A 57,671-nucleotide genomic window follows, 5' to 3' on the forward strand; every position below is an offset into this window, starting at 1 on the left:
CAAACCATTTACGTAAGTGCAACGCCTGCTGAGTATGAACTCGAAAAATCAGAAGGGGTAGTAGTTGAACAGGTAATCAGGCCAACAGGTTTGTTGGATCCCGTAATTGAAATAAGGCCTGCCATTAACCAGGTTGATGACCTGCTTGACGAGATAGACCTGACTATAAAAGATGGGGGCCGTGTACTGGTTACAACCTTAACTAAACGGATGGCAGAGGAACTAACCAAATACCTGGACCGGTTAAACATTAAAACGCGCTATATCCACTCTGAAATCAAAACCTTGGAACGGGTTGAAATCCTTCGTGGTTTGCGTTTGGGTGAATTTGATGTGCTGGTGGGTATTAACCTTTTACGGGAAGGATTGGACTTACCTGAGGTAACACTTGTGGCCATTTTGGATGCCGATAAAGAAGGTTTCTTACGTTCAGAAAAATCGCTGATCCAGACTATAGGACGTGCGGCCCGTAATGATAGAGGGCGTGTAATTATGTATGCTGATGGCATGACTGAAAGCATGGAGAAAACGATAGATGAAACCAACCGCCGCCGGGAAAAACAGATTGCTTATAACCTTGAAAATGGTATCACACCAAAAACCGTGGGCAAATCGCGCGAAGCCATCTTAGAACAGACCTCAGTACTCGATTTCTCGCAAAAAGCAAGCGATAATAAAGCCAGGGCTTACATCGAAAATGCCGAAATCAGTATTGCTGCCGATCCGATTGTACAGTATATGGGCAAGGCAGAGCTGCAGCGCGCCATTGATAATACCCGTAAAGATATGCAGAAAGCTGCTAAAGAGATGGACTTTTTACAAGCTGCAAAACTGCGTGATGAAATGTTTGCACTGGAGAAAATGTTCAATGAAAAATTCGGCAAGTAATGGATTAACCTAATTCTTTAGGGGGATTGTTCGGTGATTTTTTCATAACCTTTACCACATAAGTATTTGCAATGCGGTCGTGCCATCCTCTTTCTCCAAATAAAAAAGAAAGTGCATCAAAAGGAATTATCCGGGCGAAAGTCCGGCCGATTCTTTGTATGATGGACGGCTTTTCTGCAACATTATTAACAACCATGTTACCCATAATGGTTTTTCCAATTGATGTGTTAAAAACACCTTCAAAGATCAAGTAATAAAGAAAACCAAATAATGTTAATGGGAAATAAGCTTTAGTTTCAAAAAAAACAAGATAATTTCTATTCTCATCAAAACGGATCCTATAATAAGACCCAATTTTAAGATAGAAATAATAAATCATTATAATTGATAAAAGATCGAATAGCCTATGAAGAAAACGATTAGGTTTGTTTACATCATCAAATGTAAAACTGCCATCTTCTTGTGACCGTAAAACAGGGATTAAGTTATTTTGAAGTGTGATTAAGACATAAATTTCAAAAATCAGATAGGCATAGCCAATAAAATCTAAGACTCCTAGTGGGCTATTTGCATGTTCCAACGGTTCAAGATTAGGAAATATCTTCCTATAGGCGTTAAAAATGTGAAAAATAAGCGCTAAAAGAATATTAAACTGTAAAAATGCCCTTAATATACCCGAACGTTCATATTTGCTTAGCACAAACTGCATAAGGCCTGCCAGATTCAAGATAAGCAGAATCGGAGTAACATACTCTGCCCAACTAAAATCTATTGTACCATCACTCCTTTTGATGACTGAATAAAGTTCAATCAGATATCTGATATACTGGAAACTATAAAAAGCGAACGTTAAACTGAGAACAACAGCGATAATTAGATTTTTTTTCATTTGAGCGATTTTGAGTAGGACCAAGATATGTTTTTAAACTTTATTAATCTTAATAAAATATTTATTTGGTAACGTTTTGGTTTTAATGGACAAATTTTAGATAATTTAAATTAGAATTGTGGCTCAATAAGTTATCTAAAAATTATTAAATGAAATCTTTAAAACTAGTAACGCTGATCGTACTCGGCGCTATCTGGCTGGAGGGTTATGCCCAAAGCCAGGAAAACATTACACTTCCACTTGGAGGCAATGCCTACAGTTCATTACACCAGGACTCAGAAAGAACTTTATCCAACAGGGGAATTGTAAACTGGTCAAATCCAAACGAATATTTTACAGCCTACTTCAGGGTTTCGAAACCAGGTACAATCAGTGTTTCCATGGGTGATAAACCCCTTGTAGAAGGTAAGGCGACGGTAGAATTTTCTATCCATAACCAACCTAAAAAAATAGACTTTGATCAAAGTCAGGCTTTTGAGGGCAAAATTGGTGAATGGACAGTTAAAGATACCGGTTATGTGGCCATAATCATTAAAGGTTTAAGCAAAAGCGGAGCAAAATTCCCTTCCATTACAAGTCTAATCATCGGAGGGTCGGCTATTGAAGGCAAAACAGCCTATGTTAAAAATAATGATGGCAACTTCTTTCACTGGGGGCGCCGTGGACCTTCCGTTCACTTAAACTACCTGCAGCCCGAAAACGTAAATGCCGAGTGGTACTACAACGAAGTTACGGTGCCAAAGGGTGAAGATATCCTGGGTTCTTATTTTATGGCCAATGGTTTTGGTGAGGGGTATTTCGGTATGCAGGTAAATAGTCCTACAGAACGCCACATCCTGTTTTCAGTTTGGAGCCCTTTCAATACTGACGATCCTAAAAGTATTCCCGATTCGCACAAAATTAAAATGTTAAAGAAAGGCGAAAATGTACATACAGGTGAGTTTGGTAATGAGGGTTCGGGCGGACAGAGTTATTTAAATTACATGTGGAAAGCGGGAAATACCTATAAATTTTTATTACATGGTATTCCCGGTACAGACAGTACTACCACATATACGGCCTACTTTTTTGCCCCTGAAACCAATAAATGGCAGTTAATTGCCAGCTTTACCCGGCCAAAAACTAAAACCTACCTAAAGCGTTTCCATTCCTTCTTAGAGAATTTCTCACCGGTACAGGGCGATTTATCCAGGAAAGTTTTATTTAACAACCAGTGGATTTGCGATGACAAAGGCGTTTGGACAGAATTAAAATCGGCCAGGTTTACTACAGACAATACCGGCATGAAAGGTTACCGGATGGATTACCAGGGAGGGATAGACAAAGGCACCTTTTACCTGAAAAATGGTGGTTTTTTTAACGATTATACCCCTCCAAGAAAAATACTGAACAGAACCACTGCAGGTAAGCAACCAGAAATAGATTTCAATAAATTGCCATAGATATTCAAAATTATTATGGAATTTTGGTGTTTCATTCATCATTACCAAACAGCACAATGGACGGGCAGAACAGAAAAGATATTTATCCGGGCTTAGAAGTCGGAATTATTTTGAAGAAAGATCAAAGATCAGGGAACATTACTTACGGTGTAGTAAAAGATCTGCTTACTTCATCCGCATTCCACTCCAGGGGGATAAAAGTTCGGCTTGAAGATGGCCAAGTAGGCCGCGTAGCTGAAATTGTAGGAGACTGATGAAACAACTTTATTTTTCCTTTTTAATTTTTGCATTTGCAGTTCCTGCTTTTGCACAGGAGGCTGATGTAGTAAACAAAGTTCCTGGTGTACCAAAGCAAATAACTGATCCAAAAACGATCCGCATTTGCGTACCATCAAGAGCAGGTATAATAGCCAATCCCCCATTATGGGTTGTAAATGATGTTTTAATGAATGGGGATGTGGTAACTAATTTTATCCGCCCAGCCAGCATCGAGTCGATTGATGTGCGGAAAGATGCATCTACCACAGCACGATATGGAACCAGCGGGCAAAACGGAGTGGTTATCATTAAATTAAAAAAGGACCTGCAGCTTTGGAACTTAAAAGAATTGTTTAAAAACTTCGGGATTAGAAATAAGAACCAGGACTTTCCTGTATTTATCGATAAAAAAGAATTGGTTAACCGTACAGATTTTTTTATTGTTAACGATATTGTAGCAAGTGTTAAAGTGGTTACCGTTAATGATATGCCTTCGCGTAAAAACAAGGTTATTCAGGTCACTTTAAAACCTTTATAGCCTTTTATACGTTTTATATTTGTAATCAAATTGCAATTATAGGCTTAAAAAGTAACAAAATAAATTTTGTGTCGTCTATATTTGTATTAACCGTAAATTAATAGCATGACATTAATAAAATTCATATTCATAACAATATTGGTGCTTTGGCTGATCAGAATGTTGATCAGGTTAATACTCCCAATGCTGTTTAATAACCTGGCAAGTAAAATGCAAAGTCAGGCTAGCGGGCAGCAGCAACAGAGAAAGCGTAGGCCGGAGGGTTCTATTTCAATAGATTATATGCCGCCTAGGCCAGATCAAAGTAAAACAGATAAACTAGGCGATTTTGTCGATTACGAAGAGATTAAATAAAGCTAACCCTGAACTTGTTCAGGGTTTTTTGTTTAAGGTAGTTCTGCTACTGATTTTATTGCCTGATTTCTGATGGTTAATAATCTGTTCAGGTAACGTTTCAAAAACAGTGAATCTATGATCCTGCCAATTAAACCCATGGGCGATCTAAATGTAAAGATATCGGTCATTTCTGTGCCTGCACCTGCAGCGGTGAAATGATGTTGGTGATGCAATACCTTAAACGGCCCGTTAAGCATTTCATCAACAAAATAAAATGGCTTTTTCATTGCCGTGATTTTATTTGTCATCTTAAAATTTATCCCAAAATGCCTGGCCTGCCAGGTAACCTGCTCTCCGCTACCGATTAAGCCTGTTAGTTTTCCCCCAATAGCCTTTTCCTTATGGCCCTTCATCGATTCTGTGTGTAAATCCAAACTTCTGGATAAATCGAAACACTTTTCTCTTGGTGCATTAATCCTTGTTTTTAAAATCAGGGTTGGCATGACATCTATTTTAAAATATCTTCAACAGCAGCCCCAATGGTTGGGTAGTTAAACTCAAAGCCACTATTGAGCAGTATTGTTGGTTTAACCCATCTGCTTTTTAAAATCAGTTCGGTTTCTGTACCGATCATTTTGGCACCAATTGTCAGCATCCAAACAGGCGTAGGTAAGCCAAAATTTATTCCATAAGTTTTCCGGATTACTGACATTAAAACATCATTTTTAACCGGATCTGGTGCTGTACAATTAATAATTCCGGCAATTTTATCCTGTTTCAGTAACCATTCTATACTTAAAGCCACATCCTGTTCGTGTACCCAACTTACATACTGCTGGCCATTACCCTGTTTACCACCCATGCCCGCTTTTACCAGGTTAAGCAAACGTGGAAAGGCACCATCTGTTTTACCCAGTACAATGCCCATCCTCAGGGCAATTCCGGGTTTTGGGCGTAATGCTTTCAAAAAAGCAGCTCTCCCAGGCTTTGCAAACCTCTGCTGAAAAGCCTGTATCAATTTCACCATTTAGTTCATCCTGATAATGGTCTTCTGCATGGCGGTATATCGTGGCGGAGGTAATATTGATCCAAAGTTTTGGCTGATCTTTTATCCCTTCGATCGCTTTGCCCAGTAAACGGGTGGGCTTCAGTCTTGAATTGAAAATTTCTTTCTTGTTTTTTTCAGTGTACCTGCAGTTTACATTTTTGCCACAGAGGTTTACAAGTAGGTCGGCATTTTGGAGTGCGCGGGTCCAGTTGCCTGTTGTTTTTCCATCCCAGACCATTGTTTTAATATTGCCTTGTGCAGATTGAGATTTCCGGGAAAGGATTACGATTTCGTCTGTTACCGGACTAAAATGTTTGGCCAGTACATGTCCTAAATAACCATTGCCACCTGCAAGAACAACTTTCTTGTATTTTATCATTTTAGTACAATAAGATTAAACCCAAAACAATTAAACGGTAAAGTACCCAGGTAAGGCTCATGGTCCAGCCCAGGTTTAAAATTTTGCTCCGGCGCAGGTGTTCTAAAAACATCAATCCAGCAACGGTTAAAAAGTAGAGCATAAATAATAAGGGGCTGACTTGAAGATAGTGGGAAACAACCAGTGCTGGCAAAAGCAAAAGTGAACCGGCAAAAGAAATGGTCATCATGTTGCCCAGGTAATCCCAAAGTTTGTCTTTCCCGTAAAACAGGATAACGATTCCCTGAAAAAGCATTTGCCCGCCACAGATCAAATATTCGCGATAACTGGCACCCAGGGGCACAAAATGGGTTAACAGGTGGGCATAAGCAGTTAATATATATGCCGTAACCATCCAGGTGAACAGTAAATAAACCAGCCGGTATTGAATTTTAAAAGCAGGCTGTATGGTATTTGCTTTAATTTTTGCCGGGATAATAATTTTTCTATTGTAAGAAATAAAGGCATAAAGCTTCTGCATGAAATAAACGAAAGGGCTGAATGAAAAGAGCTTTTTAAATGCTGGCAGGGCATGGCCAATGATCTTAAAAAGGCTTTGGATGCCATAAGTTACCTCGCCGGTTTCGGTATTGATAAGTGCAATTTCGTTGGCGGCTTTTTGTTCATCAATGAAGGGGCAAACGTTTGCAGGCATACGTTGGTAAGCTTCCCTGCCATTTTGATCCAGCATCCCGGTTTTAATAAATGTTTTGGTATAAACATAACACATGGGGCATTCATCATCGAACAGAATAATGTGATTTTGCAGTGTTTTCATTTTCTTTAAATTTTGTATTTTCAGTAAAATATGAAAGTTTGAGTTAAAAAATAAAGCCGAACATTAGGTAAGGCTTTTTAATTGTTAGGGTTTAGTGGATAGGGTTTAGCGATTGGCGTTTAATGGTTAGCGTTTAAGATGAATATGTCTTGCTACTCGCTACTTACTACTCGATACTTACTACTCATATCTCGCTACTCCTATTTCACATCACCCCTCATCTATTTAAACACTTTTAATATTGATCCCCAAAACCAGTTCTCTTCCGCTTTAAGCATGGTCTCCAGCGTTTTGTCAACATTAACGGCCAGTTTGTTTATATCGGTGATTGATTTTTTGAACGTTTTAAATTCAGGATCCTTTTCATCACCAGCAACGTTCGAGAGTTCATTTAAAACTTTTAAAACGGGTTCCAGCTCTCTTTTCTTTCTTTCTTTAGCCACCTGTCGCGCAATATTCCATACATCTTTATCCGCAAAAAAGTATTCTTTGCGTTCGCCGGCTTTGTGTTGCTTTTCAATTAATCCCCAGCCGATTAAATCGCGGAGGGTCATGTTGGCATTTCCTCTCGAAATGCTCAGGTTTTCCATAATTTCTTCGGTAGTAAGTGCTTCAGCTGAAATTAGCAACAAGGCATGCACCTGCGCCATGGTGCGGTTAATGCCCCATTCTGAACCCAGTTTACCCCAGGCTTCTATAAATTTTAATTTTGCTGCTGCCAATTCCATACACAAATATAAGATTTTTATTAAACTTTCAAAAATTATTGAAAATTTATTTAGTTTGAAAAGATTTTATTGTTTGTGCTTTAATTCCTCGATCACATTTTGCCAGCTACCGGAATTTCCGCTTACGCTTTTTAACAGTTCATTTTGTGCCGGATCAAAATAAACCGATAACCTCAATACAGGCAACGCAAGTGCAGGTTTAAACATCGTTCCGGGAGCAAAACCGGGTTCGTTGTTCTTCGCCCGGTCCCGATCGAATTTAACGGTGGTATTTACATATTCTTCATGCTGTTTTTCGCCTCTGATGTAAGGGAACAGCCATTCTACAGATTTTTTAATCGACGAACCCTTGGGCGATTCGTAGGTATAAAAATCAGGCCCCTTTGCGCGGTCGATGATTATGGCCAGCTTTAACATGGGTTCCAGATCGTAAATGTGGTAATGCATGGCATCACGCTCCTTAAAATCCAAACTGGTGCCATCAGGATATAGGTTAGTGTTAATGTGACTTTTCAGGTTTTCGATTGTCCAGTTGATCAATTCCTGGTTATGGAGTGCATAACCAATTTCGCCAACCACTTTTAAACGGTGTGCATTCCAGTTGTTAATGGCAGTGGCCCTTCCGGCTTTCATTCGCTTGCTGTTGATTTCGGTCCAGGCAGTTTCACTCAGCCATTGTTCAATCTGTTTTTTATGATCGCTTGGAATGTCTTGTTTGATCAGGTCGTAAGCCTCAACCGCCGGATCGAGGTTGGTATCATCGATTGGATCGCCATTGGGTTTGTTGGTTTTGGCCCATGCTAAAAGAAATTCTACACATTTGTTCAAATATCTCTGATCATGGGTAATCCGGTATTGCAAGGCCAATGCAAACATTTTGCCCATATCGGCAAGGGCCGCCTGAGTTTTTACTTTCTTCGGATTTCCTTTCAGTAAACCTTCCGTTCTGATGGTATCGAGAGGGTTGGGCTGTTCGCCCAGGTAGGTTAAAGCCGATTTTTCGAAGTCCTGGTATCGTTTTTTGGTTTCTTCATCGTTTTTAATCCTGCTTTTCAGCTTTGCGGTTTCGGTACTGGTTAAACTTACAACCTGCCCAAAAGCAACAAAAGATAGTGAAGCGAGTGCGATGGTAACAACAAACTTTCTCATCATAAATGGATTGAATTTTTATTCCTTGTTACAAATCTAATTTTTTATTCAGCATGCATTTAATTTATTCCTTTTTTATACCAGCCAAATTTTTATTTTTGACGTTCGTTTAAACTTAAACAAACCTTGATGAATAACTGGTTTAATAAAAATGGCATTCACTTAGCCATTATTGCATTTTTTGTAGTCATTACATTTGCCTACTTCAGTCCTGTTCTGCAGGGTAAGGCACCACAGCAGGGTGATGTTTTGCAGGCCAAAGCCATGCAAAAAGAAATTATGGATATTAAGGAGAAAGATGGCAAAGGCCCACTTTGGACCAACCAGATGTTCGGTGGTATGCCAGCTTACCAGATCTGGGTACAGTATCCGCTCAATATTACAACCTATGGCATTGATGTAATTAAAGGCATATTCCCCGATCCTGTTGGAACAGTCTTATTATATCTTTTAGGCGCGTACCTGTTATTCTGTGTATTAAAAATTAATCCATGGCTTGCTGCTGCGGGAGCAATCGCTTTTGCATTTACATCCTATAATTTTATTATAATAGCAGCCGGACATAGCAATAAGGCTTTGGCCATTGGCTTTTTTGCCCCTATCTTGGCAGCCATTATCATTACCCTGAGGGGCCGTTATCTGATTGGTGGAAGTTTACTGGCCCTTTTTATGGCTTTAGAGATCCGCTCTAACCATATTCAAATGACCTATTATTTATTTATTGCGTTGTTTATCCTGGCCTGTATAGAGTTTTACCATGCGTTTAAAGCGAAGCAGCTTCCGGCTTTTGGTAAATCAATCGCTTACATTGTTTCAGGTATTTTGTTATCTGTTTTAGTGAATGCAGGCACCTTGTGGACTACCTACGAGTATGGTAAGGAGACCATTCGTGGTAAATCTAACTTAACAACCGACAAAGCCGAACCTGCAAATGGTTTGGATAAAGCGTATGCTTACCAGTGGAGCCAGGGTGTTGGCGAGAGTTTCTCGTTCCTGATCCCAAATATTTATGGTGGTGCAAGCAGTATTGATGAAATGATCAAACCTGAAAGCAATACTTATAAAGCGGTAGAGAAAAATCTTCAAGGTGTAGATCCACGTCAGGCCATTGGTTATGTTGCACAAAATTTGGGTACTAACCAGTATTGGGGCAATAAACCCGGTACCTCTGGGCCATATTATTTTGGGGCGATTATCTGTTTCTTATTTATATTCGGATTGTTTATTGTAAAACACCGTTGGAAATGGTGGATTTTAGGCACCAGTATTTTGTTATTGTTCTTATCATTCGGACAAAACCTGCCATTTATTTCTGACATCTTTTTTGATTATCTGCCGGGTTACAATAAATTCAGGGCTGTTGAATCAATATTGGCAGTTGTAGGCCTCTTGGTTCCTTTATTGGCAATATTGGCCATTAAGGAGGCTCAGGATGGAAAATACGATCAAAAATATTTAGTAAAGCGTTTAACATGGTCAGCAGGTATAACAGGCGGTTTTGCATTGATCATTGCCGTAATCCCAACCGCGTTTTTCAGCTTTACGCAGGCTAACCAGGCACAGGTTTTAGATGCTTTAACACAAACATTACAAAATAACCGCGCCGCGGCGATGGATATTTTAAATGGCATTGTTGCTGATCGTGTCGCTCTGGCCCGTGCCGATGCTTTACGTTCGTTATTATTTATTGTGGTAGGTTTTGGTATTACCTGGGCTTTCATTACCAAAAAGATGAATATGCAACTGGCTTTTGGTTTACTGGCTTTATTTACACTGATTGATTTATGGCAGGTAGACCGCCGTTATTTGAACAACCAGAATTTTGTAAGTAAATCTGATTTGGATAACCACTACCAGCCAAGGGATGTTGATAATTTTATTTCGGCAGATAAAGATCCAAACTTCAGGGTTTTCGATCTGTCGTTGGGCGATCCGTTTAAAAGTGCTGAAACTTCTTATTTCCACAAAACCGTTGGTGGCTTCCATTCGGCGAGGCTTAAACGTTTCCAGGAACTGGTAGATAACCAGATGACGAAAAGCATCAACCAGGACGTTCTTGATATGTTAAATACCAAGTATATCATTACACAGGATCCTCAAAACGGATCGTACAAAATGCAGCGTAATGCAACAGCAGCTGGTAATGCCTGGTTTGTACAGAGTGTGCAGTTTGCTAAAAATGCCGATGAGGAAATGAAAGCGATCAGCAGCTTCGATGCCAAAAAAGAAGCCATTGTTGATGAAAGTTTCAAAAGCTTGATCGATACTAAGCGCTTAGGAACCGGTCAGGAAGGTTTTATCAAGTTAACCAGCTATAATCCTGATCATTTAACCTACGAATACTCTACCGCTAAAGATGCAATTGCTGTATTTTCTGAGATTTATTATGATAAGGGTTGGAAAATGTACATTGATGGTGTAGAAAAGCCGTATTTCAGGGCTGATTATATTTTACGTGCGGCTCAGCTGGAAGCAGGTAACCATAAACTTGAGTTTATTTTCCATCCAACTTCGTATTACACAGGAGAAAAAATCTCTTTAGCTGGATCGATTTTATTATTGGCCGGCTTAGGTTTCGGTTTTTACAGCGAAGAAAAGAAGAAAAAGAAAGCGGTTAAAGCTTAGGCATTTCTTTAAATAGATTTACACCCCGTAGGATTTTAATCTTACGGGGTTTTTGTTTTATGGTTTTTACCACGGAAACACAGAAGGCACAGAATATCCTTCAGCCAGTCTTCCCTACGATTCGTCTTACTGAACTTGTTTCTGTATCTTATAAAGCAAAATCAACCCAACGCCCATCTCATGCCATGTGTCATCCTGAGCGCAGTCGAAGGATCTGCAGTCATTTCGAACGCCATGGTGAATGAAGTTTGGAAATCTGTCGAGATGACGACTTTGAATTCAAGCCCGGCTTTTAATTTGCTTTTGGCATAACCAATACATCAATGGCAAATGAACCATTGAACTGTAGTGTAATAAAATTTAACAATGTCGTAACATTTGGTTGATAAACAGCGTCTTACCTTTGTATTATTAATGAGGTGATATGTTAGAATCATTTTTTGCCGTGTGTTTGTTGATTGTTATACTTTATTTCTTTAGCCCCTTTGAGGTAAAACTCGATGAGGAAGAAGAGTGGTAGCACATCTATTTTATACCGGAACTGCTTAAACCGAGCGGTAATAAGATTCTTCCCCCTAAAATTTCCCGTTTATGAATAAAAGAAATGTTGATGTAGTCGTGATCTCCGACGTGCATTTGGGCACCTATGGCTGCCATGCTAAAGAACTTTTAAAGTACCTTAAAAGCATTAAACCCAAAACATTAATTTTAAACGGCGATATTATCGATATCTGGCAGTTTAGCAAAAGTTACTGGCCCGAATCGCACATGAAAATCATCCGTAAACTGATGAAATTCGTTTCAGAAGGTGTTCAGGTGCACTACCTCACAGGCAACCATGATGAGATGCTTCGCAAGTTCGACGGCATGGAGATGGGAACTTTCCACCTGCAAAATAAACTTATTTTAGAGCTCGACGGCAAAAAGGCCTGGTTTTTTCATGGTGATGTTTTTGACGTAACCATGCAGCATTCTAAATGGCTGGCCAAGCTGGGAGCCGTTGGATACGACACACTGATCCTCATTAACAGTTTTGTAAACTGGGTGCTTACGGCCTTTGGAAAGGAAAAAATGAGCTTTTCGAAAAAAATTAAGGCAAAATTTAAAGATGCGGTTAAGTTCATCAATAGTTTCGAGCAAACAGCAGCCGAACTGGCCATAGAAAAAGGTTATGAGTATGTGGTCTGTGGTCACATCCACCAGGCCGAGCAAAGGGAAATTGCAACTGAACATGGAAAAGTTACTTACCTGAACAGTGGCGATTGGGTAGAAAGTTTAACGGCTTTGGAGTACCAGGATAAAAAATGGACGGTATTTAAATATGAGCATCAACATTTTACAAAGGATGAATTGGATGAAGGAATCCTTTCTGATGCTGAAGATTTAAAAAGCAAACTGGATATAAATATTCTTTTACAGAATATAAAATATGAAATTGCCCAATAATTTTAGATATTCGGGCACAAATGAGGATACTTTACGCAATACAGGGGACGGGAAACGGCCATATCAGCAGGGCTAGGGAAATTATTCCTCTGCTTCAAAAATATGGCGAATTGGATATTTTGGTTAGCGGAACACAGGCTGATGTCAAATTAAGTCAGCCGGTTAAATATCAGTTACATGGTTTTAGCTTCATTTTTGGGAAAAAAGGTGGTGTAGATCATTATAAAACCTGGCTGAACATGAATCTTTTCCGTTTCAGGAAAGACATGAAGAAACTGCCGCTCAAAGAATACGACTTAATTGTTAACGATTTTGAACCTGTAAGCGCCTGGGCCTGTAAACTGCAGGGGATCGACTGTGTATCATTAAGCCACCAGGCAGCATTTAAATCAAAAAAAGTACCCCGTCCAAGAACGTTAGACTGGGGAAAGCTTATTTTGAGCCGTTATGCGCCCACTAAATACCACATTGGTTTCCATTTCGACCGGTATGATACTTTTATCCATACCCCGGTAATCAGGGCAGAGATCAGAAACCTGAAAAGTGAAAATTTAGGGCATTATACCGTATACCTCCCTGCCATTGATGATAAGCGCCTGGTAAAACTGTTTACCCAATTGCCGGATATTACCTGGCAGGTTTTCTCTAAACACAGCAAGGTTGCCTATCAGCAAGGTAATGTTTTTGTAGAGCCTGTAAACAACGAAAAGTTTAATAAAAGTTTGGCTACCTGCGAAGGTCTTTTTACCGGAGGTGGCTTCGAAGGGCCGGCTGAGGCGCTTTATTTAAAGAAAAAGCTGCTTGTAGCCCCTATGCGTTTTCAGTTTGAACAGCAGTGTAATGCTTATGCCTTAAAGCAGTTTGGCTTACCGGTAATCTGGGGCAGTACGCGCAACTGGTTACCTATTGTTAAAAACTGGGTGGAAAATCCTCAGAAACACGAATTCGATTTTCCGGATGAAACCGCACAGATTATCGATGATATGGTGAGGAAATACGCAAGGGTTGGTCCGAAGTCTTGAGTTCTCAGTCCAAAGTCAATGCTCTTTGATTTTGTCATCCTGAACGTAGTCGAAGGATCCCGGCGTTTTAGCTCTCGCAAGGGTTATTTCATTTAATGCAAGATACTGCGTAACCTAAACCAGACAGCAGTGAACGCAGTGAGGTAAAGCGGATGGCAGGACGATCAGGACCTAAAAGAAGGCCCTCTCTTTAGTCTTTCCGTTTTAGTCTTACGCACTCTTAAATTATTTTCTTTACTTTGTCTACTCTTTAAAAAGGCATGATAAATCAGTTTAGAAAGCTAAATCCAATTAACCTCGTATTCTTGCTGGCGTACACTTTCTTTTTGCGTATTGCCATTTTTCACGAAACGCACGATAAACTGAATTTTGATTTTTTAGAACCCTTTGCCCGCTTGCTGATCAATATCGATTTAGATAATGCTTTTACACCTTATACCAATATTTTTATTGCATCGGTTCTGGTTTACATACAGGCCTTAATTTTTAACCGGATCGTAAATAATCATAATTTATTGGGTAAGCCGAGTTTTCTTCCGGGTCTGATGCTCATTACCGGAACAAGTTTATTCATGCCCTTTATGATCCTTTCGCCAGCACTGATCTGCAATTTTTTGTTGATCTGGATTATCGATAAATTTTTAAAACTCGGTAAAAGTGCTAACTCGATAACCAACGTATTCGATATCGGGATGATTATTGCTGTGGGAACATTAATCTATTTTCCGTTTATGGCCATGTTGCTTATGATCTTTTTAGCTTTATTGCTTTTCAGATCGTTCAGCTGGCGCGAGTGGGTGGCCGGATTGGTCGGATTTATTACCGTATTCTTTTTTCTTGCCGTATTTTATTACTGGAATGACAATTTGAGCTCATTTTATCAGATCTGGAAGCCATTGGGTAATAAGTTTCCTTCGGTATTTAAAATCAATTATAACGATTACCTGGTACTCATTCCTGTTGCAGTAATTATCATACTGGCCTCCCTCCAGCTGCGCGAAAATTTCTTCAGGAGTTTTATCAGTACACGGAAAGGCTTTCAGCTGTTGTTTTTCATGTTTGTTGTTTCGGCGGCTAGTTTTTACCTTAAACCCGATTTTAGAACATGGCACTTTCTGCTCTGCGTGCCGCCTGGAGCAGTACTCCTGGCTTACTATTTCAGCAATGCCAAAAAACGCTGGTTTTATGAAACGTTGTTCCTTTTATTTGTGCTTTCAATACAGTATTTTCTGTTTGTTTAACCTTTTTTAACAAATAACTAGAACGAAACTTGACAAAGATTAATAGCTTTGTGCATGATTTTGGGTTAAAGCTTTTTAGGTTTTAATCAGATGGATAAAAAATGGAGTCATTGGAATTTCTAAAAAACATATTGGCAGAAGGAGATTTTAAATGCGCCGGCTAAGCATTGATATTGGAAATTCTTCTGCAAAGGTTGCCGTTTTTGCAAATAAGGAAATTGTTCACCACCAACGTTTCAATAAACTGGGCATAATTGACTTAGCGCAGCTGATCGAAAAATTTTCGCCAGCAAAATCCATCATCAGCAGTGTAAACCAGGAAATTGGTCAGCTGGAAATATATTTAAAAAAGCATACCGAGTATACGCGTTTTTCAACCCTATTAACCAACGGCGTCCAAAACAGGTATAAAACGCCACTTACCCTGGGATTAGACAGATGGGCAGCGGTTTTAGGAGCAAACGGATTATACCCTGAAAGTGCAAGTTTGGTGGTGGATGCAGGAACCTGTATTACTTACGATGTATTGAGCCGGTCAAAAGAATATTTTGGCGGAAGCATAAGCCCGGGCATAAAAATGCGTTTTAGGGCGGTACATGAGTATACCGGACGCTTACCTCTGATAGAGTGGGATGAGCGTGAGGATATAACAGAAGGAACCGACACCTTATCGGCAATTAAGAATGGTGTTTTGCAGGGAATTATAAATGAAATTGAAGGCTTTATTGCCCTTAATAATAAAAAAGAAAGTGCCTTAAGGGTAATTTTAACGGGTGGTGATGCTAATTTTTTGTATAAGCAATTACAAAACAGCATCTTTGCGCCTCAAATTATAAAAGATCCTTACTTGGTATTAAAAGGATTAAATGAAGCTATTGCAGATTAAAATGTACAGAAGAATAAATTATATTGCAGCCATACTCGTTCTAGTTTGTGGTTTTGGTGCGCAGGCACAGGTTACCACATCGTCTCCATATTCAAGATATGGGCTTGGAAATATAAAAGGATCTTTATTGCCCCAGTTTAGGGCAATGGGCGGAATTGCTACTGCAGTAGGTAAAGTTACCGGATTCAATAATATCAATATGCAAAATCCCGCGTCTTACGCCGGTATTTCGTTAACAACGATTGATATTGGTATGAGTGCAAGTGTGATTAACCTTTCGCGCAACAACCTAAGCGAATCAAGTTTCAATTCTACTTTCAGTCACCTTGCATTTGCCGCACCGGTTAACAGGAGATCGGCACTCAGTTTTGGTATTCTGCCTTATTCAGACCTCGGGTACTCTTATAAAAACACTACCAAAGTTGATACTACAACACTAAATCAGCTTTATGAGGGTGAAGGTGGCTTATCAAAAGCCTATTTGGGTTATGCTTACCGCTTTGGTGATCACTTAAAAATTGGTGGTAACTTAGAGTATATTTTTGGTAACCTTCAGACCACGAGGGCGACTGAATTCCAATCTTTGGGTGCTATAAATGCAAAACTACAGAATAAAAACAGTGTGGCAGGGTTAAATTACTCTTACGGTATCCAGTACGATTTTAATGTAGGCAAGAAAACCTTAATTACTTTAGGGTATTCGGGTAGCACTTCGGGCAGAATAAATTCGACACAAACATTTTTTGCTACACAATACACAAGAGATCAGGATGGTAACGAAAATACGGCGATTGATACATTAAGTTCAATCAATAATGGAAAATCTAACCTTACCCTGCCATTAGCGCATAATTTTGGTATCGCTATTCAACAGAACGACAAATGGTTAATTGGTGCCGATTTTAGAATGAGCAAATGGTCTAAAACCACGATCAATAATGTGAGCCAGGGCTTGCAGGATAGCTGGGGTGCATCACTGGGTGGCCAGTGGACGCCAGACGCTTATTCTTATAACAGTTATTTAAAACGTATCGATTACCGTTTGGGTGTAAGTTACGATAAGACCTATATCAAAATCAATAGCCAGGATATTAAACAAATGGGCGCATCGTTAGGTTTTGGTTTCCCATTGCCTACTGCTAATGGTGGTACAGCGTTTTATAAAATCAACTTTACAACCGAATTCGGACAAAGGGGGACTTTAAATAATGGTCTCGTAAAAGAGCAGTATATTAACTTCCATTTAGGGTTTACTTTGAACGATACCTGGTTCCGTAAGTACAGGGTTGACTAATGAAACTTAAGACATTTTTATATGGTCTGCTTTTAGTGTTGCCTTTGTTTTTGGCTTCATGTGGAGACGACGATCTGAAAAATGCAAGTTCGGTTGCTATAAATAAGACAATTTTATCGCGCGATAGAACTATTGGTGTTGATATCACTTATAGCGATTCGGCAAGGGTTAAAGCCAGAGGGCTTGCGCCAATATTGGATAAAGTAACCCCTGCAAACGGGAGTGCTTACCAGGAAATGGTTAAAGGTGTAAGCATCGACTTTTATAACCCCAACGGAACCATTGATGGAAACCTGGTTTGCGATTATGCCATCAGGAAAGATGCTGAGCTTAAAACCGAGTTCAGGAAAAATGTGGTGGTAAAAAACAGTAAAGGCGATACATTCTCCTCTCAGGAACTGATCTGGGACGAATCAAAGAAATATTTCTATTCCAACCAGCGTGTTTATGTAAAAGGTGCCGATGGCAGTATTGGAGAAGGCATCAATTTTAAAGCTCCTGAGGATTTTAGTACCTACGAAATGGATAGTGGCAATGGAGAATTGAATATGAAAGAGGGTGTAGCACCCTAGCGTGATGTAAACCGGACGATGTAAAATGGATGAAATGAAGGGATAATATTGTGAGCAATCCATTGAAATAGCTTCGGCGTTAAGGCTAATTTTTAGCTAAATATCCCATCTTCCATGAACCCTGTTACCCATTACATCCCCTTAATAATTAGGCGCTTGATAAATAAAATTTTGTGTTTTCTTTTTTAAGGCAAATTTGTATCTTGCGCCCTCTTAAAAAAGAACTAAATAAATTTATAATTACAATATGGGATTAATGACATTTTTGCGTAACCGTGCGGGCTACATTCTGGTCTTCGCAATCGGTTTTGCAATTGTTGCATTTTTAGTAGGTGATGCAATTAACGTGGGTAAACCTTTTTGGTCGGCAAATCAAAAAGTGGTAGGTTCTATTGATGGTAAGGACATCAATATTGATGAGTTCGGACCAAAAGTAGATCAAGGTGTAAACCAGATGAAACAACAATATGGCGGTAGTGCTAATGCACAGATGACCGCTATGGCTGTAGATCAGGCATGGAATGCAGAATTGGCCAATGTATTGTTAAACAAAGAATATGACCGTTTAGGTTTAACCGTATCAGAAGATGAGTTGGTAGATTTATTACAAGGTCAGAACCCTAGCCCATTAATCAAACAATATTTTTCTAATCCTCAAACCGGACAGTTAGACCATGTAACCCTGATGAACTTTTTAAAATCGAAAGAACCTCAGGCATTACAGCAATCTGGTCTGTTACAGGAAGAGATTAAAAAACAGGCTTTACAAACCAAATATTCTAACTTAATCCGCAACTCGGTTTACGTAACTTCATTAGAAGCTACAGATGAATATAACAACCGTAACAAGCTGGCCAATTTTAAATATGTAAGCTTAGATTATGCTTCTATTCCGGATAAATCGGTTAAATTAACTGATGCAGATTATTCAGAATATTACGACCAGAACAAAGCCCGTTTCAATAACCCACAGGAAACACGCACTTTTGAATACGTAGCGTTTAACATCAGTCCAACAAAGGCAGATTCTTTAGCGATTAAAGCGCAGGTAGATAAAATTGCCGCTGATTTCCAGGTAGCAAAAAACGATTCGCTTTTCGCAGCGATCAATTCTGATGTTAAAGTTCCATTCACTTACTTAACCAAAGGTAAGTTGGATCCTGCTGTTGATTCGGCAGTATTTGCTTTACCTGCCGGAAGTTTCTATGGCCCGAAATTAAGTGGTAACTCTTACAAAATTGTAAAAGTGGTAGCTACCCGTATCTCGCCCGATTCAGTAAAAGCAAGTCACATCTTAATCGACCCTGCTAAAGTAGGTGGCGAGGATAAGGCATTGAAATTGGCAGATTCGTTAAAAGCATTGATTTTAAAAGGCAGTAATTTTGCTGAATTGGCTAAAAATTACAGTGTAGATGGTTCGAAAGATAAAGGTGGCGAGCTGGGTACTTTTGCACGCGGTGCAATGGTTCCAGAATTTGAAAATGCTGCTTTTGATGGTAAAACCGGAGATATTAAAGTGGTAAAATCACAGTTTGGTTACCATGTAATTAAAATCGAAAAACAGATCGGTTCTTCTAAAGTAGCTAAATTGGCTTATGTAGAAAAAGCATTGGCAGCAAGCAGCAAAACCCAGGCAGCAGCCTACAAAGCGGCAAGTAATTTCCTTGCGGATGTAAAAGGTAACGATTTCGGTAAACTTGCTACCCAAAAAGGCTTAAAAGTGAGCGTGGCTGATAAGGTAGCCGCTACACAAGGATTTGCAGCAGGTTTGGATAATCCACGTAAACTGATCCAGGATGCTTATGCAGCAGATAAAGGTGATGTTTTACCAGAGATTTACACCATGAGCAATGCTTACGTAGTTGCACGTCTAACTAACATCAGCCCTAAAGGTATTTTATCATTGGCCGATGTGAAAAAGGAAATCGAACCGATGGTGCTTAATGCAGTTAAAGCAAAACAGCTGAAAGAAAAATTAGCCGGTGCAGGTAAGGGAAGTATTGATCAGGTTGCTGCTAAAGTTGGCCGTCCGGTTAATCCCGTGCAGAACGTTGTATTTGCTAATCCTGTAATTCCGGGTGTTGCACAAGAAAATGCTTTAGTAGGTAGTGTATTTGGTTCACAGCCAGGTAAAGTATCTGCTCCCGTTCAAGGCGAGCGCGGTGTATATGTATTTACTGTTGATGGATTTACAAACCCTGCTCCTATTGCCAACATGTTTAAACAAAAAGAAAGCATGTTGTTAAGTTTAGGTCAGCGTTCATTAGGAGCAGCTTTCCAGGCTTTACAGGAAAATGCCAAGATAAAAGACAATCGTGTGAAATTCTATTAGTTAGAAAATACGTAATTTTGTAACCGTTCTGATTTATCATCAGAACGGTTTTTTTATTTTAGGCTATGGAAATTCAAGAGAACATTGTTAATAAAGTTGCCAGTAGCGGGTTAATCACCTTAAACCTGGAAGACTTTTATCACAAAGGCGAGAGAGTAGTGTATGATATTGCTGATAATCTTTTTCATGGCTTGATGCTGAGGGAAAAAGATTTCAGGGCTTTTATCAAAGATCACAATTGGGCACAGTATCAGGATAAGAATGTTGCCATTACCTGCTCTGCTGATGCGATTGTTCCTACCTGGGCTTACATGTTACTGGCAAATAAACTGCAGCCTTATGCCAATGAGGTGGTATTTGGTGGCTTAGATACTTTAGAAGCCGTATTGTTTACCAAAGCCCTGTCTAAAGTTAATCCGCAGGATTATGTCAATGAACGTGTGGTGGTAAAAGGATGTGGCGATATTGAGGTACCTGTTTCTGCTTATGTAGAGATTACCAATCTGCTTACTCCGGTGGTAAAAAGCATCATGTTCGGCGAACCTTGTTCTACCGTACCTGTATATAAAAGAAAAGATTAAATTTTGGTTTGCTTTTTGTATATCTTCATGGAGGAAAGTATTTGATTTATTTTAAAGAAAAAATTACTTTTCTAAATCGGTCTGTTCCCGGGATTTAATTCTGGATCAATTATACCGGTAACACACACAAATGAATACAAAGGCAATGAAAAAATTAATGATCACCCTTACGGCCGTTTTATGCTGTCTTTTCACTATGGCTCAGGAGCTTCCCCTGAAGAAAGAAGCTGTTTTTCAGGATGGTGAAGTTTTACAGTATAAACTGAGGTATGGATTTATTACAGCGGCAGAAGCTACAATTAAGGTAACCAATTCTGATTTAAAGTTTGATAACAAGCCTACCTATAAACTGACAGTTGATGCGCAGACCTCGGGTACTTTTGATATTTTTTATAAAATAAGGGATCATTACGATTCCTATATCGATAAAGATGACCTTTTGCCCTACTTCTACCAGGAGAATATACGCGAAGCAAGTTACAGAAGGCAGGATAAGGCACGTTTTACACAGGATGCAAAAAAAGTAGTTTCGAACAAGGGAACTTTTACAACACCGACTAATCAGACTTTCGATCTGGTTTCGGCTTATTACTTTGCCCGGAGCCTCGATATCTCCAAAATTAAAGTAGGTGATAAATTTAAGCTGAATTACTTTCTTGGGGATGAAATATCTGCGTTAGAAGTAGAATATATTGGAAAAGAAACCATTAAAAGTAAACTTGGCAATATCCGTTGTTTAAAATTTAGCCCATCTATAAAGCCCGGCAGGATTTTTAAAAAAGACAGCAGGTTGTACCTTTGGGTAACCGATGATGGAAACCGGGTACCGGTAAAGGCACAGGTAGAAATATTGGTTGGCGCAGTAACCATGGAATTAAAATCTGCCGAAGGGCTGAAATATGCTTTAGCAAAAGAATAATGATGATAGAAGTAGAACAGGTGCTCGTGCACGAAGACGTATTGAAAGAGAACTTTGTTTGTAATTTAAGCAAATGTAAAGGGATTTGCTGTGTTGAAGGTGATTCAGGTGCGCCCTTGGATAACGAAGAAAAAGACATCCTGGAAGAAATTTATCCGAAAATCAAACACCTGTTAAACGAAAAAGGGATTAAAGCTATAGAAGAACAGGGTGTTTATGTAGTTGATGAAGATGGCGACTTAACCACGCCTTGCGTCGATAAAAATAAAGAATGTGCTTATGTGCTGTTTGAAGGCGGCATTACAAAATGTGCTATTGAAAAAGCTTATGAACAGGGCATAATAGAGTGGCAAAAACCAATTTCGTGCCACCTATACCCTATCCGGATTACCAAATATCCTGAATTTGATGTGCTTAATTACGACCGCTGGCACATCTGTCATGATGCCTGTACCTTTGGCCGTGAACTTAAAGTTCCGGTATACAGCTTTTTAAAAGGACCGCTCATCCGTAAATATGGAGAAGCGTGGTATAAAGAATTGGAAAGTACGGTAGCGGTAATGTAATCTGTATCGATCTAATTGGTATTTAGCTGATTATTTTATTCAGTTTTTGTTTTTATATTTAAATTAAGTCGTATCAATGCGTGCAATTAATAATGGAATCGGTTTGAACCATTGTTTAGTTGTGACTTTTTTTTCCCAAATTAACTTAATTTTATCTTTTTGACTTAATTTTATAATAGTTATATAACCTTAGAGACATAAATAGTTGTTTTTGAGGGATGAAGTAGTGATAATTTGGGCTAGTCTGTTCATTTTTGTTTTTTAGTTCAAAAAAGAATGTTTTTTGGTTTATCTAAACTATTTTAGCATTCCATAAATCTATCATGCTGTGAAAAAAATTTTAATTACCGGAGGAGCTGGTTTTATCGGCTCTCATGTAGTCCGTCGTTTTGTTAATCACTATCCTCAATATGAGATTGTTAATTTAGATAAACTTACTTACGCAGGTAACCTGGCTAATTTAACTGATATTGAAAATAAACCAAATTATAGATTTGTAAGAGAAGACATTACCGACGCAAAAGCGATTGATGAGCTTTTCAATACCGAAAATTTTGATGCGGTAATACACCTGGCAGCAGAAAGTCATGTAGACCGTTCTATTTCTGATCCAACGGCTTTTGTCATGACAAATGTAATGGGTACAGTAAATTTATTAAATGCAGCCAGGACTTACTGGAAAGGGAGTTACAATCAGAAACGTTTCTACCATGTAAGTACCGATGAAGTATATGGCGCTTTAGGTGAAGAAGGTATGTTTACCGAAACCACTGCGTATGATCCACATAGTCCATATTCGGCCTCAAAGGCCAGTTCTGATCATTTTGTAAGGGCTTATCATGATACTTATGGCTTGGATTGCGTGATTTCTAACTGTTCAAACAACTATGGCTCCCACCATTTTCCTGAGAAACTGATTCCGCTGGCCATTAATAATATTAAAAATAACAAGCCTGTACCTGTTTATGGTAAAGGCGAAAATGTGCGCGACTGGTTATGGGTTGAAGACCATGCTCGTGCCATTGATGTGATTTTCCATAAAGCAAAAACGGGCGAAACCTATAACATTGGTGGCCATAACGAATGGAAAAATATTGATCTGATCAATTTGCTTTGTACCATTATGGATCAAAAATTGGGTCGCCAAGCCGGAGAATCAGCTAAACTGATCACCTTTGTAACAGATCGTGCTGGTCATGACTTACGTTATGCCATTGATTCCACAAAATTGCAAAAAGAATTAGATTGGGTACCAAGTCTGCAATTTGAAGAGGGTTTAGCCAAAACAGTTGATTGGTATCTGCAGAATGAAGACTGGTTAAATAATGTCACCTCAGGTAATTATCAATCTTATTACGAACAACAATATAGCCATAAATAATGGAAATTGAAGAAACGGGATTAAAAGATTGTTTGATCATTAAACCCAGGGTATTTGAAGATACCAGGGGGTATTTTTTTGAAAGTTTTAACCAAAATACCTTTGAAGAAAGAACAGGTTTATCAGGCAGGTTTGTGCAGGATAACCAATCCTATTCATCTTATGGGGTAATCCGTGGCTTACATGCCCAAACGGGTGAGTTTGCTCAGGCCAAACTGGTGCGCGTTACCAAAGGAGAGGTTTTGGATGTTGCGGTAGATGTAAGGCCAAGTTCGCCAACCTATGGTAAGCATGTTGCTGTACGCTTAAGTGCCGAAAATAAATTACAGCTTTATATTCCACGAGGCTTTGTACATGGTTTTTCGGTATTGAGCGAAAGGGTAGAGTTTTTATATAAATGTGATAATTTTTATAACAAAGCCTCCGAAACAGGAGTAATCTACAATGATCCGGATTTAAATATTGATTGGTTAATCCCTGAGGGAATGGAGTCCGTATCCGATAAAGATCTCTTATTAAAACCATTTGCCGAACTAAAGCATATATGAGTAAATTATTAGTAATTGGTGCCGGCGGACAGTTAGGCCAGTGCTTAAAAGTCGTTGCAGAGCGAAGAGGAATTACTGAAATAATTTTTCCTGCAGAGCAAGATGCCAATATTTTAAACGAAAGTGGTTTAAATGAACTTTTTATTAAAGAAAAACCTGCTTATGTGATCAACTGTGCGGCCTACACGGCTGTAGATAAAGCAGAAGATGAGGTTGATCTGGCCAAAGCTGTTAACGAAACAGGGGCAGCTAACCTGGCTTCGGCTTGTTTGGCAAATGGAGCAATCCTAATTCATGTGTCTACCGACTTCGTTTTTGAAGGGAATGAGGTGAAATTGCTTAAAGAAGACGATGAAGCCAAACCCATCAATGTTTATGGTGTAACTAAATTGGACGGTGAAAAAGCGGTTAGCTCCATACTACCAGCTCATTTCATTATCCGTACCAGTTGGTTATACTCCGAGTATGCCAATAATTTCGTGAAAACAATGTTGAAATTAGGTGCTGAACGTGATGAACTGAATATTATCGCCGATCAGGTAGGAACACCAACTTATGCTATTGATTTGGCTAATGCCATTTTAGATATTATCGCTTCTTCATCAGGTGCATATGGTATTTATCATTACAGTAACGAAGGGGTAACCTCGTGGTTCGATTTCGCAAAGGCCATTTTTGATATCAGTGAAACAAGGGTAAGGGCAAATCCAATTCCTGGATCTGCTTATCCGACAAAAGCCATTCGTCCGGCATTTTCGGTAATGGATAAGTCTAAAATAAAAAGCACATTTAATATTGAAATCCCTTACTGGAGAAATAGTTTGGTAGAGTGTTTAAAACAAATTAAATGCAATAAATAGGAATCATTATTTCATTTAGATCTGTCACTATCAATGACTAATGACCCAATGACTCAATGACCAATGAACTAATGACTAAAATATGAAAGGTATAATCTTAGCTGGTGGTAGCGGAACGCGTTTACATCCCTTAACCCTTGCCTGTAGTAAGCAAATGATGCCGGTTTACGATAAACCAATGATTTATTACCCTTTATCTACGTTGATGCTGGCAGGAATAAAAGAAATCCTGATTATCTCTACGCCACACGATCTTCCTAATTTCGAGAAGTTATTAGGAGATGGATTTACTTTAGGCTGTAAATTTAGCTATGCCGTACAGGCAGAACCTAATGGTTTGGCACAGGCTTTCGTAATAGGTGAAGAATTTATTGGCAAAGATAAAGTTGCCTTGGTATTGGGCGATAATATTTTTTATGGTGATGGTATGGCGAAATTATTACAGTCCAGTTCCGATCCGGATGGCGGTGTGGTATTTGCTTACCAGGTTGCAGATCCGGAACGTTATGGTGTAGTTGAATTTGATGAAAATAAAAAAGCCATTTCTATTGAAGAAAAACCAACAAATCCAAAATCGGATTATGCTGTGCCGGGATTATATTTTTATGATAATGATGTGGTAGAAATTGCCAAAAACATCAAACCTTCCCCTCGTGGAGAATATGAAATTACCGATGTAAACCGTATTTATTTAGAGCGTGGTAAGTTGAAGGTTGGCGTATTGAGCCGTGGTACTGCCTGGTTAGATACCGGAACTTTTACATCCTTAATGCAAGCGGGGCAGTTTGTGCAGATTATTGAAGAAAGACAGGGACTCAAAATTGGATGTATTGAGGAAATCGCCTATCGAATGGGATTTATCAATGCGGAACAGCTAAGGGCTATTGCCACACCTTTAGTTAAAAGTGGTTATGGAAGTTACCTGTTGAAGCAGATTAAATAGCGGATTCCATTATTAATATACTCATAATAATAAATCACCAATCAATGCCATGACATTGATTGGTGATTTCCTTTTGTGGCATGTCATTCTGTGGGGTAACTTATTGTATAAAATCAATATAACTGACAGCCCTCTCACGAGTCGTCATTTCGAGCGGAGTGCGACGCAGTCGAGAACCACGGGGTGCTCAGCGAAGCTAAATCTGTCTTTATAGATTTCTCCATTTCGCTACCGATGAAAAATCGGCACGCTAAAGTCGAAAAGACGATTCTTCTATAGGATCCGTCAATGGTAGCCTAGCTAAGGGGCTTTAAAACAGGGTGCATTTTGTCATATAAACACTAATTGCTCTCAACGCTGTGTAATTCGTGTTTTTCTCTATGAACTCTGTTGTTAAAAGCCAACATTGAATCAAGTAACAATTAAAGCTTTCCTGATTTATCTTATCTTTGGCCAATTACCGAAAGAGAAATGAATACGAAAAAGCAAATTGCGATTATAGGTTTAGGTTATGTTGGGCTGCCATTGGCTATCGAATTTGCAAAGAAATATAAAGTAATCGGTTTCGATACCAACGAGAGCCGTGTAGAAGAACTAAAACGAATAGAAGACCGCACCCATGAAGCTAAGCTGGATGACCTCAAATCCGTTTATTCTTCAACAGATCAGGATAGAGGATTAACGTTGAGTTCGAGTTTGCCTGATCTGGCGGCTTGCACAGTTTATATTGTCACGGTTCCTACGCCTATCGACCATCTCAAACACCCTGATCTCGGACCTTTGCTTGCCGCCAGCGAAATGTTGGGCATTGTGCTTAAAGCAGGTGATATCGTAATATATGAGTCGACTGTTTATCCTGGTTGTACCGAAGAAGATTGTGTTCCTGTTTTGGAGAAAATTTCAGGCTTAAAATATAATGTAGATTTTTTCTGTGGTTATTCACCTGAGCGGATCAATCCTGGTGATAAAATCAACACGCTGACTAAAATTAAAAAAGTAACCTCAGGATCTAACGCTGAGGTAGCACTGGAAATAGACCAGCTTTATGCGTCTATTATCACAGCAGGCACCCATCTCGCACCAAGTATCAAAGTGGCAGAAGCTTCGAAAGCGATTGAAAATGCACAACGGGATGTAAATATTTCTTTTGTAAACGAACTTGCCTTAATTTTTGACAGGATGGGAATTGATACTTCAGACGTATTAGCCGCTGCAGCGACCAAATGGAATTTCCTTAATTACAAACCCGGTTTGGTCGGTGGGCATTGTATCGGGGTAGATCCGTATTATTTGGCTCACAAGTCAGAAGCCTTGGGTTATAAGCCAGAAGTGATCCTGTCAGGACGGCGGGTAAACGATAATATGGGACTGTTTGTAGCTAATAAGGTAGTTAAAATGCTGGTAGCAAAGAATAAAGTAATTAATGGAGCCAAAGCTTTGATTTTGGGGTTTGCTTTTAAGGAAAATTGCCCGGATACCAGAAATACAAAAGTGATCGATATTTATAAAGAACTGAAATCTTTTGGTATGCTAGTCGATGTATACGATCCTTGGGCCAACACAGCCGATGTAAAAGCTGAATATGATATCCAAATGATTCAAAGTGATGATTTTGAGCATTATGATGTAATCATTTTAGCCGTGGCTCACCAACAATTCTTGGATATTGATTACAGTGGTTTTAAAGCAAAAGGATCAATTATTTTCGATACCAAATCATTTATTCGCAGAGATTTGGCGGATGCAAGGTTATAATATCGATTCGTTTACCCTTCCTGTACCTTTTGTTTACCCTTTCTCTATACCAAGTTAACCCCTGGCTTACCAATCCCTTACCTTTTCTTTACCCTGGCGTTACCTATTTATTACCTCGAGGGTAATAAATAGTATAAAAATGGTGGTCAAAAGGTAAAGAATAAGTTAATGAAAGCCCTGGCTAGTATAGGCTTGGTAGGTAGAATAGGTAATAATCAAATGGCCCCTTGTTCAGAAAGCGTAATAAGGCTAATCATCATTTTAAAATCGCTTGTCAACCAAACAAATTATTCTGTATGTTTGTGGCCAACAAAATGGATTAAATATGAAAGTTGCTTTAATTACAGGTGTTACAGGTCAGGATGGAGCCTATTTAGCAGAATTTTTGCTGAAAAAGGGATATTTTGTACATGGTTTGAAGCGACGCTCATCATCATTTAATACTGATCGTATTGATCACCTTTATCAGGACCAGCACGAGCATAATGTGAGGTTTAAATTACATTATGGCGATTTAACCGATTCGACCAATCTCATCCGGCTTATCCAGGAAATACAGCCAGATGAAATTTACAATTTAGCGGCGATGAGCCATGTACATGTAAGTTTTGAGATGCCCGAGTATACTGCTAATGCAGATGGTATTGGTACCTTACGCTTATTAGAAGCCGTACGTATTTTAGGCCTAACCCGAAAAACCAGGCTTTATCAGGCCAGCACGTCTGAATTATATGGATTGGTACAAGCAGTCCCACAAAGTGAAACTACACCTTTTTATCCGCGCTCTCCTTATGCTGTGGCAAAGATGTATGCTTACTGGATCACGGTAAATTACCGTGAAGCATATAATCTGTTTGCCTGTAATGGTATTTTATTTAACCACGAAAGTCCGTTAAGAGGCGAAACTTTTGTGACACGCAAAATAACCAGGGCTGCAGCAAAAATAGCCCTAGGCCTGCAAAAATGCCTATATCTTGGTAACCTGTCTGCGCAACGGGATTGGGGACATGCTAAAGATTATATTGAAGCCATGTGGTTAATCCTACAGCAAGACAAGCCAGAAGATTTCGTTATAGCTACAGGTATTACCACCACTGTTCGAGATTTTGTTCGGATGAGTTTTGCAGAATTGGGTATTGACGTTGAATTTTCTGGTAAAGATGAAAACGAAAAAGGTGTAATAATTGGCCTTAACGAAGAATTATTGATTCAGCATGGATTAAATAGTGATAAACTGTTTTTAGGGAGCACCATTGTTCAGGTAGACCCGAAATATTTCAGGCCAACAGAAGTAGATTTATTATTAGGAGATCCGGCCAAAGCAAAAACGCAATTGGGCTGGGAACCTAAATACGACCTGACTGCACTAGTCAAAGAAATGATTATTTCTGACCTTCATTTAATGAAAAAAGATGAATATCTGAAAAAAGGGGGGTTTAAAACGTTAAATTATTTTGAATAATAAGCATGTTTTCAAATAATTTAGATAGTTAATAACTGAAAATAATATTAAGTTTGTTAGGATTTCCATAGCTAATTAAGGAAATTTTAAATTTTTGTTAAGGATTTGGCAAAAAACTCTACTTTTTGTCTGTTTTAATCTACTTTTAATTCAGTTATTACTATCTTTATTTTTATTTCGATCCTATTACTGCATATTGCATAATAATTTGTGTTTTTTATTGTTTAATAGTGTGAATTCTTAACTTATATGAAAAATATACAGTGTATTGAAAAGAGCACTAGTGAATAGTATTTTTATAGTGCGCATATTCCAATTCTTTACCTAATATGTTTAGTTTTTTTAATAAAAAAAATAAGGTCACCGATATATCTTGGTTAGGAGTTGATATACATTCTCATATCTTGCCGAGTATTGATGATGGCTCGCCAGATGTTGGTACTTCTGTGCGTTTTGTGAAAAGCCTTCAGGAATTAGGCTTTAATCAATTAATATGTACTCCTCACATTTACAAGGAACTCTATCCCAATACCATTGAAAGTATTTCTGGGGCTAAAGCCATTCTCCAAGAGGCGTTAGATAGGGAACATATAGACTTAAAATTAAGTGCAGCTGCAGAATATATGGTTGACCAGGATTTTAATTTAGATGAACCCTTATGTACACTAGATCAAAAGCATTTGTTAATTGAAATGTCCTATCTGAATGAAAGTCCTGGCATCAGCAATACAATATTTGACATTGAAATTAAGGGCTACAAGCCTATCTTAGCCCACCCCGAGCGTTATACATTTTATTTTAAAGATAGAAGCAGATTAAGACGATTTAAAGAAAAAGGTTGTTTCCTGCAGTTAAACTTATTATCTATCTTAGGATATTATGGACGAGATGTAAAGCAGCTTGCTGAGATTTTATTAAAAGAAAAAATGTATGATTTTGCTGGGACGGACCTACATCATGATAAGCATTTAGATGCTTTAACTCAAGCGGTTCAATCTGGTAAGCTTTATAACCTTTTAGGCGATTATGGCTTTAAGAATCAGGAAGTATTTAGTTCTATTAATATTTAATTATGCTGATTTATATTCGGTGTTATTGGTTTTGGATATACAATTTAGTTATTACGATACAAAATTAAAGCTTTTCAGATATTACAATTAAATGATTAAGTTTGCAAGCTGTTTGAAGTGATCAATTCATTTTGAATAGATATATACCTATGAATAAAATAATAAATGTTAAAAAAGGGACTAAGTTAGCTGCATTATTGTTCGCCATAACCCTTACCTCGTCTTGTGTAAGTAATAAAAAGATTGCTTATTTTCAGGATATTCAAGCTGTTAATCAAGCTAAATTAGAAAATGCCGTAGCTTTTACGGAGCCCGTAATTCAACCTGATGATATTCTAAGTATAAACGTATTTACCTTAAATCAGCAAAGTGGGGCTATTGTTAATCAAGCTGCTGCTAATACAGTTTTAGGAGGCGGTGCAAATACAGCCCTTGCTGCACAGCAAGTAAATGGCTTTTTGGTTGATAAAAATGGTGAGGTAGAACTCTCTCTTATTGGAAAGTTGAAAGTCGCTGGTTTAACTACATACCAAGCACGTGAATTAATTCGCGAAAAGGCATCATTGGTTTATAAGGAACCAAATGTGCAGTTACGCTTTGCAAATTTTAAGGTGAGTGTTTTGGGAGAGGTTAATGCTCCATCGGCTTACACGCTTCCTAATGAAAAGGTAAGCATTCTTGATGCTCTAAGTTTAGCAGGGGATCTAACTATATATGGCAAACGTGAGAATGTTTTAGTCGTTAGAGATAATAATGGTAAAAAAGAATTCGCCCGTTTGAATCTTAATTCTTCAGAAATTTTTAACAGCCCTTATTATTATTTAAAACAAAATGATGTTGTGTATGTAGAGCCAAACAAACGTAAGGTTTCCGCATCTAATTCTGCTCAGATTCAGACAATTGGCGTTATTGCTTCTGTTGTCTCAGTAATTGTTTTAGCTATTTCCAATTTTAAATAATATTAATCAATGAATCAAGAATCTGACAGGAATTTAGGGCAACATGTCGAAGTTGAAGGAATCAATTTAAAAGAAATATTTAGTAAACTAACTGAAAAATGGTTTGTATTTGTGATTAGCTTTATCTTATGTCTTTTTGTTGCATTTTTCTATATAAAGCTAACTCCTCCATCTTTTCAAGTAAATTCAAAAATTTTAGTGAATGATGATGAAAAAGGGGGTAGCCTAGGAAAGCAGTCAAGTGGACTTATGGATTTAGGAGGGTTATTAGGCGCAAAAAATTCCGTGGATAACGAAGCGGAAATTTTAAAAACACGTTTTCTAATGGAACAAGTAGTGCGCCAAATGCAGTTAAACATCATTTATTCCAAAGGTGGGACTTTAGTAAATCGCGAGTTATACAATTCGCCCTTTAAACTGGATATTATAAAAGGGGTTGATACAATCCAACCAGCAAAATTTGTGGTTAAGAAACTTTCCCTTAATAAATTGAAAATAACCAGCAAAAGTTTTGAGAAAATTGTTAAGTGGAACGAAGCATTTAGTTTTAATGGTGTTGGTATTATACAGATCAAACCTATTGATGCCACTGGAATGGATAATGGAGATTATTTTGTTTCAGTAAGTTCAATAGATGAACGTGTTGCTTTTTTGATGAAACAATTATCAGTTAGTGTTACTAATAAGCAAGTTAGTATTATTGATTTAGGATTAACTTATCCTGTTCCTAAGAAAGGTGAAGATATTTTGAATACGTTGATCGAAAAATATACTTTAGGTAATCTGGCAGATAAAAATGCTATTGCTGATAGTACTTATAAATTTATCAAGGAAAGGTTAAGTAAAATTGCAGTAGAACTAGGAGATGTCGAAAATCAAGAAGAAAGTTTTAAAGAAGCCAATCAACTAGCAGATATGAGTGAGCAAGGAAAATTGCTAGTTCAAAATACAGGAGAATTTGGTGCTGAGTTAGCAAAAGCAGAAACTCAAGTTGCTATACTAAATGATTTAGAAGCTTATCTGAAAGATGAGAGTAAAAATAAGCGAGTTTTCCCTACATCCTTATTACCTCAGGATATGGTTTTTTCAGGATTACTTAACCAGTATAATGCGTTATTAATTGAAAGAGATAAACAATTATTAAGTGTTACGGAAGAAAGTCCTTTTATAAAAAATATTGATAATCAGATAAGCGGCCTAAGAGCTGGAATTTTAGCTAATATTCAAAGTACCAAAAATACATTTGTTGTTACTCGAAATAAACTGAGGAGTCAACTCAATCGAGTGGAAAGTCAGATATCTGGTGTGCCAAAAATTGAAAAAAATTATTTAAAACTTGCCAGAAATAAAGGAATAAAGCAAGAGTTATACGTTTTCTTAATGCAAAAGGCTGAAGAGACTGCAATTTCAAAAACATCCAATATTTCAGTAGCCAAGATTATTGACCCGCCTAAATCGCAGGTAAACCCAATCAGTCCGAAGAAAAGCTTTGTATATATCGTCGCATTTATTGTAAGCTTTTTGATTCCTATAGCATTTATCTTTGTCCAAGATTTATTTAGTACAAGTATTAAGACAAAAGAAGACATTAATATGCTAACCGATGTTCCAATAATAGGTGAGATTAGTCATAATAACTCTTCTGATAATTTAATTGTGGCAAATCAAAGCCGCTCTGCGATCTCAGAACAATTTAGAGCATTGAGAACTAATCTCTCATTCTATTTAAAAAATGCGAATGAAAAAGTTATCTTATTAACATCAAGCATGAGTGGTGAAGGCAAATCATTTACTGCAATTAATCTCGGTAATATTTTGGCATTGGCTGGTAAAAAGGTACTATTAATGGAATTGGATTTAAGGAAACCCGGACTTTCTGCTAAACTTGAAGTCGCAAATGATATTGGATTTAGTAATTACACGATCGATAATAAAATTAAAGCCGAGAATATTATAAAGCCGCTAGGGATAAATAAGAATATGTTTATCATTTCTTCTGGCCCTTTGCCTCCCAATCCTGCTGAAACATTGATGAGCGAAAAAATGCCAGAATTAGTAATGAATTTGAAATCAGAATTTGATTATATCATCATGGACGCACCTCCAATAGGCGTAATAGCTGATGCTCAATTATTATCTATGTATGCTGATGTAACTTTATATCTAGTTCGGCAGAATATAACACAAAAGAACCAAATAAATCTTGTTCAGGATCTTTATGTTAGTGGTAAGATGAAAAACTTAGGAATAGTAGTTAATGATATCGTCAGTAAGTATTACGGCTATGGGTATGGTTATGGGACATATGGTGATACCATTAAAGAAAAATGGTATAAAAATTTATTTAAACGTAGTTAAATTGAATTAAATGAATTACACCTTAAGGATTGCAGAAATTAGGAGGGAAACCGAAGATACTATTACCCTATGTTTTAAACAACCTGGGCTCAAGAAAATAAAATACCAAGCAGGTCAATATCTAACTTTGATATTTAGAATTAATGGCAGGCGTTACGTCCGCCCCTATTCTTTTTCTTCTTGCCCAGATGTTGATGCTCTGTTGGAGATCACCGTTAAACGTGTTGCGAATGGTATCGTATCTAATCATATTAATGATATGGTTCGTGTCGGAGACACCATTGAAGTAATGCCACCTATGGGTGATTTTATTTATAATTCGGAACAGCCTTTTGATGATGTCTTTTTTTGGGGAGTTGGTAGCGGAATTACACCATTGATTTCTATTATTAAGTATATTTTGTCTAAGGTTGATGGTGTAAGGGTGCATTTGAATTATGGGAATAAGAACTACGAAAGCACTATCTTTAAAGATCAAATTAATCATTTAAAGACACAATATGCAGATCGGCTTATTGTACGTCATTTTCATACCAGGTTATTTGTGGATGAAGCTAATCCGCATTTAATTCAGGGCAGAATTGATCAAGCTAAGGCTATGCAAATTCTAAATGGATGTTTAGATTCGAAAAAATGTGCACATTATATCTGTGGACCTGCTGGTCTCAAGGAATCAGTAAAAAGTGCCATTTTTAATAAATTTGGTTCTTTGGAAAATGTATATTCTGAAGATTTTGAGCTGGTGAAAGACCCAAAAGACCTAATTGATGTGCATACTCAAAATGTGCGCCTAAATTTTGATGGGAAATCATACCGCTTGGAAGTGGCGAAGGGTAAAAGTATTTTAGAAGCGGCATTAAATGCCGATATTGAGTTGCCTTATTCCTGCCAAACCGGAAATTGCAGTACCTGTAAAGGAAAATTGCTTGATGGTAAGGCTAAAATGATTGGATTAAGCAAAGAACGCGATGATTTGGCACTAGACGAGTTTTTACTTTGTTGTGCCCATCCTTTAACAGAAAATGTACATATAGAAATATTAAGTTAAGAAATATGAAGGTAGTAATACTAGCAGGTGGTTTAGGTACCCGATTAATGGAAGAGACCGAAGCCCGTCCAAAACCTATGGTTGAAATTGGTGGTAAGCCCATTTTGTGGCATATCATGAAAATCTACGAAGCTTATGGTTATAACGATTTTGTATTGTGCCTGGGTTACAAAGCTCAATCAATTAAAGAATATTTTTTAAACTATTATCTTTATAACTCTGACGTTTCAATCGATATAGAGAAAAACAAAGTTGATGTTCATTTTTCGAACTCGGAGTCTTTCAAGGTCACACTGGTAGATACCGGGTTAAAAACCAATACAGCAGGACGCATTAAAAAAATTCAGAAATATGTGGACGGCGAAACTTTTATGCTGACTTATGGTGATGGTGTGGCAGATATTGATATCAAAGCATTGGTTGAATTTCACAATAGCCATGATAAATTGGCCACTTTAACGAGTATTCAGACTCCAGGGCGTTTTGGTAACATTGAAATGGATAATGATGGAACCGTTAAACACTTCGTAGAAAAGCCTCAGGGAGATGGTATGTGGATTAATGGAGGGTTCTTTGTTCTTGATTCAGGGATTTTTAAATATTTAGATGGAGATGTTGAAGATGTGCAGTGGGAAAACAAACCACTAAAGGAAATTGCAAACGATGGACAGTTGGCTGCTTTTAAACACTCGGGTTTCTGGAAACCAATGGATGCTCTGCGTGATCGAATAGAATTAGAACAACTTTGGAGTAGTGGTGAGGCTAAATGGAAAATCTGGTAATATGAGTTTTCAAAATATATATCAAGGAAAAAAGGTATTGATTACCGGTCATACAGGATTTAAAGGATCGTGGCTGGCTATTTGGTTAAAGGAATTAGGTGCTGAAGTATATGGTTATGCATTACCGCCATATTCGGAAATGGACAATTTTGTTACTACAAAGCTTGTAGATCATATAAATCACCAAGAGGGTGATGTGCGGGATGGTGTAAAGTTGAAACAATACTTTCAAGATATACAACCTGATTTTGCATTTCACCTGGCTGCCCAACCGCTGGTAATTATGTCTTATAGTGATCCTGTAGGGACGTTTGATACGAACTTAATGGGAACCGTTAATTTTTGGGAAGCGATAAGGGCAACCCCATCTGTTAAAGCAGCTGTAAATGTAACAACTGATAAATGCTATGATAATAAAGAATGGGTTTGGGGTTACAGGGAAAATGATCCTATGGGAGGAAAAGATCCCTATAGCGCATCAAAAGGTTGCTCTGAGCTAATAACAAACTCTTATTTGGAATCTTTTTTTAAAGCGGAGGGGAGCTGTAATATTGCTTCCGCTCGTGCCGGAAATGTAATTGGCGGTGGAGATTGGGCTGCAGATCGGATTATTCCTGATTATTTTAGAGCTGTTAGAAAAGGTGAAAAATTAGAAATCAGAAATCCTTATGCCACGCGGCCATGGCAGCATGTTTTAGAACCTTTAAGTGGTTATTTAAATTTAGGAGCTGAACTCTGGCAAAGAGGTAAAGACTTTAGTGGAGGCTGGAATTTTGGCCCTGAAGATACATCTAATTATTCAGTTAAGGAATTGATTGACGAGATGTTATTACTCGATAGTAATGGTGGCTATTATATTCCGGCCGATACTGTTAAACTTCATGAAGCAGTACTTTTAAAATTGGATATTTCCAAAGCCGTTAATTATTTAAAATGGAAGCCTGTCTTGAGTTTTAAAGAAACCGTAAATTTTACTTTGAAAGGCTATATTGCCGATATGCACGAAACATCTGATATTTACCAGAGTAGATTGGAACAAATACAGGCCTACACACAAAAGGGAATTATCAAAGGGATAACTTGGGCACAATGAAAAAAATCCTGCTAACAGGTAGTACAGGGTATCTTGGTAAAAATCTTCTCAAGGCACTTTTGCAAAATGGTAATGAAGTGATTGCTTTGGTCCGAATGGAATCGAATATTGGTTTTTTAGAGAATCTGAACGGTAAATTAATAATTTACAGGCTTAATGAAATCCAATTAGATGACATATTTAAAGCACATCAATTTGATCTTATAATTCATACAGCTGCTAGTTATGGCCGTAAAGGAGAAGGTTTAAAAGATATTGTACAAGCAAATTTAAGTTTCCCTATTGAAGTTTTGGATGCCGCACTTAGAAATAATGTGAAATATTTTATCAATACGGATACGGCTTTGCCAAAATCCCTAAACCTATATTCACATTCAAAAAAACAATTTTTAGAATGGCTTGAGATAAATGCTGCAAGGATAAATGTTTTAAATCTACAGTTGGAATATTTTTATGGGCCAAACGATGATAATTCTAAATTTATCACATTTATACTAAGTGAGTTGAAGTCAGGAAAAAAAGAAATAGATTTTACAGCCGCAACACCTTATCGTGATTTTATATATATCGACGATGTCGTTGATGCCTATATTAGATTGATAGAGGAAATTGAAAATGTAAATGGATTAATAACTATTCCTATCGGTTCAGGACAGGCCGTTATGTTGAAAGATATAATCCAAGAAGTCCGGACTATCGCTAACCATCCAGAAGTCAATCTTAATTTTGGTGCATTGCCAATGAGGGAAAACGAAATTATGCACTCTTGTGCTGATATCAGCTTTATGAAAAGTATTGGGTGGAAGCCAAAGTATACATTCGAAGAAGGCATAAAAGAAATGATCAAAATTGAATACAACACGTTATGATACAAATTAACAATAAAGAAATTGCTTTAAAAACGTTTAAAAGAGCAATACCAGGGCAAGATTATATTCCAGTTACGGGAAAAATAATTGAAGAAGATGACTTGCTTTTATGTATGGAATCTGTAGCCGATGGATGGTTAACTGCAGGGCGTTTCGCGAATGAATTCGAAACAGAGTTTGCCAGATATTTTGGAGCTGCAAAAGCATTATTGGTAAACTCAGGTTCATCTGCTAATCTGGTTGCATTTTATGCATTAACATCTCCGAAATTGGGAGATCGAGCAATTAAACCAGGTGATGAAGTTATTACAGTTGCCGCTGGTTTTCCAACAACGGTTAATCCAATTGTCCAATTTGGAGCAATTCCTGTTTTTATTGATGTTGATATAGCTACGCACAATGTAAAATCTGATATGATTGAGGCAGCAGTATCACCAAAGACAAAAGCAATTATGATTGCCCATTCTTTAGGTAATCCATTTGATTTAGATGAGGTAATGCGCGTAGCCAAAAAGTATAATCTTTGGGTAGTGGAGGATGACTGTGACTCTTTGGGGGCCACCTATAAAGGAAAAAAAACCGGGACGTTTGGTGATATTTCAACTTTTTCATTTTATCCTGCGCATCACATTACTATGGGGGAAGGTGGCGCTGTAATTATAAATAATCCAGAATTATCTAAACTAGCTGAAAGTTTTAGAGATTGGGGCAGAGATTGTTACTGTGAGCCAGGAAAGGATAATACCTGTGGATGTCGTTTTGGTCAACAATTGGGCTCATTACCATATGGCTACGACCATAAGTATACTTATTCTCACATTGGTTTCAACCTTAAGGTGACCGATATGCAAGCTGCTCTTGGAGTTTCTCAAATGCGTAAAATCGATCGTTTTGTGGCCAAACGTCGTGAAAATTATGCTTTGTTGTATGAAAGAATGAAAGAGTTCGAGGAAATATTCATTTTACCAGAGCCCACTCCAAATTCAGACCCTTCGTGGTTTGGGTTTTTAATTACTCTGCGAGATGGTGATTCGAATGATCGACATATGCTTGTACAGCATTTGGAGGAGAAGAAAATCGGAACAAGATTGCTATTTGCCGGAAACTTATTAAGACAACCTGCATATACAGGTGTTGAGCATCGTGTAGTTGGTGATTTAAATAATACAGATATAATTATGAATCAATCATTCTGGTTAGGCGTATGGCCAGGTTTAGATGCTGAACATTATGATTATATCGCCAACGTTATAAGGGAGTATATAAATAATTAATTAATTATGGTTTTGATATTAGGAGCGGGGCTTGCGGGAATGAGTTGTTCGTATCATTTAGGGCACGATTGTCTAGTTGTAGAGAAAAAACCTCATGCAGGAGGCCATATATATTCTCACGTTGTCAATGGATTCACCTGGGATGAGGGGCCTCACGTTTCATTTACCAAACACAAATATGTTAGAGATTTATTTGCAAGAAGTACAAAGGATAAATTTTTAGAATACCCTGTTTATCCATCAAATTATTACAAGGGTAGCTGGATACCGCATCCCGCTCAATCAAATTTATATGCAGTTCCTGAACCTGTTCGCTCTGAATGTTTAAATGATTTTTTAAGTTCTAGGGAGGAGCAAGACTTGACCAAAATCCCAGATGATTATGAACAATGGTCAAAAATGGCATTTGGGGAGGCTTTTTATGTAGAATTTATAAAATCATACACGGAAAAATATTGGACGGTAGACCCTAAGCTATTAACTACCGATTGGGTCGGAGGAAGAGTTTTTTACCCAGATATTGAGACTGTTAAGAGAGGTTTTCATTCGGCTCCTGATCAATCTACGCATTATATAACCTCGGTTCGGTATCCTGAAAATGGAGGTTATTATAAATTTGCGCAATTATTGCAAGAAAATATGAATGTGTTGTTTAATAAAACTGTAGATAGAATTAGTTTGGATTCCAAAACAGTCTATTTTACAGATGGTTCAAACCAAGAATATACAACTTTAATTAACACATTACCGCTACCTGAATTTATAAAGTTTATCTCGCCACCGGCAGATATATCTAATGCAGCAACCGATTTAGCTTGTTCAGAACTTTTACTTTTAAATTACGTTGTAAACCATAGTTCTAAATCAAAGGCGCATTGGCTTTATGTTTACGATTTAGATAAATATGCCACTCGTATTAATTTTACTGAGATGTTATCGCCTAATAATGGATTGGAAGGTAAGTCAGGAATTCAAGTTGAAGTATACTTTTCTAAATATCGTCAGCAAAAGGAATCTTTGTCTGAAATTACTAAGAAAGTTTTGAAAGAACTGATAGATATGGGGTTGGTGGAAAATGAAGACTCATTAGAAGATGTACATACACAATATATTAAATATGCTAATGTAATATGTGATCATTCAAGAAAAAAATCTCTTAATAAAATATTTGATTACTTGACCCAGTATGGGCTGAAACGAGAGGTTGATGATCTTGAGCCAATGAATAATTGGGATGTATTATTTAATGAGAAAACAAATATTAAAATGGGTGAATTAGTTCTTGCAGGTAGGTTTGGACAATGGAAATACTACTGGACTGATGATTGTGTAATGCGTGGGAAATATATTTCCGAAACCTTGTGTGATGAGTATAAATATTAATAAAAACGACGTTTTCTGGAGTTATTTTGCTCAATTTATTAATTATGGGTCGGGTTTAATGTTACTTCCTATAATTCTACATAAGTTACCAACATCACATTTAGCTATTTGGTATATATTTTTAGCTATAAGTGCTGCAATCAGCTTGCTAGATTTTGGATTTCAATCTAATATTATGAGAAATGTTTCATATGTTATGTCTGGTGCACAAAAACTATTAGCAACTGGCATAGATTCGGAATTTAAAGAAGGGAAAGAAATTAATTGGACATTATTTTGGTCATTAGTTTCAACAGCAAAGAGAATTTATTCTTATATATCAATTGTAGTATTTTTTATCTTAATAATTGCCGGTACATATTATATTTATACCGTAACAAAAAATTTCCAGGATCAATCATTTGTACTTTATTCTTGGATATTATACCTATTGGTTTCAGTAGTGAATTTCTATTTCTATTATTATAATCCCTTACTTTTAGGAAGAGGATTAATTAGAGAATACAATATTACTATTGCTTTTTCAAAAGCCACGAATCTTCTCTTGTCAATAGCTGCTTTAGAGATTGGTCTTGGGCTAATGGGCATTGTTATAGCATTATTTATTTCAGTTCTGGTAGATCGTTTTTTTGCCCGTCGCTTTTTTAATAAGGGCATTGTTAAAGAGCCAGAAAAGGCAAAATTAGAAAACTTATTTCCAATATTATGGAACAACTCTTGGAGAATCGGTCTAGTTAGCTTGGGGTCTTTTTTAATTTTACGAGCGAATATTTTTTTGGTTTCAAGTTTTTTACCATTATCAGTAGCCGCTTCCTATGGACTAAGTTTACAATTATTAACAACTGCTTCATCTTTTGGTATGATTTTCTTTACAGCATTTATTCCAAAAATTAATTCTAGCAGACTCAGTCAGAATCTTCTTAACATAAGAATCATAGTAGCCCGTAGTCTTCTTATATCTTGGACGATATTTATTCTTTCAACAGTTGCTCTGCTTATTCTTGGTAATTTATTATTGGAGCTTATAAAAAGCAAGACTCATTTAATATCAAATTTAGATTTACTATTTCTGGCATTAATTCTGGTTTTAGAAATGAATCATACTCTTTTTGCTACACTAATAACAACAAAGAATTCTGTTCCATTTGTTAAACCTGCACTTATCTCAGGAATATTAATCGTATTATTTTCTTTTATCTCGCTTAAATATTTGAAATTAGGTTTACCTGGGATATTAGTTAGTCAATTTGTTGTTCAGTTAGCTTATAATAACTGGAAATGGCCTGTTGTCGGGTTAAAGGATCTTGGAATTGGTCTATTCCAATTAATTTCTTTGCCATTCTCAACCAAGAAAAATATATAATGAAAGATAAAATTACAATTGCTATTCCTGTTTATGAGAGATATGATTTTTTCGAAGAATCAATTCTTAGTGCTATCAATCAGAGTTTGCAAGCAACCATAATTGTTGTAGACAATCACTCATCTCACAATAAGTTTAGGGATTTTGTATTGGAATTGAATATGCCACACGTAAAATATTTTTTAAATGAATCGAATGTTGGAATGGTTGAAAATTGGAATAGGTGCATTGAATTATCAGATACAGAATGGGTAACAATTTTGCATGATGACGACAAGCTTAACGAAGATTATATAAAAAATATTTCCAGATATTTTAATGATGTAAACGTTGGTTGTATCGCTGTGAGATGCGAGCTAGGCAGTGAACCGAGTACTGTATTTAATAAGAAATATGATAAAACATCTGATGCTTTTAGAATAAATAGCCTTGACTATTTCATGTTTACAAATCTGTCCCCATTTCCTGGAATAGCAGTTAGAAAGAATATTGCAGTTAAGGCTGGCTTATTTAATGCCGACAAATTTCCAATTTCTGATTATGAATTTTGGATTAGGATATTTGAGAATACCAACATCATTAAATTGAATTCTATTTTGGCGTTTTATAGAGTTTCAATCACGCAAAGTACATCTAACCTATTTAATCAAATAACAATTGAAACTTATTTCCAGCATCAAAAGATATTAAATGGTAGAACAGGTTTAGTTAAATATTTGTCATTGGTATCATTATATTTAATGTATGAATCATATGATTATGGTAATGTGAGTGACTCATCTTTTTCAAATCTAAATCAAAGTACATTAATTAATGCATTTAAAAAGATAAAGAAAAGTATAGCATTTCCAGGGTATAAGGCTCTCTTAATTAATGTTATAAAAGCCTATAAGTTAAGGTTTTATTCAAGGTATAATGCAAAGCGCTTTAAAAGTATATGAATATTTTTCAAGACTTTAAATTCTTGAGGGGGAATAAGAAAGGATATTTATTTGCAATTTTATTCCGAATTAGTAATTTTTTTGCTAAGAGTAATAAAATTATTAGACTAATTGGGTTTCCTTTTAGAATTATATATCTTTTTTTTGTCCAATGGGTAATGTGTATTGATGTACCTGATAAAATTAAAGTTGGGCCAGGTTTCAATGTATGGCACGGTATGGGCCTAGTAATACACCCTGATGTAGTTATTGGGAATAATTTTATTGTTAGACATACTACAACTATTGGCCAAAAAAAAGTAGATCAGCCCCCTCCAATTATTGGTGACAATGTTGATGTTGGCGCACATTCAATAATTATCGGCAATATTCGAATAGGAAATAATGTGACTATTGGAGCAGCTACATTTGTTAATAAAGATGTTCCTGATAACTGTATCGTTTATGGAAATCCAATGGTCATAAAACAGAAAGTTTAATTTAATAACTTATCAAGTATTGATTGGAAATAGAAAGATTCCTTGGAGCAATATCTTAATTTATATAATTATGATTTGTGCTTTTTTGCCGAAACTCTTGATAAATGAGGGGACAAACATCTATGTGCCAGAAATTTTCCTATTTCTCGGTATTATTTTTTTTGGATATAGACAATTTTTGGCGTATAAAGAGCAGAAGTTACTATTAATTATGTTTAGTAGTATTTTATTCTTTTCTATCGTGGCGCAAATTAACATTGCTGATTTTTCTTCGATATTGAAAAGTTTTAAGGAATTACTTTATATCCCAATAATTTATTGGGCATCTCGGATTAAAAATAGAGACAAAGTTTTAAAACATTTAGTTTTAATAGGATGCATAGCATTGGTGATAAATTTAGGTTTTTACATCACAAATTTCTCACAGGAAAATACTATATGGTCCGGTGCAGAATCACTCAGCAGTGGTATGTCGAATAGAGCATTTGATTTGTCCACTTTGAAGTTAGTGCAATTACCTGGTCTTGCTCACGGAATATGGGGCTCGTATTGTGTCTTAATTTTTATAGTGGCATGCTCTCTTTATAGTAATAAAAAAATTAACTTAACCCTGTTTTTAACTGTTGTTTTTTTATTTTCTGTTAATATGGTAATTTCCGTAAGTAGAGAAGCATTGCTAATTCTTAGTTTAATATTATTCTCTTACTTGTGGATGCCTCAAAGGAAAAATATATATAAGTTTGTCATAATTTTTTGTACTGTAGGTCTTATTGCTGGTGTTTGGCTTTATGGAGAATCGTTACCGATAGTACAAAAGCTTGTTTATACGGCTAATTCTGTATCTGCTGATGGTACAGAGGGAAATATTCAACTACGGCTAAACACATGGGCTGCATATTTTCAATTTATTGGCGAAAATTTACAATACTTTTTTGCAGGTTTAGGACTTTCTCCCGATAACTTTTACAATCACGTTAAATATTTTTCAGAGGGACAAATTGTTTCTGTGCCTGAAAGTGCTTTGGTGTATATGCAGGCATATGGAGGTTTACTTTCCTCAATTTCAATAGTGATTTTATTTTGGATCGCCTATAAACAGATTAATACCCGATCAGAATATAAATTAATCAAGTATTTTTTCTTGGGTATACTTGTTACTAATTTGTTTAGTTCGGTGTCAATGTTTTCAGATTTATTATATGCCCATCTTTGTTTAGTTTATGGCCTAGTTGTTTTAAATAATGCATTTTATGAAAAAGGTAATACATATATCGGCTAGAGCAGATTTAGGAGGTGGGCCACGACATATCCAATATCTCCTTAATAAAATATTGCTAGCTATTGATTGTTATATTGCGTGTCCTGATCAAAAGCCATTTATAGATATTTATGAGTCTATATTAAATAAGAATAAGATCCATATAATACCTTTTAGGTCATTAAGTTTAAATTCATTATTTACTCTTAGACGTTTTATAAGACATAATGATATCGATATCATTCATTGTCATGGCAAAGGTGCAGCAGTTTATGGTAAGCTTTTAAAATTTTTAAATAGACGATTATTGCTAGTTTATACTCCTCATGGTATACACGTAGATAGTTACAGCCCTTTTCAAAAGAAACTTTACAAACTATATGAATTTGTATCCTCTAATTTATTTAATCACATTATTTATGTATCAAAATCGGAGGCCGATCAAGCACGTCGTGAGTCGCTATTCTCAAAGTGTAATTATACCATAATTCCGAACGGTGTACCAGAATTAAAACAATCGAATTTTTACGATAAAAACAGTCTGAAAGAAAGCCTTTTCAAGCATCCAAAAAACAAATTAATTGTTACATTAAGTCGATTCGATTTTCAAAAAAATATGGCGGAAACGTTTCAGATTGCATTGAGTATGCCACAGTATAATTTTCTTTGGATTGGAGATGGACCAGATTTTAAAGAGCTGCAAGAGAAACTCGAATCCGAGGGAATTAGTAATATTAATATGATTGGCACTAAAGATGTTGTAGCGGAATATTTGCTTGCAAGTGATTTATATTTGAGCACAGCCAGATGGGAGGGAATGCCTTTAGCATTACTTGAAGCTCTTTCTGCCGGATTGCCAATAGTTGCATCTAATGTTGTGGGCAATAAAGATGTAGTTTCAGAAGATGTTGGCTATTTATATGAATTACACAATATAGATGATGCAATTCATAAAATTGAAATGGCTTTTGAAAAAGATTTTTCTAATGTTGACATAAAAAAGTTTTTCTTTGATAATTTTTCTTCTGATAAAATGGCTAATGATGTTTTAAAAATATATAGTAATTTAAAAAATGGTAATTAACATAGTATGTGCTTGGTATGAAGTTGGTATGCGGCACTATTCGTTTAGTGTACTTAAAAATTTATCTGATCTATTACCAAAAGAATATCAATTAAAAGTAACCTTGGTTTTAAGGAATGAGGTTGTTAATTATCCTGAGCTATCTCAATTAAGTAATCTTAATATCAACTATCTTGTAATTAAGAATCCAATATTAAATATATTATCAAAAATTTTTCCAATTATTTTTGATAATTATATTTTAAGAAAGATAAAAGCGGATAGATCAGATCTACTATATATACTTTTTGGCGGACTGTTTTTTAAAAATATTCATTCTTTTAAGAAGATAGTTAAAGTACTTTATACCATTCATGATCTTAATCCTCATGAAAAGAATAAATCTTCAATTAAAGACCATATATTATCAAGGTTGGAGAATAAACGTGATGGTAATTTAGTAAAAGAATCAAACTATCTATTAACGAATTCAAAAGGACAATACGATCAACTAATGCACTTGGTTGATCCTAAAAATGTATTTTTTGCTGAAATGCCATCTCTGATAAATAGCCAGATTAGTGATGGAACTTTAAAAGTTCCTGAATTAAGCGGAGAGCAGGACTACATACTTTTTTTTGGAAGAATTGATAAATATAAAGGCCTAGATATTCTAATTAATACTCATTTAAGTTCTGGCGTGCAAACTAAATTGGTGATTGCAGGCAGTGGAAAGTTTTGGTTTGATGTACCAAAAGCTGATAATATAATATTAATCAATAGATATATAAAGGATGAGGAATTTAAAGATTTATTTGTAAAAGCAAAATTATCCGTAATGCCATACATTTCCATTACACAAACATCTTTGATCTCTATTCCTTTTTATTTTCAATGCCCAGTAATATTCTCAGACATTGATGCGTTTAGAGCGTTAACGGAAGAGTGTGGCTCTCTTATTTGTGATTTTAACAATCTTTCTGATTATAAGATTAAAATAAATAGCCTAGTTGATCAACATTTATGTGCAAGTATCGTTTTAAAACAGAATGATTTTTATGATAGGATTTATAATCCAAAAAGATTTACTAAGACAATGCAATCAATCTTCGATTATATTTACATTGATAAATAGTTATGAGGACTTTCATGTATTCTCTCACATTATTTTTCATCCTGCAATTAAATTCTCTTTTTGTAAGGGGGAATGAGATTAATCTAATTAAATTTGGAGCAGACAATACAGGGAAAATTGATGTATCACTAGTATTTCAAAATGCATTGAAATTATTATCAGGTATGAAAGGAGGAGGAACACTCCAATTACCTGAAGGAGTTTATTTATTGAAATATCCTGTTTTTGTTCCAAGTAATATAAAAATAATAGGCAAAGGAAAAAAAACAATAATAAAAGCAAATATTAGTATTTCCGAAGGTAGATGTGCGTTTGTTGTTGGAAACTCTTACGAATGGAATTCCAATGTCATTCATAATTTTAGATTGAAAGGTAAGAGAGGATGGCCGAGGAATACTGCTTTTAAGGATATTTTAATGGGTGAGGGACTTAATCTTAGGAGCGCTGATAATCGCATTCGAACAAGAAAATCTTCTATAGAAAATATAATGATTATTTTCGATTATAAAGGTTGTAAAAGTAATTGGGGAGGGTATGGAATTCAATTTAGTAACGCGGCCGATTGCTCAGCTAAAAATATATGGACAATGTATGCTTGCCAAGCCATTGGAATTGGATCTGATACCCCGCCTTCTTCTCCAGCCTGTGTTAATATTCATTGTTCAAATATTTATGTTGTGCGTCCTGACTCAATTCGTACCTATTTTGCAATTGGAATGATTGCAAATAGTAATAATTGTAGTATTACTAATTCAAAATCTTTGTATCAATGTACTGAAAACAGTAAAGATGGATCCATCGTTTCAATGAACTTCACAAAGAATTGTAGTATTCGAAATATACAAGCTAATGTTGGAAGGACGGAAACCTCAGAAGGTGTTTTTTTAAATAACTCTTATGGAGCGATTGTAGAAAATATAACTATAAATAACGCTAAAAAAGGAATTGCGATTTCCTTTACCGACTTTGATAGCTTGCTAAAGAATAGTTTGTCAAAAAATAAATTTAACTATGTTATAGTAAAGAATTCGGATGTCGCACTTCTTATATTATCAAAATTCAATATTTTTAACAATTTTATTTCTCAGAATTGTAAGTCAGATCTTGAGTTTAATACAAATGCTACTAATAATATTTTTTATGTGCAAAAAACAAATTTTCTAAGTAGATATTTCAAAAATAAGGATTGGTTTGAAAAAAATAATGAAATAAATTAATGAAAGTAGCAATAATACAGGAATGGCTTACAACTATGGGCGGTTCTGAAAAAGTAGTTCAAGCTATCGCTGATATATATCCTCAGGCTGATATTTTTACTTTGGTTGCGGACAATAAACTAGTTATGGAATTAGGGTTCGAGCACAAAAAAATTACGACTTCAATTATCCAAAAGTTGCCTTTCGGCTTAAAGAAATATAAAACCTATTTACCCCTTTTCCCATTTGCTATTGAGCAATTCGATTTAAGTGAATATGATTTGATTATATCTTCAAATCATGCCGTGTCGAAAGGTGTATTGACGACAAATGAACAGTTGCATATTACCTATTGTCATTCTCCCATCCGTTACGCATGGGATTTACATCATCAATATCTAAAAGAAGAAGGTTTAGGTTTTGGAATTAAGGGATTATTAGCAAGATACTTTTTACATCGCATTAGGATTTGGGACTTTATATCTTCTGTCAGGCCAGATTATTATGTTAGCAATTCTAATTTTATTGCCAATCGAATCAATAAGGTTTATCAGAAGAACGCTACAACAATATATCCACCAATTGAGATTGACGATTTTGTATTGGAGACAAGTAAAGATGATTACTATATTACATCTTCAAGGATGGTTCCTTACAAGAAAATTGATTTAATTGTTGAGGCATTTACGAAAATGCCTGATAGAAAATTAGTTGTAGTCGGGGATGGACCTGATTATAAGAAAATTAAAAGCAAAGCCGGTAGTAATATTACATTTGTTGGTTATCTATCATTCAAGGAATTAATTAAAAAACTGCAAAAAGCTAGAGCATTTGTATTTGCAGCGATTGAAGATTTTGGAATGTTACCCGTGGAAGCCCAAGCCTGCGGTACACCTGTAATTGCTTTGGGTAAAGGAGGAAGTTTAGAAACGGTAAAACATGGTATAACAGGTATTCTGTACCCAGAACAGACTATCGAGTCATTAATTGCCGGTGTAAAAGAATTTGAAACGTATAGTTTTGATCCTTTAACTGTTCGTACTCATGCAGAAACATTTGGGATTAAAGAATTTAAAAAGAAATTTTCAACTTTTGTTGAGGAAAAGCTGACAGAAAAAAATATACAAAAATGAATCATTTAATTTTTGGAGGTTCTGGTTTTATTGGAACCCATTTAAAAAGATATATCAACAATACCTTATCTCTGCCGGATAAGGTATTTAGTTATGATATTCGTAAAAAAGTGAGTGATGACTTTAATACCCTTGATATTAGGAAGCCTATCAGTATAAATGTCAGCAACATTGGCGATAGTATTATATACAATCTTGCAGCTGTGCACACTACACCTGGTCATCCTGATCATGAATATTTTGAGGCAAATATATATGGTGCTCAAAACGTATGCGATTTCGCTCGTAAAAACAACATTAACACTATTGTTTTTACCAGTTCTATAGCCCCTTATGGTGCCTCTGAGGAATATAAAACCGAGGAAACTTTACCTATGCCGAATACACCTTATGGTATTTCGAAATTAACTGCTGAATATATTCATAAGTTATGGCAGGCTGAGGATCCTGAAAACCGAAAACTTGTGATTGTTAGACCCGGAGTTGTTTTTGGAAAGCAGGAAGGGGGGAATTTTACTAGATTATATAATTCATTAAAAAAAGGGTTTTTCTTTTATCCGGGCAGAAAAGATACGATTAAAGCTTCTGTCTATGTAAAAGATGTGGTGCGAATATTATATGAAGCAGGGCAAAAAGAAAAACCTGGACATGTTACCTATAATTTAACTTATTTCCCTGCGCCTACCATCCAAAAAATATGTGAAACGATGGCAGAAGCTACCGGTGTAAAGCCTCCAAAAATTCTAGTTCCAGGCTGGGCTCTAAAAGCGGCTGCAGGCGGAGCTTATTTTGGAGCAAAAACTTTAGGGAAAAAAATTAGCGGTATTCATCCAGACCGGGTGAAGAAATTGATGATTTCGACTAACATTTCGGGTGAGAAACTTGATCGATCTCCATATAAATTACAATTTTCGTTAAAAGAAGCACTGGAAGATTGGTACAGGGACTGTGAAAAAACCGGACTTTATTAATATCTTAAAACATGAGTAAAAATACATATGTATTGATCATGGCCGGAGGTGTGGGCTCACGCTTTTGGCCAAAAAGCCGTAATCATTTTCCGAAACAGTTTATTGATATTTTAGGCATTGGTAAATCTTTATTACAGCTCACTTATGAGCGTTTTTTAAATATTTGTTCGAATGAGCAAATATTTATTTTAACTAACGAAACCTACGCTGATTTGGTTGTCGAACAATTACCTGCTGTATTAAAACCTAATATTCTTTTAGAACCAAGCCGTAATAATACGGCGCCTTGTATCGCTTACGCGATTTATAAAATTGGTCAACTAAATCCTGAAGCCAATATTGTGGTTGCGCCCTCCGATCATTTAATTTTGAAAGAGAAAGTATTCTTAAATAAAGTAGAGCAAGCGTTGGACTTTAGTTCGAAGCACGATGCTTTATTAACTTTAGGGATTACGCCAACCAGGCCAGACACCGGGTATGGTTATATTCAATATCAGGAATCTGATAGCAAAAGCCAAGCTGAAATAAAAAAGGTTAGTGCTTTTATGGAAAAACCCATTTTAACCAAAGCAGAAGAATATTTAAAAAGTGGAGATTATGTATGGAATGCCGGAATATTTATTTGGTCAGTAAGGTCTTTAAAGAAAGCATTTGAGCAATATGCCCCAGAAATCGCTACATTGTTTGAATCAGGCCTACCTTTTTATAACAGCCCTGATGAAATAAAATTCATTAGCCAAAATTACCCGTTAAGCCCAAATATTTCTATTGATTATGCAATCCTGGAAAAGGCAGATAATGTCTACACCATCCCAGCTGATATCGGTTGGTCTGATTTGGGTACCTGGGCCTCGTTACATGCAGTTGGAGAAAAGGACGCAGCCAATAATATGGTTAATTTAGATAAGATTAATTTGAAAGAGACTTCTAACTGTATTATTCATTTGCCTAAGGATAAAGCGGCAGTAATCAGGGGGTTGGAAAATTATATTATTGTGGATGATGGCGAGGTGCTCTTAATCTATCCAAAATCGGATGAACAGGAAATTAAGCAGGTTGCCAAAGATATGGTCGCCCAGCATGGAATAAAATACGCTTAATTGATCTGCCGTAAAACATTAAGAAGTTTACATTTACTGTAAACTTTTTTTGTATCTACTTATTTGCAAGATCCATCGACTATTTTCAAGTATATGAAGACTCTTATTATTCATGTCTTTTTTAAAGTTTATATTGTCCGATTATTAGTAGTTTTTAATTTGTTTATGATTATTTAACTTTGAATTCAGAATTTGGGCATCAATTTTGTTCATTATGGTTTCATTTAAAACAAAAACAATACATAACTGTTTAGTTTTCCCTTAAGGCCTATGCAAACACGTTACTTATTTATTCTAAAATATATTTTGCCGATAACTGACCTCATTATGGTCAATATTGTATACTTTTTTGCCTACCAGTTTACAGCCTACATGGGTAAAGCTGTGAGCTCGGAATTGCAATGGCATTACGTAGTGGTGTGTAATTTAATCTGGATAGTAAGCACTACGAGTTTTGGTTTATACAGTGAATATGGATCGCGCAGGATAGAGCGGATTTATAGGGGTACCTGGAAAAGCGTAGTTTTACATGCGGTGTTATTTTCCATTTATCTATTTTTTTCTAAACAGAATGATTTCTCGAGATCTTTTCTTGTTGTCTTTTATGGTATGCTTGCCATTTTATTTTTGGTAAACCGTTTTATTGGTACCTCATTTCAATTTTTACTTTTTAATCACTTACGTGGCGTTAAATCGGTAGCCATTATGGGTAACAATGCAACAGGTTTACAGTTAGCGAGTTATTTCGAAAAGCAGCGATATATTGAATTTCATGGTTTTATTAATGATGTAGCAGATGATTATTTAGACCGCAATGGTCAGATTTCTGATGCGGTTGGAAGACAGTTTAAAATGGCGGTTGAGAAAGGAATTAAAGATATCTATGTAACCATTGCACCAGAACGAATGGCGGATATGACGTTATTAACTGAAGAGGCCGAACGTCAATGTGTAAGATTAAAGTTTATTCCAGATATTAGTGGAGCCTTATTGTCGCCTTATACGGTAAGTTATTTAGGAAACGAATTTCCTGTTATTTCTCTTAGGTCGGAGCCTTTAGAGAAAATTCATAACCGGTTTAAAAAGAGAGTGATTGATGTGGTATTTAGCGGCCTGGTGATTCTTTTTGTATTGAGCTGGTTATACCCGATTATTGCTATTCTGATTAAAATGCAGAGTAAGGGTCCTGTTTTATTTAAACAACTACGAAGCGGACGTGATGATGAGCCATTCTGGTGTTTTAAGTTCAGAAGCATGCGCATGAATTCGGATAGTGATAAAAGGCAGGCGAGCAAAAATGATGATCGCATTACGCCTATAGGGAAGTTTTTAAGGAAATCCAGCTTAGATGAATTACCACAATTTTTTAATGTATTTATGGGGCACATGAGTGTTGTTGGCCCACGTCCGCATATGTTGAGCCATACCGAACAATATAAAGGGATAGTAGATCAGTTTATGGTTCGACATTTTTTAAAACCAGGTATTACAGGTTGGGCACAGGTAAACGGTTACCGTGGCGAAACCAAAGAAGATTACAAAATGGTAAAACGGGTAGAACACGATATCTGGTATTTAGAAAACTGGAGCGCCATGTTAGATGTAAAGATTATTTTTATGACTGTAATTAATATGGTAAAAGGTGAAGAAAATGCCTATTAGCAATAACTCATGAAAGCCCGGAAGGGCTTTTATCTTTGTAGAAATTTAATGAGTACCATTAGTTCCATAATAAATTACGTTCTTTGCACTTTGAATTAAAATTTACCAGATGAAGAAAATCTTATTCTTTTTATTTTTAGTCGTTTCCATTTATAAAGTAAAAGCCCAGGCAGTTTATCAGCCTTACTCTTATCAGTTTTATCAGAAGCTAAGTAGCGAGATTTATAATCCAAATACACGCTTTCATAGTGCTTTAAAGCCTTTCTTTATCGATGATAGCTTGCTGCGAGATAAGAATGCACTTTTAATGAATGTTGGGGCAGATTCGACGAGAAAATCATGGGCGGCCAGAAAGTTGTTTCAAGAACATTTATTTGATATTCAAAAAGAAGATTATACGGTTTACGCAGACTTTTTGCCAGATTTCCAGATCGGACGTGATTTCTCGGGAAAGAAAAATACTTATCTTAATACCCGTGGCTATCAGGTTGGAGGTACAATAGGGAAGAAATTTTCTTTTTATACCAGCGGATTTGAGAATCAGGGACGCTTTGCTGACTATTACAGGAACTATATAAATGAGCATGGCATTGTTCCTGGACAATCTTATAACCGTGTTGGAGGTAAATATGGTCAGGGTTATAATCCGGATATTAATCCTTTAACCGCAGATTGGTCATATGTAACCGCTACCGTGTCTTATACACCCATAAAATATTTGAATATTACTGCAGGATATGATAAGAATTTTGTTGGTGATGGCTATCGTTCATTGTTATTGTCTGATTACGCCTCCCCTTATCCATTCCTGAAATTAACGGGTAATTTAGGTAATGTACAATATATGGTGATGTGGGCCGCTATGCAGGATCCAAGTGCTCCGAAATTATCATATGAGGCTGGTTTTAGAAAGAAAGGTGGCGTTTTCCATTATTTAGACTGGAATGTGAATAACAGATTATCAATAGGATTCTTCGATTCCATTGTTTGGGCGCAAACAGACGATGCTGGAAATAGAAGAGGGTTTGATTGGGGCTATGCCAATCCCATTATTTTTTTAAGGCCAATTGAAGCATCAAGCGGTTCTCCAGATAATGCGCTCCTAGGATTCACTGGTAAATATAAGTTTGCAAAGGAGTTGGTTGCCTATGGGCAATTTTCTCTGGATGAGTTTCAAGCAAAAGAATTTTTCTCTTCTGAAGGTAGTTCCAGAAATAAATATGCCTGGCAGTTGGGACTAAGAGGTGCTGATGTATTTCATGTGGCCGGATTAAACTATCTAGTAGAATATAATACAGCAAAACCTTATACATTTTCATCACGTAAACCCATTATTAATTATGCCCAATATGGGGAACCTTTAGCGCACCCCATGGGCGCCAACTTTAGAGAATTGGTAGGTTTATTAAATTACTCTTACAAACGTTTCGATTTTAGCGGTGAGTTAATGTATGCAAAATATGGCTTGGATGAAGCCGGGCAGAATTATGGTAAAAATATTTTTGAGCCCTATACCGATGCCGTAAAGCCTAATGGAAATTATACTACACAGGGTATCCGGACTGATCTTTTTTATGCAGAAGGAAGAGTTGCTTACGTCATAAATCCAAAATATAATCTCCGCTTAGAATTGGGAGGTATATTAAGACGGGAAAGCAATAGCCTTGGTAAAAACAATACAGGCCTAATCACTTTCGGTTTACGCAGTTCGTTCAGGAATTTATATACTGATTTTTAAGGAAAGCCTAAAAAATTATAAAGCCTCGGTTATTTTTTATAACTGAGGCTTTTTTTATTTATCCGGTCATCCTTCCTGAGATAATAAGAGGGGCGTTCCTTTTAACGTTAAGATTTTTCGCTATGCTCAGAATGGCGAAACAATACAACAAGCATTAACCTGCCATACTATCTGTTGTTCTTTTAACGGCAACCTTTCTAACCGCTTTAATAATGGCATTTTTATCATAACCACATTCAGCCCAAAGTTCGGCCTGTTCGCCATGTTCTATAAACCGGTCTGGTATACCCAAACGGATTACATTGGCATGGTAACCATGATCGGCCATAAATTCCAATATTGCGGCGCCCATACCACCAGGTAAAGAACCGTCTTCTACCGTAATTACATGTTTATACTTAGCAAAAACTTCGTGTAATAAAGCTTCATCTAAAGGTTTGATAAAACGAAGATCGTAATGCGCCGGATAAAAACCTTCGCTGTTCAGTTCAGCACGGGCTTCAACAGCAAAATTACCTACATGCCCAATGGTTAATAAAGCAACATCTTCGCCATCGCAGATTTTACGTCCTTTGCCAATTTCCAAGGCTTTAAACGGTCTTTTCCAATCGGGCATTACCCCATTTCCACGTGGATAACGGATTACAAAGGGACCGATGTTTTCCTGTTGGGCAGTAAACATGAGGTTTCGTAGTTCTTCCTCGTTCATCGGGGAAGAAACAATCAGATTTGGGATGCAGCGCATATAAGCAATATCGTAAGCGCCATGGTGAGTTGCCCCATCGGCACCTGCCAGGCCTGCTCTGTCCAAGCAGAACACCACATTCAGTTTTTGGATGGCTACATCATGAATAACCTGATCATAAGCCCTTTGCATAAAACTCGAATAGATATTACAGAAAGGAACCATGCCCTGAGCGGCTAACCCAGCTGAGAAGGTTACAGCATGTTGTTCGGCAATCCCCACATCAAATGCACGTTTTGGCATTGCTTTCATCATGATGTTTAACGATGAACCTGATGGCATGGCAGGGGTAATCCCTACAATTTTATCATTGGCTTCGGCCAGTTCTACCATGGTATGCCCAAAAACATCCTGATATTTTGGTGGCTGTGGTTTATCCGGAACGCTTTTTTTGATTTCGCCGGTTATCTTATCGAACAAACCGGGGGCATGCCACTTCGTTTGGTCTTTTTCTGCCAGCGCAAAGCCCTTCCCTTTTACGGTAATGCAATGCAAAAGTTTAGGCCCCGGAATGGCAGATAAATCTTTTATGATTTGGGCCAAACGTTTAACATCATGGCCATCAACCGGACCGAAATACCTAAAATTTAAAGCTTCAAATAAATTACTCTGTTTAAGTAAGGTACCTTTAATGCTTTTCTCTATTTTCTTTACGTATTTATGCGCGTTAGGCCCAAGTTTAGAAAGCCCGGTAAGCACATGAGAAATATCATCTCGGAAACGGTTGTATGATTTCGAAATGGTAATGCTTGTTAAATACTCTTTCAGTGCACCTACATTCGGATCGATAGACATGCAGTTGTCATTCAGGATCACGAGTACATTGCTGTTTTCAATCCCGGCATGGTTTAATCCTTCGAAAGCTAAACCTGCAGTCATAGCGCCATCGCCTATAACCGCAACATGCTGTCTATTGGTTTCTCCTTTTAACTGCGAAGCTACAGCCATGCCCAAAGCAGCTGAAATTGAAGTAGAAGAGTGGCCCACGCCAAAAGTATCGTATTCGCTTTCTGAAATTTTAGGGAAACCGCTAATGCCGCCGTATACACGGTTGGTGTGGAATAAATCCCGGCGACCGGTTAATATTTTATGCCCGTATGCCTGGTGGCCTACATCCCATACCAACTTGTCGTAAGGGGTATTCAAAGCGTAGTGTAAGGCTACCGTTAATTCAACAACACCCAAACTGGCACCAAAATGGCCACCGTTTACACTTACGATATCAATAATATACTGTCGTAATTCCTGGCTTATTTGTTCTAAGTCAGTTTCGCTATATTGCTTTAAATCAGCAGGATAGTTGATTTTAGATAATAGGGGGCCAGCTTTTACTTGCATTCGAAATTTGTGGTAAAAAACAAGATACAAAGTAAGGTAAATTTGTTTTAATATAGAAGAGAAAAATAGTGGTTTATTACAGAGGGTTAAACGGCTGGAGTTTAAGACAAGGGGTAGTGGTTAATCTTTAGTGGGTTAGCGTTAAGCGTTAAGGTTTTAACTTACGGCAGCTGGTGATCAGCATGGAGCGTTGCGGACCGGAATTAGGCTGTAAGGACCTAAAAATTTTCACTATGTTTGTTGTTACACATGCAGTCAGAAAATTTTGAAATAAAACTTCCGGTATTTGAAGGTCCCTTCGATCTGTTGCTGTTCTTTATTGAGCGCGACGAACTTAATATACAGGATGTTGAGATTGCGAAGATTACCAACGACTTTTTGGCCTATATACACAAGCTCCTCGCTTTAAACGTAGAAGTTGCCAGCGAATTTATTTTGGTTGCTGCCACCTTGATGCGTATCAAATCCAAAATGCTCCTGCCAAGGATCGAGGTGGATGAAGCCGGAAATGAAATCAACGCAGAGCAGGACCTGATTGCCCGGCTGATTGCTTATAAACAGTTTAAATCTGCCGCAGAAGAAATGAAGGTTTTGGAAGAGGAACGCTTAAAGCAGGACCAACGGGGTAATATTGCTTTCGACCTTACACTGGCTGCCGAATCTTCCTCTCATCAGGATGAACTGTTATCGTTAGACCTGTATAAACTTTTAACCGTATATCACCGCACCATGCAGAAATATGAACTGCGTAGTGAAGAGGTTAAACATACCGTAGTGCAGTATCCCTATACGATCGAACAGCAAAAATACTTTATTGCCAACCTCCTCGATATCAATAAACAGATTGATTTTGCCCTGGTGCTTAAAAATTCAGAAAATAAAGTACATTTCGTATATAATTTCCTTGCCATTTTAGAAATGTTGCAACAACAGATCGTAGAGATCACCATCGGAAGTGGCTTTAACAACTTTAATGTGAAAGCATTATCCTGATACGGCCTAAATTAAATTTGAAATCCGTACTTTTGCCAAAAAATTACAAACCTCAATATAACAATGACACGCGACAACCAAATTTTTGAACTTATCGATAAAGAATTAAACCGCCAAGAGCATGGTTTAGAGCTTATTGCATCAGAAAACTTTGTAAGCAAGCAGGTAATGGAAGCTGCCGGATCGGTACTGACCAATAAATATGCAGAAGGCTTACCAGGAAAACGTTACTATGGCGGCTGCCAGGTAGTGGATGTGATAGAGCAGATCGCTATCGACAGGGCCAAAGAATTGTTTGGTGCGGCTTGGGTAAATGTTCAGCCACACTCTGGCGCACAGGCAAACGCAGCTGTAATGCTTGCAGTGTTGCAACCGGGCGATAAAATATTGGGTTTCGATCTTTCTCATGGCGGGCACTTAACCCATGGTTCTCCTGTTAACTTTTCAGGTAAGTTATACCAGCCTTTATTTTACGGGGTAGAAAAGGAAACCGGATTGATCGATTATAAAAAACTGGAAGAAGTTGCCTTGGCCGAAAAACCAAAATTGATTATCTGCGGTGCATCTGCTTACTCCCGCGAATGGGACTATGCATTTATCCGTTCGGTAGCAGATAAAATAGGTGCTTTGGTTTTAGCCGATATTTCTCACCCGGCCGGGTTAATTGCTAAAGGCTTGTTGGCAAACCCACTTCCTCATTGCCATATTGTAACCACTACTACCCATAAAACCTTACGTGGTCCACGTGGCGGTATGATTATGATGGGACAGGATTTTGAAAACCCATGGGGATTAAAAACACCAAAAGGCGAAAT

General features: G+C 36.8%; 53 protein-coding genes (2 of these 53 cut by a window edge). 45 read left to right on the forward strand and 8 right to left on the reverse strand.

The genetic code is table 11. The annotated features are described in order from the left end of the window. Nucleotides 1-888 carry the end of an excinuclease ABC subunit UvrB gene (uvrB, locus tag GGQ60_RS18435; RefSeq protein WP_183767076.1) on the forward strand. It extends 1,155 nt beyond the left edge of the window, so only the last 888 of its 2,043 coding nucleotides appear in the window; the start codon falls outside the window, past its left edge; the stop codon is at nucleotides 886-888. A 4-nt stretch (nucleotides 889-892) separates the two neighbouring features. Here the strand turns inward: uvrB and GGQ60_RS18440 are convergent, their stop codons facing one another. Continuing rightward, complete coding sequence (locus tag GGQ60_RS18440; RefSeq protein WP_183767078.1) at nucleotides 893-1,777, reverse strand: RDD family protein; 885 nt, start codon at nucleotides 1,775-1,777, stop codon at nucleotides 893-895. Nucleotides 1,778-1,926: 149 nt separating this feature from the next. Between GGQ60_RS18440 and GGQ60_RS18445 the strand changes: the two genes are divergently transcribed. The 4 genes from GGQ60_RS18445 to GGQ60_RS18460 all read left to right on the forward strand — a co-directional run bounded on the left by GGQ60_RS18445 (nucleotide 1,927) and on the right by GGQ60_RS18460 (nucleotide 4,369). Further along, a complete protein-coding gene (locus GGQ60_RS18445; RefSeq protein ID WP_183767080.1) occupies nucleotides 1,927-3,219 on the forward strand; it encodes a DUF3472 domain-containing protein in 1,293 nt (430 codons plus the stop codon). 56 nt (nucleotides 3,220-3,275) lie between these two features. Continuing rightward, complete coding sequence (locus tag GGQ60_RS18450) at nucleotides 3,276-3,473, forward strand: YwbE family protein (protein ID WP_183767082.1); 198 nt, start codon at nucleotides 3,276-3,278, stop codon at nucleotides 3,471-3,473. Further along, on the forward strand, nucleotides 3,473-4,015 hold the full coding sequence (locus GGQ60_RS18455; RefSeq protein ID WP_183767084.1) for a TonB-dependent receptor plug domain-containing protein: 543 nt from the start codon (nucleotides 3,473-3,475) through the stop codon (nucleotides 4,013-4,015). The genes GGQ60_RS18450 and GGQ60_RS18455 overlap by 1 nt, the downstream gene beginning before the upstream one ends. A gap of 105 nt (nucleotides 4,016-4,120) precedes the next feature. Then, nucleotides 4,121-4,369 carry a DUF4834 family protein gene (locus GGQ60_RS18460; RefSeq protein WP_183767086.1) on the forward strand — a complete coding sequence of 83 codons (249 nt, stop codon included), beginning with the start codon at nucleotides 4,121-4,123 and terminating at the stop codon, nucleotides 4,367-4,369. A gap of 32 nt (nucleotides 4,370-4,401) precedes the next feature. On the opposite strand, the gene GGQ60_RS18465 is transcribed toward GGQ60_RS18460, so the two are convergent. From GGQ60_RS18465 to GGQ60_RS18485, 6 genes are all read right to left on the reverse strand, one after another. Continuing rightward, entirely contained in the window at nucleotides 4,402-4,854 is a 453-nt protein-coding gene (locus GGQ60_RS18465; RefSeq protein ID WP_183767088.1) for an SRPBCC family protein, read from the reverse strand. A 5-nt stretch (nucleotides 4,855-4,859) separates the two neighbouring features. Further along, nucleotides 4,860-5,279, reverse strand: a complete 420-nt coding sequence (locus tag GGQ60_RS23045) for a DUF1731 domain-containing protein (protein WP_229685154.1) — start codon at nucleotides 5,277-5,279, stop codon at nucleotides 4,860-4,862. After that, nucleotides 5,260-5,778, reverse strand: a complete 519-nt coding sequence (locus GGQ60_RS23050) for an NAD-dependent epimerase/dehydratase family protein (protein ID WP_229685155.1) — start codon at nucleotides 5,776-5,778, stop codon at nucleotides 5,260-5,262. The genes GGQ60_RS23045 and GGQ60_RS23050 overlap by 20 nt, the downstream gene beginning before the upstream one ends. Before the next feature lies 1 nt (nucleotide 5,779). Next, nucleotides 5,780-6,595 (reverse strand): thiol-disulfide oxidoreductase DCC family protein, encoded by an 816-nt coding sequence (locus GGQ60_RS18475; RefSeq protein WP_183767090.1) that lies wholly within the window; start codon nucleotides 6,593-6,595, stop codon nucleotides 5,780-5,782. 221 nt (nucleotides 6,596-6,816) lie between these two features. Then, nucleotides 6,817-7,323: a GbsR/MarR family transcriptional regulator gene (locus tag GGQ60_RS18480; protein WP_183767092.1), complete on the reverse strand. Its 507-nt coding sequence runs from the start codon at nucleotides 7,321-7,323 to the stop codon at nucleotides 6,817-6,819. A 66-nt stretch (nucleotides 7,324-7,389) separates the two neighbouring features. After that, nucleotides 7,390-8,475 (reverse strand): alginate lyase family protein, encoded by a 1,086-nt coding sequence (locus GGQ60_RS18485; RefSeq protein WP_183767094.1) that lies wholly within the window; start codon nucleotides 8,473-8,475, stop codon nucleotides 7,390-7,392. A 126-nt stretch (nucleotides 8,476-8,601) separates the two neighbouring features. On the opposite strand from GGQ60_RS18485, the gene GGQ60_RS18490 reads away from it, so the two are divergent. From GGQ60_RS18490 to GGQ60_RS18675, 38 genes are all read left to right on the forward strand, one after another. Continuing rightward, entirely contained in the window at nucleotides 8,602-11,097 is a 2,496-nt protein-coding gene (locus tag GGQ60_RS18490; RefSeq protein ID WP_183767096.1) for a YfhO family protein, read from the forward strand. A gap of 591 nt (nucleotides 11,098-11,688) precedes the next feature. Next, nucleotides 11,689-12,543 (forward strand): UDP-2,3-diacylglucosamine diphosphatase, encoded by an 855-nt coding sequence (locus GGQ60_RS18495; RefSeq protein ID WP_183767098.1) that lies wholly within the window; start codon nucleotides 11,689-11,691, stop codon nucleotides 12,541-12,543. A gap of 20 nt (nucleotides 12,544-12,563) precedes the next feature. Further along, complete coding sequence (locus tag GGQ60_RS18500; protein WP_183767100.1) at nucleotides 12,564-13,565, forward strand: glycosyltransferase family protein; 1,002 nt, start codon at nucleotides 12,564-12,566, stop codon at nucleotides 13,563-13,565. Nucleotides 13,566-13,825: 260 nt separating this feature from the next. Then, complete coding sequence (locus tag GGQ60_RS18505) at nucleotides 13,826-14,806, forward strand: DUF6427 family protein (protein WP_183767102.1); 981 nt, start codon at nucleotides 13,826-13,828, stop codon at nucleotides 14,804-14,806. 151 nt (nucleotides 14,807-14,957) lie between these two features. After that, nucleotides 14,958-15,692 (forward strand): type III pantothenate kinase, encoded by a 735-nt coding sequence (locus tag GGQ60_RS18510; protein ID WP_183767104.1) that lies wholly within the window; start codon nucleotides 14,958-14,960, stop codon nucleotides 15,690-15,692. Next, the gene (gene bamG / locus GGQ60_RS18515; protein ID WP_183767106.1) at nucleotides 15,673-16,986 is read left to right on the forward strand and encodes a BamG family beta-barrel-assembly machinery protein; all 1,314 of its coding nucleotides are present in this window, start codon (nucleotides 15,673-15,675) and stop codon (nucleotides 16,984-16,986) included. The genes GGQ60_RS18510 and bamG overlap by 20 nt, the downstream gene beginning before the upstream one ends. Continuing rightward, nucleotides 16,986-17,558, forward strand: coding sequence for a hypothetical protein (locus GGQ60_RS18520; RefSeq protein WP_183767108.1), 573 nt, complete (start codon nucleotides 16,986-16,988; stop codon nucleotides 17,556-17,558). The genes bamG and GGQ60_RS18520 overlap by 1 nt, the downstream gene beginning before the upstream one ends. A gap of 247 nt (nucleotides 17,559-17,805) precedes the next feature. Next, the gene (locus GGQ60_RS18525; protein WP_183767110.1) at nucleotides 17,806-19,890 is read left to right on the forward strand and encodes a peptidylprolyl isomerase; all 2,085 of its coding nucleotides are present in this window, start codon (nucleotides 17,806-17,808) and stop codon (nucleotides 19,888-19,890) included. Between the two features lie 65 nt (nucleotides 19,891-19,955). Continuing rightward, nucleotides 19,956-20,471 carry a DUF2480 family protein gene (locus GGQ60_RS18530; RefSeq protein WP_183767112.1) on the forward strand — a complete coding sequence of 172 codons (516 nt, stop codon included), beginning with the start codon at nucleotides 19,956-19,958 and terminating at the stop codon, nucleotides 20,469-20,471. Between the two features lie 145 nt (nucleotides 20,472-20,616). Further along, nucleotides 20,617-21,390, forward strand: coding sequence for a DUF3108 domain-containing protein (locus tag GGQ60_RS18535; RefSeq protein WP_183767257.1), 774 nt, complete (start codon nucleotides 20,617-20,619; stop codon nucleotides 21,388-21,390). Nucleotides 21,391-21,392: 2 nt separating this feature from the next. Continuing rightward, entirely contained in the window at nucleotides 21,393-21,956 is a 564-nt protein-coding gene (locus GGQ60_RS18540) for a DUF3109 family protein (RefSeq protein ID WP_183767259.1), read from the forward strand. A 328-nt stretch (nucleotides 21,957-22,284) separates the two neighbouring features. After that, nucleotides 22,285-23,337 (forward strand): dTDP-glucose 4,6-dehydratase, encoded by a 1,053-nt coding sequence (gene rfbB / locus GGQ60_RS18545; RefSeq protein WP_183767114.1) that lies wholly within the window; start codon nucleotides 22,285-22,287, stop codon nucleotides 23,335-23,337. Continuing rightward, complete coding sequence (gene rfbC / locus GGQ60_RS18550; protein ID WP_183767116.1) at nucleotides 23,337-23,885, forward strand: dTDP-4-dehydrorhamnose 3,5-epimerase; 549 nt, start codon at nucleotides 23,337-23,339, stop codon at nucleotides 23,883-23,885. The genes rfbB and rfbC overlap by 1 nt, the downstream gene beginning before the upstream one ends. Then, a complete protein-coding gene (gene rfbD, locus GGQ60_RS18555; RefSeq protein ID WP_183767118.1) occupies nucleotides 23,882-24,745 on the forward strand; it encodes a dTDP-4-dehydrorhamnose reductase in 864 nt (287 codons plus the stop codon). Before rfbC ends, rfbD begins: the two co-directional genes overlap by 4 nt. Nucleotides 24,746-24,827: 82 nt before the next feature. Next, on the forward strand, nucleotides 24,828-25,688 hold the full coding sequence (gene rfbA / locus GGQ60_RS18560) for a glucose-1-phosphate thymidylyltransferase RfbA (protein ID WP_183767120.1): 861 nt from the start codon (nucleotides 24,828-24,830) through the stop codon (nucleotides 25,686-25,688). 471 nt (nucleotides 25,689-26,159) lie between these two features. Continuing rightward, the gene (locus GGQ60_RS18565; RefSeq protein ID WP_183767122.1) at nucleotides 26,160-27,443 is read left to right on the forward strand and encodes a nucleotide sugar dehydrogenase; all 1,284 of its coding nucleotides are present in this window, start codon (nucleotides 26,160-26,162) and stop codon (nucleotides 27,441-27,443) included. Between the two features lie 325 nt (nucleotides 27,444-27,768). Further along, nucleotides 27,769-28,905, forward strand: coding sequence for a GDP-mannose 4,6-dehydratase (gene gmd, locus GGQ60_RS18570; RefSeq protein WP_183767124.1), 1,137 nt, complete (start codon nucleotides 27,769-27,771; stop codon nucleotides 28,903-28,905). 329 nt (nucleotides 28,906-29,234) lie between these two features. Beyond that, on the forward strand, nucleotides 29,235-29,975 hold the full coding sequence (locus GGQ60_RS18575; RefSeq protein ID WP_183767126.1) for a tyrosine-protein phosphatase: 741 nt from the start codon (nucleotides 29,235-29,237) through the stop codon (nucleotides 29,973-29,975). Nucleotides 29,976-30,124: 149 nt separating this feature from the next. Then, a complete protein-coding gene (locus GGQ60_RS18580) occupies nucleotides 30,125-30,934 on the forward strand; it encodes a polysaccharide biosynthesis/export family protein (protein ID WP_183767128.1) in 810 nt (269 codons plus the stop codon). A gap of 9 nt (nucleotides 30,935-30,943) precedes the next feature. Then, nucleotides 30,944-33,292, forward strand: coding sequence for a GumC family protein (locus tag GGQ60_RS18585; RefSeq protein WP_183767130.1), 2,349 nt, complete (start codon nucleotides 30,944-30,946; stop codon nucleotides 33,290-33,292). A gap of 10 nt (nucleotides 33,293-33,302) precedes the next feature. Continuing rightward, complete coding sequence (locus GGQ60_RS18590) at nucleotides 33,303-34,340, forward strand: ferredoxin--NADP reductase (protein WP_183767132.1); 1,038 nt, start codon at nucleotides 33,303-33,305, stop codon at nucleotides 34,338-34,340. A gap of 5 nt (nucleotides 34,341-34,345) precedes the next feature. Further along, a complete protein-coding gene (gene rfbF, locus GGQ60_RS18595; RefSeq protein ID WP_183767134.1) occupies nucleotides 34,346-35,122 on the forward strand; it encodes a glucose-1-phosphate cytidylyltransferase in 777 nt (258 codons plus the stop codon). 1 nt (nucleotide 35,123) lies between these two features. After that, nucleotides 35,124-36,215 carry a CDP-glucose 4,6-dehydratase gene (gene rfbG / locus GGQ60_RS18600; protein WP_183767136.1) on the forward strand — a complete coding sequence of 364 codons (1,092 nt, stop codon included), beginning with the start codon at nucleotides 35,124-35,126 and terminating at the stop codon, nucleotides 36,213-36,215. Continuing rightward, nucleotides 36,212-37,084 carry an NAD-dependent epimerase/dehydratase family protein gene (locus GGQ60_RS18605; protein ID WP_183767137.1) on the forward strand — a complete coding sequence of 291 codons (873 nt, stop codon included), beginning with the start codon at nucleotides 36,212-36,214 and terminating at the stop codon, nucleotides 37,082-37,084. Before rfbG ends, GGQ60_RS18605 begins: the two co-directional genes overlap by 4 nt. Then, nucleotides 37,081-38,358 (forward strand): lipopolysaccharide biosynthesis protein RfbH, encoded by a 1,278-nt coding sequence (gene rfbH, locus GGQ60_RS18610; RefSeq protein ID WP_183767139.1) that lies wholly within the window; start codon nucleotides 37,081-37,083, stop codon nucleotides 38,356-38,358. Before GGQ60_RS18605 ends, rfbH begins: the two co-directional genes overlap by 4 nt. Nucleotides 38,359-38,364: 6 nt before the next feature. Continuing rightward, nucleotides 38,365-39,741 (forward strand): protoporphyrinogen/coproporphyrinogen oxidase, encoded by a 1,377-nt coding sequence (locus GGQ60_RS18615; RefSeq protein ID WP_183767141.1) that lies wholly within the window; start codon nucleotides 38,365-38,367, stop codon nucleotides 39,739-39,741. Then, nucleotides 39,725-41,104 (forward strand): O-unit flippase-like protein, encoded by a 1,380-nt coding sequence (gene wzx / locus GGQ60_RS18620; RefSeq protein WP_183767143.1) that lies wholly within the window; start codon nucleotides 39,725-39,727, stop codon nucleotides 41,102-41,104. Before GGQ60_RS18615 ends, wzx begins: the two co-directional genes overlap by 17 nt. Continuing rightward, nucleotides 41,104-42,045 (forward strand): glycosyltransferase, encoded by a 942-nt coding sequence (locus GGQ60_RS18625; protein ID WP_183767145.1) that lies wholly within the window; start codon nucleotides 41,104-41,106, stop codon nucleotides 42,043-42,045. The genes wzx and GGQ60_RS18625 overlap by 1 nt, the downstream gene beginning before the upstream one ends. Then, a complete protein-coding gene (locus GGQ60_RS18630; RefSeq protein ID WP_183767147.1) occupies nucleotides 42,042-42,524 on the forward strand; it encodes an LbetaH domain-containing protein in 483 nt (160 codons plus the stop codon). The genes GGQ60_RS18625 and GGQ60_RS18630 overlap by 4 nt, the downstream gene beginning before the upstream one ends. Nucleotides 42,525-42,543: 19 nt before the next feature. Next, nucleotides 42,544-43,803 carry a hypothetical protein gene (locus GGQ60_RS18635; RefSeq protein WP_183767149.1) on the forward strand — a complete coding sequence of 420 codons (1,260 nt, stop codon included), beginning with the start codon at nucleotides 42,544-42,546 and terminating at the stop codon, nucleotides 43,801-43,803. Then, nucleotides 43,775-44,866, forward strand: coding sequence for a glycosyltransferase (locus GGQ60_RS18640; protein WP_183767151.1), 1,092 nt, complete (start codon nucleotides 43,775-43,777; stop codon nucleotides 44,864-44,866). The genes GGQ60_RS18635 and GGQ60_RS18640 overlap by 29 nt, the downstream gene beginning before the upstream one ends. After that, the gene (locus GGQ60_RS18645; RefSeq protein WP_183767153.1) at nucleotides 44,856-45,980 is read left to right on the forward strand and encodes a glycosyltransferase; all 1,125 of its coding nucleotides are present in this window, start codon (nucleotides 44,856-44,858) and stop codon (nucleotides 45,978-45,980) included. The genes GGQ60_RS18640 and GGQ60_RS18645 overlap by 11 nt, the downstream gene beginning before the upstream one ends. A gap of 14 nt (nucleotides 45,981-45,994) precedes the next feature. Continuing rightward, the gene (locus tag GGQ60_RS18650) at nucleotides 45,995-47,197 is read left to right on the forward strand and encodes a glycosyl hydrolase family 28-related protein (RefSeq protein WP_183767155.1); all 1,203 of its coding nucleotides are present in this window, start codon (nucleotides 45,995-45,997) and stop codon (nucleotides 47,195-47,197) included. After that, nucleotides 47,197-48,309 (forward strand): glycosyltransferase, encoded by a 1,113-nt coding sequence (locus tag GGQ60_RS18655; protein ID WP_183767157.1) that lies wholly within the window; start codon nucleotides 47,197-47,199, stop codon nucleotides 48,307-48,309. Before GGQ60_RS18650 ends, GGQ60_RS18655 begins: the two co-directional genes overlap by 1 nt. Then, the gene (locus GGQ60_RS18660) at nucleotides 48,306-49,280 is read left to right on the forward strand and encodes an NAD-dependent epimerase/dehydratase family protein (protein ID WP_183767158.1); all 975 of its coding nucleotides are present in this window, start codon (nucleotides 48,306-48,308) and stop codon (nucleotides 49,278-49,280) included. Before GGQ60_RS18655 ends, GGQ60_RS18660 begins: the two co-directional genes overlap by 4 nt. An 11-nt stretch (nucleotides 49,281-49,291) precedes the next feature. Continuing rightward, entirely contained in the window at nucleotides 49,292-50,380 is a 1,089-nt protein-coding gene (locus GGQ60_RS18665) for a mannose-1-phosphate guanylyltransferase (protein WP_183767159.1), read from the forward strand. A gap of 327 nt (nucleotides 50,381-50,707) precedes the next feature. Next, entirely contained in the window at nucleotides 50,708-52,042 is a 1,335-nt protein-coding gene (locus GGQ60_RS18670; RefSeq protein ID WP_229685156.1) for an undecaprenyl-phosphate glucose phosphotransferase, read from the forward strand. A 109-nt stretch (nucleotides 52,043-52,151) separates the two neighbouring features. Then, nucleotides 52,152-53,780: a gliding motility protein RemB gene (locus GGQ60_RS18675; protein WP_183767161.1), complete on the forward strand. Its 1,629-nt coding sequence runs from the start codon at nucleotides 52,152-52,154 to the stop codon at nucleotides 53,778-53,780. A 154-nt stretch (nucleotides 53,781-53,934) separates the two neighbouring features. Here the strand turns inward: GGQ60_RS18675 and dxs are convergent, their stop codons facing one another. Next, complete coding sequence (dxs, locus tag GGQ60_RS18680) at nucleotides 53,935-55,863, reverse strand: 1-deoxy-D-xylulose-5-phosphate synthase (RefSeq protein WP_183767162.1); 1,929 nt, start codon at nucleotides 55,861-55,863, stop codon at nucleotides 53,935-53,937. A 249-nt stretch (nucleotides 55,864-56,112) separates the two neighbouring features. On the opposite strand from dxs, the gene GGQ60_RS18685 reads away from it, so the two are divergent. Together GGQ60_RS18685 and glyA are read left to right on the forward strand one after the other, a co-directional pair. Further along, nucleotides 56,113-56,856 carry a segregation and condensation protein A gene (locus GGQ60_RS18685; protein ID WP_183767163.1) on the forward strand — a complete coding sequence of 248 codons (744 nt, stop codon included), beginning with the start codon at nucleotides 56,113-56,115 and terminating at the stop codon, nucleotides 56,854-56,856. Between the two features lie 63 nt (nucleotides 56,857-56,919). Continuing rightward, nucleotides 56,920-57,671, forward strand: partial view of a serine hydroxymethyltransferase gene (glyA, locus tag GGQ60_RS18690; RefSeq protein WP_183767164.1) — the 5' portion only. It continues 520 nt past the right edge of the window; only the first 752 of its 1,272 coding nucleotides appear in the window; it begins with the start codon at nucleotides 56,920-56,922; its stop codon lies off the right edge, out of view.

It is taken from the genome of Pedobacter zeae (genome assembly GCF_014196715.1).
GTDB lineage: Bacteria > Bacteroidota > Bacteroidia > Sphingobacteriales > Sphingobacteriaceae > Pedobacter > Pedobacter zeae.

What these genes read in the sequence shown, in the direction of transcription:
- GGQ60_RS18660 (WP_183767158.1), top strand. Translation starts at nt 48,306, where the DNA reads ATGAATCATTTAATTTTTGGAGGTTCTGGTTTTATTGGAACCCATTTA.
- rfbD (WP_183767118.1), top strand. Translation starts at nt 23,882, where the DNA reads ATGAGTAAATTATTAGTAATTGGTGCCGGCGGACAGTTAGGCCAGTGC.
- rfbH (WP_183767139.1), top strand. Translation starts at nt 37,081, where the DNA reads ATGATACAAATTAACAATAAAGAAATTGCTTTAAAAACGTTTAAAAGA.
- gmd (WP_183767124.1), top strand. Translation starts at nt 27,769, where the DNA reads ATGAAAGTTGCTTTAATTACAGGTGTTACAGGTCAGGATGGAGCCTAT.
- GGQ60_RS18535 (WP_183767257.1), top strand. Translation starts at nt 20,617, where the DNA reads ATGAAAAAATTAATGATCACCCTTACGGCCGTTTTATGCTGTCTTTTC.
- GGQ60_RS18625 (WP_183767145.1), top strand. Translation starts at nt 41,104, where the DNA reads ATGAAAGATAAAATTACAATTGCTATTCCTGTTTATGAGAGATATGAT.
- dxs (WP_183767162.1), bottom strand. Translation starts at nt 55,863, where the DNA reads ATGCAAGTAAAAGCTGGCCCCCTATTATCTAAAATCAACTATCCTGCT.
- GGQ60_RS18490 (WP_183767096.1), top strand. Translation starts at nt 8,602, where the DNA reads ATGAATAACTGGTTTAATAAAAATGGCATTCACTTAGCCATTATTGCA.
- GGQ60_RS18440 (WP_183767078.1), bottom strand. Translation starts at nt 1,777, where the DNA reads ATGAAAAAAAATCTAATTATCGCTGTTGTTCTCAGTTTAACGTTCGCT.
- GGQ60_RS18475 (WP_183767090.1), bottom strand. Translation starts at nt 6,595, where the DNA reads ATGAAAACACTGCAAAATCACATTATTCTGTTCGATGATGAATGCCCC.
- GGQ60_RS18485 (WP_183767094.1), bottom strand. Translation starts at nt 8,475, where the DNA reads ATGATGAGAAAGTTTGTTGTTACCATCGCACTCGCTTCACTATCTTTT.
- GGQ60_RS18565 (WP_183767122.1), top strand. Translation starts at nt 26,160, where the DNA reads ATGAATACGAAAAAGCAAATTGCGATTATAGGTTTAGGTTATGTTGGG.
- GGQ60_RS18540 (WP_183767259.1), top strand. Translation starts at nt 21,393, where the DNA reads ATGATAGAAGTAGAACAGGTGCTCGTGCACGAAGACGTATTGAAAGAG.
- GGQ60_RS18685 (WP_183767163.1), top strand. Translation starts at nt 56,113, where the DNA reads ATGCAGTCAGAAAATTTTGAAATAAAACTTCCGGTATTTGAAGGTCCC.
- GGQ60_RS18605 (WP_183767137.1), top strand. Translation starts at nt 36,212, where the DNA reads ATGAAAAAAATCCTGCTAACAGGTAGTACAGGGTATCTTGGTAAAAAT.
- rfbA (WP_183767120.1), top strand. Translation starts at nt 24,828, where the DNA reads ATGAAAGGTATAATCTTAGCTGGTGGTAGCGGAACGCGTTTACATCCC.
- GGQ60_RS18585 (WP_183767130.1), top strand. Translation starts at nt 30,944, where the DNA reads ATGAATCAAGAATCTGACAGGAATTTAGGGCAACATGTCGAAGTTGAA.
- GGQ60_RS18590 (WP_183767132.1), top strand. Translation starts at nt 33,303, where the DNA reads ATGAATTACACCTTAAGGATTGCAGAAATTAGGAGGGAAACCGAAGAT.
- GGQ60_RS18615 (WP_183767141.1), top strand. Translation starts at nt 38,365, where the DNA reads ATGGTTTTGATATTAGGAGCGGGGCTTGCGGGAATGAGTTGTTCGTAT.
- GGQ60_RS18575 (WP_183767126.1), top strand. Translation starts at nt 29,235, where the DNA reads ATGTTTAGTTTTTTTAATAAAAAAAATAAGGTCACCGATATATCTTGG.
- GGQ60_RS18480 (WP_183767092.1), bottom strand. Translation starts at nt 7,323, where the DNA reads ATGGAATTGGCAGCAGCAAAATTAAAATTTATAGAAGCCTGGGGTAAA.
- GGQ60_RS18675 (WP_183767161.1), top strand. Translation starts at nt 52,152, where the DNA reads ATGAAGAAAATCTTATTCTTTTTATTTTTAGTCGTTTCCATTTATAAA.
- rfbF (WP_183767134.1), top strand. Translation starts at nt 34,346, where the DNA reads ATGAAGGTAGTAATACTAGCAGGTGGTTTAGGTACCCGATTAATGGAA.
- GGQ60_RS18640 (WP_183767151.1), top strand. Translation starts at nt 43,775, where the DNA reads ATGAAAAAGGTAATACATATATCGGCTAGAGCAGATTTAGGAGGTGGG.
- GGQ60_RS18505 (WP_183767102.1), top strand. Translation starts at nt 13,826, where the DNA reads ATGATAAATCAGTTTAGAAAGCTAAATCCAATTAACCTCGTATTCTTG.
- GGQ60_RS18645 (WP_183767153.1), top strand. Translation starts at nt 44,856, where the DNA reads ATGGTAATTAACATAGTATGTGCTTGGTATGAAGTTGGTATGCGGCAC.
- GGQ60_RS18445 (WP_183767080.1), top strand. Translation starts at nt 1,927, where the DNA reads ATGAAATCTTTAAAACTAGTAACGCTGATCGTACTCGGCGCTATCTGG.
- GGQ60_RS18665 (WP_183767159.1), top strand. Translation starts at nt 49,292, where the DNA reads ATGAGTAAAAATACATATGTATTGATCATGGCCGGAGGTGTGGGCTCA.
- GGQ60_RS18495 (WP_183767098.1), top strand. Translation starts at nt 11,689, where the DNA reads ATGAATAAAAGAAATGTTGATGTAGTCGTGATCTCCGACGTGCATTTG.
- GGQ60_RS18650 (WP_183767155.1), top strand. Translation starts at nt 45,995, where the DNA reads ATGTATTCTCTCACATTATTTTTCATCCTGCAATTAAATTCTCTTTTT.
- GGQ60_RS18580 (WP_183767128.1), top strand. Translation starts at nt 30,125, where the DNA reads ATGAATAAAATAATAAATGTTAAAAAAGGGACTAAGTTAGCTGCATTA.
- GGQ60_RS18465 (WP_183767088.1), bottom strand. Translation starts at nt 4,854, where the DNA reads ATGCCAACCCTGATTTTAAAAACAAGGATTAATGCACCAAGAGAAAAG.
- GGQ60_RS18450 (WP_183767082.1), top strand. Translation starts at nt 3,276, where the DNA reads ATGGACGGGCAGAACAGAAAAGATATTTATCCGGGCTTAGAAGTCGGA.
- rfbG (WP_183767136.1), top strand. Translation starts at nt 35,124, where the DNA reads ATGAGTTTTCAAAATATATATCAAGGAAAAAAGGTATTGATTACCGGT.
- wzx (WP_183767143.1), top strand. Translation starts at nt 39,725, where the DNA reads ATGAGTATAAATATTAATAAAAACGACGTTTTCTGGAGTTATTTTGCT.
- rfbC (WP_183767116.1), top strand. Translation starts at nt 23,337, where the DNA reads ATGGAAATTGAAGAAACGGGATTAAAAGATTGTTTGATCATTAAACCC.
- GGQ60_RS18525 (WP_183767110.1), top strand. Translation starts at nt 17,806, where the DNA reads ATGGGATTAATGACATTTTTGCGTAACCGTGCGGGCTACATTCTGGTC.
- GGQ60_RS18455 (WP_183767084.1), top strand. Translation starts at nt 3,473, where the DNA reads ATGAAACAACTTTATTTTTCCTTTTTAATTTTTGCATTTGCAGTTCCT.
- GGQ60_RS18510 (WP_183767104.1), top strand. Translation starts at nt 14,958, where the DNA reads ATGCGCCGGCTAAGCATTGATATTGGAAATTCTTCTGCAAAGGTTGCC.
- GGQ60_RS18630 (WP_183767147.1), top strand. Translation starts at nt 42,042, where the DNA reads ATGAATATTTTTCAAGACTTTAAATTCTTGAGGGGGAATAAGAAAGGA.
- GGQ60_RS18520 (WP_183767108.1), top strand. Translation starts at nt 16,986, where the DNA reads ATGAAACTTAAGACATTTTTATATGGTCTGCTTTTAGTGTTGCCTTTG.
- GGQ60_RS18670 (WP_229685156.1), top strand. Translation starts at nt 50,708, where the DNA reads ATGGTCAATATTGTATACTTTTTTGCCTACCAGTTTACAGCCTACATG.
- GGQ60_RS18460 (WP_183767086.1), top strand. Translation starts at nt 4,121, where the DNA reads ATGACATTAATAAAATTCATATTCATAACAATATTGGTGCTTTGGCTG.
- GGQ60_RS18530 (WP_183767112.1), top strand. Translation starts at nt 19,956, where the DNA reads ATGGAAATTCAAGAGAACATTGTTAATAAAGTTGCCAGTAGCGGGTTA.
- GGQ60_RS18655 (WP_183767157.1), top strand. Translation starts at nt 47,197, where the DNA reads ATGAAAGTAGCAATAATACAGGAATGGCTTACAACTATGGGCGGTTCT.
- GGQ60_RS23050 (WP_229685155.1), bottom strand. Translation starts at nt 5,778, where the DNA reads ATGATAAAATACAAGAAAGTTGTTCTTGCAGGTGGCAATGGTTATTTA.
- bamG (WP_183767106.1), top strand. Translation starts at nt 15,673, where the DNA reads ATGAAGCTATTGCAGATTAAAATGTACAGAAGAATAAATTATATTGCA.
- GGQ60_RS18500 (WP_183767100.1), top strand. Translation starts at nt 12,564, where the DNA reads ATGAGGATACTTTACGCAATACAGGGGACGGGAAACGGCCATATCAGC.
- GGQ60_RS23045 (WP_229685154.1), bottom strand. Translation starts at nt 5,279, where the DNA reads ATGGGCATTGTACTGGGTAAAACAGATGGTGCCTTTCCACGTTTGCTT.